Origin of the sequence: Mycolicibacterium austroafricanum (assembly GCF_902705885.1) — a bacterium.
GTDB classification, from domain to species: Bacteria; Actinomycetota; Actinomycetes; order Mycobacteriales; family Mycobacteriaceae; genus Mycobacterium; species Mycobacterium vanbaalenii_A.
In genome coordinates, this window is record NZ_CACSIP010000034.1 from 115,344 (window position 1) to 171,930 (window position 56,587).

Genomic DNA, 56,587 nt, shown 5'->3' on the forward strand with positions numbered 1-56,587 from the left:
CGTGGGTGGCCGCGCCCTGAACGCCTTCGGCGCGGATGTGCGTCGGCTGGTTCATGAACGTGCGGGCCAGCGTGATGATCGGATCCGGCATGGTCGCCGAGAACAGCATGGCCTGACGATTGGCCGGGATCTGCTTGAGAATTCTCTCGATGTCGGGCAGGAAGCCCAGGTCCAGCATCTCGTCGGCCTCGTCGAGCACCAGTGTCGACAGGCCGCCGAGCTGAAGGTGTCCCTGCTGCGCGAGGTCCAGAAGGCGGCCGGGGGTGCCGACGACCACGTCGGCGCCCTTCTGCAGGGACGCGATCTGCGGCTCGTACGGGCGTCCGCCGTAGATCGCGACGACCGACAGCGGGCGGCTCTGGCCGTCGTGGTCGGCCCTGAGGTATTTCGACGCCTCGGTCAGGTCGCCGAAGACCTGGATGCACAGCTCGCGGGTGGGCACGACGATCAGCGCCCGCGGGATGCCGGAGAGCGGGCGTTCGGTGTCGGTGGTGAGCCGATGCAGCAGCGGCACCCCGAAGGCGAAGGTCTTGCCCATGCCGGTGCGGGCCTGGCCGATCAGGTCGTCGCCGGCCAAGGCCAGCGGCAGGGTCTGCTCCTGGATGGCGAAGGGATGCTCGATGCCGGATTCGGACAGCGCGCGCACGATCTCCTCACGCACTCCGAGCTGGGCAAACGACGGGCTGGTATGGGGGATTACAGGTGTCATGCTGGGTAAACGAAGCCTTTCACGGTCATTCCTCGTTGCGTTCCAGCGCGCACGAGTTGTGAAGAGAACTCCGTCGGGGCCCTGCGATGAGGAGGCGGGCCGCCTGTCGTGCACGCACATTGTCAAGGTGCCTGCGGCGACCATCAGCCCACGTGACCTGTATCGATCTGTCGACTCTCGCGCCGACACCAGACCCCATGGTAGCCGGTCGGTGCGCCGCGAGGTCACCGCACTCGTCGCAGGCGCGTCGGCGCTCTAGAGTTGGGCCCATGTCGTCGACGCCGCCCACGGCCGCCAATCCTGCTCCGGTGGGAGCGCAGGACAGCCAGGAGAAGTCGGCCGGTTCCACGGTGTCGCCCCAGCATCCGGGCATCAACGAGCTGTTCGCGCTACTGGCTTACGGCGAGGTCGCGGCGTTCTACCGGCTCACCGAAGAGGCGCGGATGGCGCCCAACCTGCGGGGCCGGATCAACATGGCCAGCATGGCGGCCGCCGAGATGAACCACTACGAGGTGCTTCGCGACGCGCTGGAGCGCCGCGGTGTCGACGTGGTGCCGGCGATGACCAGGTACGCGTCGGCGCTGGAGAACTATCACCGGCTGACCACGCCGAGCACCTGGCTCGAGGCGCTGGTCAAGACGTACGTCGGCGATGCGATGGCGGCCGATTTTTATCTCGAGACCGCCGGGTCGATGCCCGACGAGGTCGCCACCGTGGTGCGTTCGGTGCTGTCGGAAACCGGGCATTCGCAGTTCGTCGTCGGCGAGGTGCGCGACGCGGTGACGGCCAGTGACCGCCAGCGCCACCGGTTGGCGCTGTGGTCGCGGCGGCTGCTGGGGGAGGCGATCACCCAGGCCCAGTACGTCCTCGCCGACCACGACGAGCTGGTCGACCTGGTGATGTCGGGCGGCGGTCTGTCGCAGATGACCGACTTCTTCGACCGCCTGCAACACACCCACAGCACCCGGATGCGCGAGCTGGGGCTGGCCTGAACGGCTTCGTCAGCGCGTGCAGTTGGTGATCATCGAGTTGTTGTTCTGTGCGGTGATCAGCGTGCCGTTGGCGTCGGTGATGCTGCAGTTGAGCCGGCCGGCCACGCTCGTCGCGGTCACCGAGGTCAGCGTGACGCCCGGATCCAGCACCACGGTCTTCGACCAGGGCAGGGCCACGTTCACGTCGGTCATCAGCGCGCCCCGCTGATCGGTGTAGATCACGGTGACCAGATCGATCAGATTGCGGTCGCCGGTGATCCGGTAGGTGACCGTGCCGGGAGCGGCGGCCGCGGGCGGTGGGGCGGCCTGCGGCGGGGGCAGCACCGCCTCCGCCTCCACCGGCGGCGGCGCGGTGGCGCTGGGCGTCGGGGTTACCGTGGTGACCGTTTCGGCGGGCAGTGACGGCGGGGCCGCCACCCGGGGCGCTGAGGGCTCTGGAGCGGAGCTGGACGTCGGCGCGGGCTGGCTGGATGCGACGGTCGCCGAGACCGATCCGCTGTCGCCGCCGCCCAGGATCAGGCTGGCGGCGATGACGGCGACGAACAGGATCGCGCCCGCCACGCCGGCGATCCACATCCACCGGCGATCGATCCGGGCCTCGTCGATGTCGTAGTCGTCGTAGTCCTCGACGGGGCCGTCGTGGTCGAGGTGCTCCGGGGGCTCGTAGTCCCCGAAGTCCTCGTAGTCCCCGAAGTCCTCGCCGGGGTAGGGCGGAAGCGCGTCGGTGACCAGGTCGCCGTCCGGTTCGCCATACGGGTCGGCGTATGCGTCGGCACGACGGCCGGCACTGCCGTAGCCGCCCGCGTAGCGCCGGCCCCTGCGGGCGCTGCCGATGCGCTCCGTCGGGGTCAGGGAGTAGGGCGATTGTGCGGTGTAAGGCCTGTTCATCCAGCTATCCCAGTCGCTTTCCTTGCGGTACGGGGGCTGATGCTATCGGGACGGAAGTGACGCATGAGGTTGGCGCGCCTGCCCCGCGGTCACGGTCGGGACTCGGTTCGGTCGCCCGCCGGTTTCGGGCCGGCGGGGTCGTTTCGCTGACCGCGTAGATCCCGGCGCGGCCGCGTGGGGCCGGTGTCCATTAGCCTCCTGTGGAGAAGACGAGCATTCGAACAGAAGGGTTTTCACGTGGAGGTCAAGATCGGTGTCACCGACAGCCCGCGCGAGCTGATCCTCAGCAGCGCGCAGACGCCGGCCGAGGTGGAGAAGTTGGTCGCCGATGCGCTCGCCGCCGAGGCCCTGCTGAGCCTCACCGACGAGAAGGGTCGTCGCTTCCTCGTGCAGTCCGCGAAGATCGCCTATGTCGAGATCGGGGCCGCCGACTCGCGCAGGGTGGGCTTCGGAGTGGGCGCCGTGGGCGCCGAGGTCACCCGCTAGTACTTCGCCGGAACGGTATTCCAGCAGCGAAATCCCGAGAACACGGCTGCCGGAATACCGTTCCGGCGAAAAGCGGCCGGGACCTCAGGAGCGGGTCAGCGGCACGTGGGACAGTCCGCCCCAGATGAACTGCACCGTGCCCTCCACGGCGTCGCTCTTGTCGATCGGGCGCTCGTTGTTGAGCCAGTAGCGTGCCGAGTCGACGCTGATGCTCACCAGACCCACCGCGATCATCCTGGCGCGGTGCGGCTCCAGCCCGGAGTCGTGGCTGATCAGGTCGAACACGGCGTCGGTGCACGACTCGGTGGCGACCTTGACCTGCGCAGCCACCTGGGGCTCGGTGACGTAGTCGTTCTCGAAGATCAGCCGGTAGCCCTGGCCGTCGTGCTCGATGAAGTCGAAGAACGCCTCCACCGCGGCACGCACCCGCTGGCGGTTGTCGGTGGTGGTTCGCAGCGCCTGACGCACCCCGGAGACCAGGTTGTCGACGTGCCGTTGCAGCACCGCCAGGTACAGCTCGACCTTCGACGAGAAGTGTTGGTACAGCACCGGTTTGCTGACGCCGGCGCGGTCGGCGATCTCGTCCATGCCCGCGGCGTGGTACCCGCGGTCGACGAACACCTCGCTGGCGGCGATCAGCAACTGTCCGCGGCGCTCGTCTCGGGGCAACCGGTTACCGCGCCGGGCCGCCGTGGCGGGGATCCCGGTGCCGTTGGCTGGTTGTCCTCCCCGCCGCTGCGCCGTCTTGGCCAGATCGCTCATCAGAACCTCTAGATCTACAGCCGGCGCGACCGGCGTGTTTGATTCGCTCCGCAATGACACTACTACCGTTGGCCTGCGGTACGCGTGAGGTACCGCGCCCGGTTGGCGCGGCGTACGGTGGCGCGCCAGGAGTGCAAGTCCTCTGAGCTGTGTCATCCTGTTTCGGTGACCTACGACCCGGGGCGTCGCGGGAGCGGTCGGGTCCCCGTGCTTCGCGACGAGTGGCGAGAGCCGCTCCGCGCGCAGCGTGACCCGCTGGCTGAACAGCCGGGCCGGGTCAGATCGAACCGGGACGACCGCAAGCGCTGGCGCAAGCAGACCTGGATCGGTCGCTTCATCTCCACGTACGGATGGCGTGCCTACGCGCTGCCGCTGCTCGTCGCGCTCACGGTGGTGGTCGGCTACCAGACCATCACCGGAACCAGTGTGCCGCAGGTGGTGGACGAGGACGGCCCCGTGCAGGGTCCCCCGACCATCGGCGTCGCGAGCACCGCGATCGTCGGCGCACCCCCGAAGGGGCTCACCGAGTTCGACGCCAGCCTGCCCACCGGCATCTTGCCCGAGGGGGGCCCGTTCACCCCGGTAGGCGCTCGGACGTGGCACGTGGTGCCCGGGACCACCCCGCAGGTCGGGCAGGGCACCACCAAGGTGTTCACCTACACCGTCGAGGTGGAGGACGGCGTCGACACCACGACGTTCGGCGGTGACGACGGCTTCGCGCGGATGGTCAGCGAAACGCTGGCCAACCCGAAGAGCTGGACCCACAACCCGCAGTTCGCATTCACGCGGGTGGACGCTGCGTCGGGGATCGAGCCGGACTTCCGGGTGTCGCTGACCTCCCCGATGACGATTCGGGACGGCTGCGGCTACGACATCCAGCTCGAGGCGTCCTGCTACAACCCGGCGTTCGAAGGCCAGCCTCGGGTGTTCATCAATGAGGCGCGGTGGGTGCGCGGCGCGGTGCCGTTCCAGGGAGACGTCGGGTCCTACCGGCAGTACCTGATCAACCACGAGGTGGGCCACGCCATCGGCTACCAGCGGCACGAGCAGTGCGCCGCCAACGGTGAGCTGGCGCCGATCATGATGCAGCAGACGTTCTCGACGAGCAACAACGACGCGGCCCGGTTCGACCCCGGCACCGTCACCCCGGACGGGCTCAGCTGCCGGTTCAACCCCTGGCCCTACCCGATCGCCTGAGCCCGCCTTCCCCTTCCCCCGCGAGCTCGCGCGTTTGCACGTCGACACGCCGGCAATCCTGTACAGCAGCGCGCGTTCGCCGGCCGCGAGCGCGCGGGAAGCGTCAGGCACTCGTCGCTGTTGATTGCAGTAGCCGTACTCAAGTGATGCGATGATTCGTGAAAGCCAACCAAGGAGAACTCGGTGTCGACCCCGTTGCCGCCGCTGGTAGCACCAGCAGCTGAACTCACCCGCGAAGAGGTGGCGCGCTACAGCCGCCACCTCATCATCCCCGACCTCGGACTGGACGGGCAGAAGCGCCTGAAGAACGCCCGTGTCCTGGTCATCGGCGCGGGCGGGCTGGGTTCACCCACGCTGCTCTACCTGGCTGCCGCGGGCGTCGGCACCATCGGCATCGTCGAGTTCGACGTCGTCGACGAGTCGAACCTGCAGCGCCAGATCATCCACGGGCAGTCCGACATCGGCCGCTCCAAGGCCCAGAGCGCGCGGGACTCCATCAAGGAGGTCAACCCGCTGGTGGACGTGCGGTTGCACGAGGTCCGGCTGGAACCGGAGAACGCCGTCGAACTGTTCGAGCAGTACGACCTGATCCTCGACGGCACCGACAACTTCGCCACCCGGTACCTGGTCAACGATGCCGCGGTGCTCGCGGGCAAGCCCTACGTGTGGGGCTCGATCTACCGCTTCGAGGGCCAGGTGTCGGTGTTCTGGGAGGACGCCCCCGACGGGCTGGGCCTGAACTACCGCGACCTGTACCCGGAGCCGCCGCCGCCGGGAATGGTGCCGTCGTGTGCCGAGGGTGGGGTGCTGGGCATCCTGTGCGCGTCCATCGCCTCGGTGATGGGCACCGAGGCGATCAAGCTGATCACCGGTATCGGCGAGCCGCTGCTGGGCCGGCTGATGGTCTACGACGCCCTGGACATGAGCTACCGCACGATCAAGATCCGCAAGGACCCGACCACGCCGAAGATCACCGAGCTGATCGACTACGAGGCGTTCTGCGGGGTGGTCTCCGACGAGGCCGCCGAGGCGTCCGCCGACGCCACCGTCACGCCGCGGGAGCTGCGAGAGATGCTCGACTCCAACCAGAAGTTCGCGTTGATCGACGTCCGCGAGCCGGTCGAGTGGGACATCAACCACATCGACGGTGCCGAGCTGATCCCGAAGTCGACGATCGAGTCCGGCGACGGGCTGGCCAGGCTGCCGCACGATCGCGTGCCGGTGTTGTACTGCAAGACCGGGGTGCGCTCGGCCGAAGCCCTGGCGGTGGTGAAGAAGGCCGGGTTCTCCGACGCGATGCATCTGCAGGGCGGCATCGTGGCGTGGGCCAAGCAACTCGAACCCGACATGGTGATGTACTAACGCTGGGTTGGCCGCGGTTCCGCTTAGGCTAAGCCGGTGACCGCCGAGCGCCCGCCCGACCATGTGCTTGCGGCTTTCGGGCTGTCCGGGGTGCAACCGGCGCCGTTGGGATCCAGCTGGGAGGGCGGCTGGCGCTGTGGCGAGGTGGTGCTGTCCATGGTCGCCGAGCACGCCCGGGCCGCGTGGTCGGCCAAGGTGCGCGAGACGCTGTTCGTCGACGGGGTGCGGCTGGCCCGGCCGGTGCGCTCCACCGACGGCCGCTACGTCGTCGCCGGCTGGCGCGCCGACACCTACGTCGCCGGTACCCCCGAACCCCGCCACGACGAGGTCGTCTCCGCGGCCGTGCGGTTGCACGAAGCCACCGCCAAGCTGGAGCGGCCCCGCTTTTTGACCCAGCCGCCGGTGGCGCCGTGGGCGGATGTCGACGTGTTCATCGCCGCCGACCGGGCGGCGTGGGAGGAGCGTCCGCTGCACTCGCTGCCGCCGGGTGCCCGGGTGTCGCCAGGAACCGCGGACGGGCAGAAATCCGTCGAGCTGCTCAATCAGCTCGCGGCGCTGCGCCGGCCCACCAAGAGCCCGAGTCAGCTGGTCCACGGAGATCTCTACGGCACAGTGCTTTTCGCTGGCACCGCGGCACCCGGGATCACCGACATCACCCCGTACTGGCGGCCGCCGGCGTGGGCCGCGGGGGTGGTGGTGGTCGACGCACTGTCCTGGGGTGACGCCGACGACGGCCTCATCGAGAGATGGGCGCCACTACCGGAGTGGCCGCAGATGCTGTTGCGCGCCTTGATGTTCCGACTGGCGGTGCATGCGCTGCACCCGCGGTCGACGGCCGCGGCGTTCCCCGGTCTGGCGCGCACCGCAGCATTGGTTCGGCTGGCGGTCTAGCGTCTCGAGCGTGCGCTCACGGTAGTGTCAGCGCGCAGATCGCTACGCTGACAGCACGATCGCGATCAGAACGTGTGGCGGTACCGGCGCAGCGGCACCCGGCCGTCCTCGGCGAGCACCCCTTCGGCGCGCAGCCGTTCCAACTGCCGCGACGCCAGGTGAGGCGCCGGCCTCCCCGACGCGGTGATCACCCGGTGCCACGGTAGGTCCGACGAGTCGGTGCGCATGATCCACCCGACGATGCGAGCGCTGGGAAGCCCTGCCGCCCCGGCGATGTCACCGTAGGTGCTCACTCGTCCCGGTGGTACGGCCGCGACGAGTGCGCGCACCGTCTCCACCTGCTCCTCGGTGATCGCCGCCACGTTCAGCGAAGCTGGTCGCGAATCACGGCCGCGGTATCGGCGGGTTTTGCCAACGGCACCATATGGTCGCAATCCCATTCCAGCAGAACAAAACCCGATCCCAATCCGGCGTCGAGGCCTGCGATCAGTTCCTCGGTGGCGTAGGGCGGATCGGTGCGGGTGGCTCGCACCGCCGTGGTCGGTGTGCCGTCACGGGGGAGTGCCACCGGGCGGGTGAGCTCACTCCAGTAGGACAGCATCGCCGGGATGCTGATGCGCCAACCCACCCGGCCATTGGGCAGGTTGACGAGGTGTTCGTCGAGTTCGCGGTCCAGTTCGGCGGCGGGCACGTCGCCCCACGATCCGTTGGCCTTCTCGGCGCGGGCTTCTGCGCGATCGGTGTAGTCGGGTGATTCGACCATGCTGTCGGCCACCTCCCGCATCCACCGCCCGTCCAGAGCGACGGCCGGATCGAGAAGCACCAGCCCGCTGACCAGATCCGGCCGCGTCGACGCCAGGTTCAGTGCCACGGCGCCACCGAACGAATGGCCGACGACCACGACGGGTCCGGCTGCTTCGGTCTCGAGCAACGCCGCGGCCGCAGCCACGTTGGCCTCGATCGTCCACGGCGCATCCCACGACGATCTGCCGTGGCCCAGCAGATCGGGCGCGAGCACCGCGACGTCGGGCAGGTGCTGCTCGACGAGTGTCTGCCACCGTCGCCCGTGCCCTGTCAGCCCGTGGATGGCCAGGACGCGCGCAGGCCCGTCCGGTCCGAAACGGTGGGTGTGCAACACGTCGATCACGCCGACGATGGTGCCAGCTCGGCGTTCACGCCTCCAGTCGTGGCCCGTCGAGGAGATCCGACAGCGCGGCGCGGGTCTCGGGGTCGGCATGGCCCGCGTCGAGTTCCATGAGCGCGCATTCAGCGTTCGCGGCGAGCCACAGTCGGGCTGCTGCCCGCGGTCGAGGCCGACGCATCGCGACGAAGTCGTCGGTGAGCAGGTCGACGGTGGCGCTGTTGCGACGCATGATCTCGTCCTGGATGGGGAGCTGCCCGCGGGCCTCGAGGATCAGGGCCCGCACACCGCGCCGGCGTAGGCATGCGTCGAGGTAGCTCACCGACATCGCCGCCAATCGCTCCCGGCCGGGGGGCATCGACGCGGTGGTCCGTCGCACATCGTCGAAGACGTCGTCATGGAACCGGCGGTGCAATGCGACGAGATAGGACGTGCGGTCGCCGAAGTGGTGGAAGAACGTCCCTTTTGCGACACTCGCGGTGGCCACCAGCGCGTTGACGCTGAGGCCTTCCAGCCCGGTGGTCTCGGCCAGGACGAATCCCGCTGACAGCAGCGCGTCGCGGGTGCGTTCCTTGGCCACCGCCCGCGTGCCGGGTGTCCGCGACGAGGGAGTCATCGATCGTGCAGCATACCGACCGGATGGTCAACGAACCGCGAATGCGCTACGTTGTTGACCGACCGACCGGTCAACAAAGGAGGAGGTATGCCGCTCGCGGAGACTTCGTCGGGAACCCTGGCCTACAGCGATCAGGGCACTGGACCCGTGGTGGTGCTGCTGCATGCGACGTTGCACGACCGCACCGACTACACCGACGTCGCCGCCGCCCTGGCCCGTCGCTACCGCGTCATCGCGGTCGACTGGCCCGGTCACGGCGACTCACCCGCACCGGCACAGCCGCTGAGTGCGGTGCTCCTCGCCGACGTGCTCGAACAGTTCGTGTCGGTGCTCGAGTTGCGTGACGCGGTGGTCGTCGGCAACTCGGTCGGGGGGTTCGCCGCGTGCCGACTCGCCCTCGCGCAGCCCTCCCGGGTCGCAGGTCTGGTGCTGGTCAACGGTTCCGGGTTCACCCCGTGGACCCCGGCAAGTCGGGCGTTCTGTGCACTGATGGGGCATCCGGGCACGATCGGCGCGGTGTTCCGTGGGTTGGTGCCGCTGTACATGCAGGCGACGACCGTCAAGGACCGCGACGTCGCCGCCCGCGTGCTCGCCCGTGCCCGCACCCGCGCCGGCAGGCAGACCGCGGCTTCGCTGTGGCGCAGCTTTCCCGACCCCGCCGCCGACCTGCGCCCACTCGCCGGCGGGATCACCTCGCCCACACTGATCACCTGGGGCGCCCGGGACCGCACGCTGCGCCCGTCCTGGGGGCGAGCCATGCACCACGCGATCAGTGACTCCGCCTACGTCGAGTTCGACACCGGCCATCTTCCCTTCACCTCGGACCTGCAGGGTTGGCTCGGCGTCGTCGAACCCTTCCTCGAGCGCGTGCTGGCCCGTGACTAGATGTCAGACCCTCGTGGTGTCATGCCAACATGTCTGCGCCACACACCGAGCTGACCCCGGACGCGTTGGGCCGTCCCGACATCCGCGGCACCATCCGGGTCCTCGGCGGGGTGGGCACCGGCAAGAGCCGCCTGCTCGTCGACACCGCGGTCGCACACCTGTCCGCGGGTCGTGATCCGGAATCGGTTCTGCTGCTGACGGGTTCGGCACGCCTCGGGGCGCAGGCCAAGGCCGCGATCACGGCGACGCTGCTGAGCTCGGGTGCTCGTACGGTGGTGCGGGAGCCGTTGGTGCGTACCGTGCATTCCTACGCCTTCGCGGTGCTGCGGCTGGCCGCGCAGCGCAACGGGACCCCGCCACCGAGGTTGATCACCAGCGCCGAGCAGGACGGGATCATCCGCGAGCTGCTGGCCGGCGACATCGAGGACGGTGCTTCCTCGCCGGTGCGTTGGCCGGAGCGGCTGCGCCCGGCGCTCAGCACCGCCGGTTTCGCCGCCGAACTGCGTGATCTGATGGCGCGGTGCGGCGAGCGTGGAGTCGATCCTGCTGAGCTGCAACGCATCGGACGGCTGGCCGGACGGCCCGAATGGCAGGCTGCCGGCCGGTTCGCCCAGGCCTACGAGCAGATCATGCTGCTGAGATCGGCGGTGGGGATGGCGGCGCCGCAGGCCACGGTGCCGGCGTTGGGCGCCGCCGAACTGGTCGGTGCCGCGCTCGAGGCCTTCGCGATGGATGCCGATCTGCTGGCCGCCGAGCGCGCGCGGGTCAAGCTGCTACTGGTCGACGACGCCCAGCACCTCGACCCGCAGGCCGCTCGGCTGGTGGCGGTGCTGGCGGCCGGGGCCGACCTCGCTGTGATCGCCGGGGATCCACACCAGACCGTGTTCGGGTACCGGGGAGCCGACCCGGCGCTGCTGCGTGGTGACGGCCCGGTGTTGTCGCTGACCGAGTCACACCGATGCGCGGCCCCGTTGGCCGACGCCATCGCAGCGGTCGCACGCCGATTGCCGGGCAACGACAGCACCCGCCGGCTCACCGGCACCGACGCGCCCGGTGCGCTGACGGTGCGGATCGCCGCGTCACCGCATGCCGAGTCCGCGCTGATCGCCGATGCGCTGCGGCGCGCGCATCTCGTCGACGGTGTCGCGTGGTCGCAGATGGCGGTGATCGTCCGGTCGGTGCCCCGGATGGGCGCCGCGCTGGGGCGCGCGTTGGCGGCCGCGGGGGTGCCGGTGGATGTGCCGCAGGGTGATTCGGCGCTGGCGGATCAGCCTGCGGTGCGCGCGCTGCTGACCGTGTTGGAGGCAACCGCGGACGGTCTCGACGGGCAGCGGGCTCTGCACCTGCTGACGGGGCCGATCGGCCGGGTCGATCCGGTGTCGCTGCGGCAGTTGCGACGCGCATTGCGCCGGGCGGCAGCCGCCGGCTCGTCCGCCGGATTCGGGGATCTGCTCGTCACCGCGTTGCAGCGCTCTGCCGATCCGCTCTCCGATGAGCAGGGGCGGGCGCTGGGTCGGATCCGCGCGGTGCTGACGGCCGCACAACGCAGTGCCGACGACGGCCGGGATCCGCGGCACACGCTGTGGCAGGCGTGGCACCGCTCCGGGCTGCAGCGGCGGTGGCTGGCCGCCGCCGAGCGCGGTGGGCCGGCAGCGGCGCAGGCCGAGCGTGACCTCGACGCGGTCACGGCCCTGTTCGACGTCGCCGAACAGTACGTCGCGCGCACCGCGGGGGCGACGCTGCGCGGCCTGATCGACCACGTCACCGCGCTCGCGTTGCCTCCCGTCCGACGCGACGAGGCCCCCCGGCCCGATGCGGTCGCCGTGCTCAGCGCACACTCGTCGCTGGGCCGGGAGTGGGATTTCGTGGCGATCGCGGGACTGCAGGAAGGGTTGTGGCCCAACGTCTCCCCTCGCGGTGGCGTGCTCGGCACCCAGCAGCTGGTCGACGTGATCGACGGGGTGGCCGACGCCGGTGAGCGCGGGCTCTCCAGCAGGGCGCCGCTGCTCGCCGAGGAACGCCGGCTGCTGATCGCCGCCATGGGCCGGGCCCGCAGCAGGCTGCTGGTGACCGCCGTCGACAGCGACGACGGCGACGACGCGATGCTGCCGTCGTCGTTCTGTCGCGAGCTCAGCGCACTCGCGACCGAACCGGTCGCCGACGAAGGCGCCCCGGTCCGGGCGCCGCGGGTGCTGGCCCCGGCGGCGCTCGTCGGGCGCCTGCGGTCGGTCGTGTGCTCGCCTCCCGATGCGGTATCCGATGAAGAGAGACATTGTGCAGCAGTACAATTGGCACGCCTTGCCGACGCCGGCGTGCACGGCACCGACCCGGCGTCATGGTATGGCATGCGTGAACTTTCCACCGACAAGTCACTGTGGGATGGCGGGGACGGTGATGTCCACGAGGTGACGTTGTCGCCGTCGACGCTGCAGATGCTCTCGGACTGCCCGCTGCGCTGGCTGCTCGAACGGCACGGCGGGTCCACCGCACGCGATGTGCGCTCCGCGCTCGGGTCGTTGGTGCACGCCCTGGTGTCGGAGTCGGGCAAGACGGAGTCCCAGATGCTCAACGACCTCCAGAAGGTCTGGGGTGAGCTGCCTTTTGATGCGCAGTGGCACGCGGACAACGAGCTGGTCCGCCACCTGGAGATGCTGTCGACGTTCCTGCGCTGGCGTGCCGACACCCGTCACGAGCTCACCGAGATCGGCACCGAGGTCGAGGTCGACGGGCAGCTGACCCGTCCGGCCGGCGGGTTGCCCGCGGTGCGGGTGCGCGGCCGCCTCGACCGCCTCGAGCGCGACAGCGAGGGCAGGCTCGTCATGGTCGACATCAAGACCGGCAAGAGCCCCGTCAGCAAGGACGACGCCCAGGGCCATGCCCAGCTGGCGATGTACCAGTTGGCTGTCGCCGAAGGACTGCTCGCCGACGGCGACGAGCCCGGGGGAGGGCGCCTGGTCTACCTCGGCAAGGCCCGCGGCGGCGGGGCGACCGAACGGGACCAGGCCCCGATGACCCGCGACGGCCACGCCGAGTGGCACTCGCTGATCCACCAGGCCGCCGCCGCGACGCAGGGCCCGCAGTTTCTGGCCCGGGTCAACGACGGCTGCGCGCACTGCCCCGTCCGGGCGATGTGCCCCGCCCAGGACACCAGGAGTGAACAGTGACGACGCCACGCTACAGCCCCAGCGAATTATCCAGCGCTCTTGGACTTTTCGCCCCGACGGAGGAGCAGGCCGCCGTCATCGCCGCGCCGCCGGGCCCGCTGGTGGTGATCGCCGGTGCCGGCGCAGGCAAGACCGAGACGATGGCGGCCCGGGTGGTGTGGTTGGTCGCCAACGGATACGCCCGGCCCGGGGAAGTGCTGGGCCTGACCTTCACCCGGAAGGCCGCGAGCCAGCTGCTGCGCCGGGTCCGTTCCCGACTGGCCCGCCTCGCCGGTGCCGGCCTGATGATTCCGGGTGCGCACCCCCCCGAGCTGAGCGACGAGCCCGTCACGATCGGCACCTACCACGCATTCGCAGGCACCCTGCTGCGTGAGTACGGCCTGCTGCTGCCGGTCGAGCCCGACACCCGGCTGCTCGGCGAAACAGAGTTGTGGCAGTTGGCGTTCCGGGTGGTGTGTGAGCATCCGGGTGCGCTGGACACCGAGAAGTCGCCCGCTGCGATCACCGCGATGGTGCTGCGCCTGGCCGGGGCGCTTGCCGAGCACCTCGTCGACACCGAACAACTGTGCGGCACCCACGTCGAGCTCGAGCGGCTGGTGCACACGTTGCCGGCAGGCCGGTATCAGCGAGACAAGGGGCCGAGCCAGTGGCTGTTGCAGATGCTGGCCACCCAAACGGAACGCACCGCGCTGATCCCGCTGATCGACGCGCTACACCGGCGGATGCGCGACGAACGGGTTCTCGACTTCGGCATGCAGATGGCTTCGGCCGCCCGGCTGGCCTCGCGGTTCCCCCAGGTCGGTGAGCAACTGCGGCAGCGTTACCGGGTGGTGCTCCTCGACGAGTACCAGGACACCGGGCACGCGCAGCGGGTGGCGCTGTCGTCGCTGTTCGGCGGCGGTGCCGACGACGGCCTGGCCCTGACAGCGGTCGGCGATCCCATCCAGTCGATCTACGGGTGGCGCGGCGCTTCGGCGACCAACCTGCCGCGGTTCACCACCGACTTCCCCCGGTCGGACGGCACCCCGGCGCCCTGCCTGGAACTGCGCACCAGCTGGCGCAACCCTCCCGAGGTGCTGCACCTGGCCAACGCGGTGTCGACGGATGCGCGGCACCGCTCGGTGGCGGTGCGGTCACTGCAGGCCCGGCCCGACGCCGGGGTCGGTGACGTGCGCTGCGCGCTGCTGCCCGACGTGGCAGCCGAACGCGAATGGGTGGCCGAGGAGGTGGTGCGCCGCTACCACGAGGGTGTCAGCGCGTCCGGCGCGGCGCCGACGGCCGCGGTCCTGGTGCGCCGCAACGCCGACGCCGCTCCGATGGCCGAAGCGCTCACCCGGCGCGGGGTCGCAGTGGAGGTCGTCGGCCTGTCCGGGCTGCTGTCGGTGCCCGAGGTCGCCGACGTGGTCGCGATGCTTCGGCTGGCCGCCGACCCGATGTCCGGCGCGGCGGCGATGCGGGTGCTCACCGGACCCCGCTGGCGCCTGGGCGCGCGCGACCTCACCGCGCTGTGGCGGCGCGCGGTACAGCTCGACGACATCGGTGAGTCCGCGCCCCGCGGCGGGGTCGAGCAGGTCGTCGCGCAGGTCGCCCCCGACGCCGACGCGGCGTGCCTGGCCGACGCGATCTGCGACCCCGGCCCGGCCGCCGCGTACTCCGCGGTCGGATACCCGAGAATCGTGGCGTTGGGCCGCGAGCTGACCGGGTTGCGTGCCCACCTGGGAAGCCCGCTGCCCGAGTTGGTCGCCGAGGTGCGCCGCCTCCTCGGAGTCGACGCGGAAGTGAGGGCGGCCCAACCGGTTTCAGCGGGCTGGTCGGGAACCGAACACCTCGACAGGTTCGGCGACGTGGTCGCCGACTTCTCCACCCGGGCCGGTGCGACGGTGTCGGCACTGCTGGCGTTCCTCGACACCGCCGAACAGGTCGAGAACGGCCTGGCGCCCGCCGAGATCACCGTGTCCGCCGACCGGGTGCAGATCCTGACCGTGCACGCGGCCAAAGGTCTGGAGTGGCAGATCGTGGCCGTGCCGCACCTCAGCGGACGGGTGTTCCCCTCGACCGCGTCCCCACGCACCTGGCTGTCCGACGCGGCCGACCTCCCGCCGCTGCTGCGCGGTGACTGCGCGACCGTGTCCGCGCACGGCGTCCCGGTCCTCGACACCTCGACGGTCAACGACCGCAAAGCGTTGTCGGACAGGATCTCCGAACACAAACGCAGCCTCGACCAGCGACGGACCGACGAGGAGCGCCGACTGCTCTACGTCGCGGTCACCCGCGCTGAGCACACCCTGCTCCTGTCGGGTCATCACTGGGGCGCCACCGGGGCCAAACCCCGCGGTCCGTCGACGTTCCTGTGTGAACTCAAGGACGTGATCGACGAGTCCGCCGCGGCGGGAACCCCGTGCGGGGTTGTCGACGTCTGGGTCGACGCCCCTGCCGACGGTGAACCGAACCCGCTGCGTGACCGGGCCGTCGAGACGATGTGGCCGGTGGACCCGGTCGGAGGCCGCCGCGAGGGAACCGACCGGGGCGCCGAGTTGGTGGCGCAGGCGTTGTCGGATGGCACGGGGGACATCGGCGATGACGTGCACGGCTGGGCCGCCGACGTCGACGCGCTGCTCGCCGAACGCGAACTCGCCGCGCACCGGCCCGCCCGGCCGCTTCCCACGCAGGTGTCGGTGAGCACGCTGGTCGACCTCGGTCGCGATCCCGATGCCGCGGCGCAGCGACTGCACCGGCGGTTGCCGCGGCGGCCGGATTCGCAGGCGCTGCTGGGCACGGCGTTCCACGAGTGGGTGCAACGGTACTTCCAGGCAGAGAAGCTGTTCGACCTCGACGATCTGCCCGGCGCGGTGGATGCCGAGCGCCAGGACCGAGGCGAGTTGGAAGAGCTGCAGGCGGCGTTCGTGGTGTCGGCCTGGGCGGCGCGCACCCCGCTCGAGGTGGAGGTGCCGTTCGACATGGTGCTCGGCGGGCGGGTGGTGCGCGGGCGCATCGACGCGGTGTTCGCCGACGACGATGGCGGGGTGACGGTGGTGGACTGGAAAACCGGAGAACCGCCGTCGACCCCGGAAGAGTTGCAGCTCAACGCTGTTCAGCTGGCGGTCTATCGACTGGCGTGGGCGGGGCTGCGCGGTTGTCCGGTCTCGTCGGTGCGCGCCGTGTTCCACTACGTGCGCTCCGGGCGCACCATCGTCCCCGATGCGCTGCTCAGCGCCGAGGAGGTGGCCGAGTTGATGGACCTTCCGGCCGCGTGAACCCCGATCGCCGAGGTTAGCTCTCCCGGTAGACCTTCAGCGCCTGGAGGATCATCGGGATCTGCAGGGGCAGTCGGGCGATGGCGATCAGGCGCATCGGCAGCGTCTTGGTCGGATCGTTGAACCACATCCGGACCATGTTCACGTTCCCCGGGAACACGCCGAGGAACAGCGCGATGGCCGCGAGCGCGCCGACCCGGCGAGTCCTGGGCGCCACCAGCAGACCGCCGACGGCGACCTCGGCGACACCTGAGGCGAGCGTGTAGAAGCGTGCGCTGCCGGGCAGTTCGACCGGGACGATGGAGTCGAACGGTTTCGGGGCGGCGAAGTGCAGCACCCCCATCCCGATCAGCCAGGCACCCATCTTGGCGCCACGCGAAGAAGTGGTGATCTGCTGCAGTTCGGGCGGGGGAGAGGTCATGGTTACATTGTGCTGGTGCAGCAGGCTCCGACGGTGACGGACCCCCATGGTTAGAGGGCGCTTACGGCGTCGGCTCGGCAGGATCAACCGGTCACTCGCCGATCAGCCGGTGCACTCCCTGGTCGACCGTGTCGAGATCCCGCACGAGGTGGCCAGTCCCTGGGTGCGCATCACCAAGCGGATCGTGATCGCGATGGGCGTTTTGTGTGCGGTCGTGCTGATCGTGTACATCGACCGCGACGGCTACAGCGACACCCAGAAGAACGGCCTGTCGCTGCTCGACTGCTTCTACTACGCGACGGTCTCGCTGTCGACGACCGGATACGGCGACATCGCGCCGATCACCGAGACCGCCAGGCTGGTCAACATCGTCATCATCACGCCGCTGAGGGTGGCGTTCCTGATCGTGCTGATCGGCACGACGGTGGAGACGCTGACCACCGAGTCGCGGCAGGCTTTCAAGATCCAGCAGTGGAGGAACAAGGTGCGCAACCACACGGTGGTCATCGGCTACGGCACCAAGGGCCGCACGGCGGTCGCGGCGATGGTCGGTGACGAGATCGCCCCGGCCGACATCGTCGTCGTCGACGAGAACCCGTCGGCACTCGAGCGCGCGAAGAGCGCCGGGCTGGTCACGGTCCGCGGCAGCGGCACCGACTCCGAAGTGCTGCGGCTGGCGAGCGTGCAACACGCCAAGTCCATCATCGTCGCCGCCAACCGTGACGACACCGCCGTCCTCGTCACGCTCACGGCCCGTGAACTCGCCCCGAAGGCCAAGATCATCGCCGCGGTGCGCGAGGCCGAGAACCAGCATCTGCTCCGGCAGTCCGGTGCCGACTCGACCGTGGTGACCTCCGAGACCGCCGGCCGGTTGCTCGGCATCGCGGTGCAGACGCCCAGCGTCGTCGAGATGATGGAGGACCTGCTGACCCCGGATGCCGGGTTCGCGATCGGCGAGCGTGAGGTCACCCCGAAGGAGGCCGGCGGGTCGCCGCGGCACCAGAGTGACATCGTGCTCGGTGTGGTGCGGAACCAGAAGTTGCTGCGCGTGGACGACCCCGAGGTCGACGCGCTCGAGCTGGGGGATCGGCTGCTGTTCATCCGCAGCGCCGACAGCGACCGATGAGCGCGTCGGGGTTCCGGCTGCGCAACATCCCGCTGCTGTCGCGGGTCGGCGCCGACCGCGCCGACGCATTGCGCACCGACGTCGACGCGGCGATCGCGGGATGGCCGGACGCGCTGCTGTTGCGGGTGGACCGCCGCAACCAGGTGCTGATCTCCGAGGGCCGGGCGGTGCTCGGTCGGGCCGCCGAGGTCGGCGACGCGCCGCCGCAGGACGCCGTGTTCCTCGGACGTCTCGCCGACGGCCGCCATGCGTGGGGGATCCGCGCCGAGCTGCAGGCCCCCGAGGATCCCCAGGCGCCGGCCGAGGTGCTCGATCTGCGGCGGGCCGGCGAGGTCTTCGATGACGTCAGCGCGCAGCTGGTGGCGACCGCCACCGCGCTGCTGAACTGGCATGACAGCGCCCGCTTCAGCCCCGTCGACGGGTCGGCCACCACGTCGATCAAGGCCGGCTGGTCGCGGGTGAACCCGGCCACGGGTCGAGAAGAGTTCCCCCGCATCGACCCCGCGGTGATCTGTCTGGTGCACGACGGCCACGATCGCGCTGTGCTGGCCCGTCAGACGCTGTGGCCGCAGCGGTTGTTTTCGATCCTGGCCGGGTTCGTCGAGGCCGGTGAGTCGTTCGAATCCTGCGTGGTTCGCGAGATCTCCGAGGAGATCGGCCTGACGGTCACCGACGTCGAGTACCTGGGCAGCCAGCCGTGGCCGTTCCCGCGGTCGCTGATGGTCGGATTCCACGCGCTCGGTGATCCCGAGCAGGAGTTCTCGTTCAACGACGGCGAGATCGCCGAGGCGGGATGGTTCACCCGCAGCGAGATCCGCGAGGCCCTGGAACGAGGCGATTGGAGCAGTGACAGCCCGTCGCGGCTGCTGCTTCCCGGATCCATCTCGATCGCCCGGGAGATCATCGAATCCTGGGCAGCCCTGGACTGACCGTCTCCCGCTCCCGGCGAGCAGACACAAATTGCGCAATTCTCGCGGCGTGTCGCGGACGTTTGCGTCTGCTCGCGGAAGAACTCGCGGAAGGATCAGCCGGCGAGCTTGGCCTTGACCTGCGCCCCGGTCGGGTTGGTCAGCGTGGAGCCGTCGGCGAACCGCAGCGTCGGCACGGTCTGATTCCCGCCGTTGGCCGAGGCCACGAACTCGGCGGCGGTCGGGTCGATCTCGATGTCGACCTCGGTGAAGGTGATGCCCTCGTTCTTGAGGATCTTCTTGAGGCGGACGCAGTAGCCGCACCACGTGGTGGTGTACATGGTCACCGCAGCGGAGTCGTCGGAGCTCATAAGCTCATCAACGTAGCCGATGGCGCCCGCATGCCCGCGTCGCGGCCCACGAATGTCGGGCCGCGCTGACATGATGGTCGGCATGTCCCCAACGGCCTCGCGTGACCGGTTGCTGGGCGACCTCGACGAGGAGCAGCGGGACGCGGTGCTCGCGGCCCGCGGACCTGTCTGTGTGCTGGCCGGAGCCGGCACCGGCAAAACCCGCACCATCACTCGCCGGATCGCCCACCTGGTGACCGCCGGGCACGTCGCCCCCGCGCAGGTGCTCGCGGTGACGTTCACCCAGCGTGCGGCGGGGGAGATGCGCGGCCGGCTGCGGGCCCTCGACGACGGCACCGGCACCGGCGCGGTGCAGGCGATGACGTTTCACGCCGCGGCCCGCCGCCAGCTGTCGTACTTCTGGCCGCGGGTGGTGGGAAGCACCCAGTGGCAGTTGCTGGACACCAAGTTCTCGATCGTCGCCCAGGCCGCCAACCGCGGCGGGTTGCCGACCAGCACCGACGACGTCCGCGACCTCGCCGGTGAGATCGAATGGGCCAAGGCGTCGTTGATCAGTCCCGAGGATTACGCATCGACGGTCGCCGCGGTCGGACGCGACATCCCGTTCGACGCGGGCAAGGTCGCCACGGTGTACGCCGGCTACGAGACGCTCAAAGCCCGCGGGGCGGATCTCATGCTGCTCGACTTCGATGACCTGCTGCTGCACACCGCCGCCGCGATCGAGAACGACGCCGCGGTGGCCCAGGAGTTCCGGGACCGCTACCGGTGCTTTGTCGTCGACGAATACCAGGACGTCACCCCGCTGCAGCAGCGCGTGCTCGACGCCTGGCTCGGCAACCGCGACGACCTCACCGTGGTCGGCGACGCCAACCAGACGATCTACTCGTTCACCGGTGCCTCCCCGCGGCAACTGCTGGACTTCTCCAGGCGTTTCCCCGAAGCCGCGGTGATCCGCCTCGAGCGGGACTATCGGTCGACCCCGCAGGTGGTGTCGCTGGCCAACCGGGTGATCGCCGCGGCCCGCGGCCGGATGGCGGGCAGCAAGCTGCACCTGGTCGGGCAGCGGCCACCCGGGCCCGAGCCGACGTTCAGCGAGCATCCCGACGAGGTCGTCGAGGCGGCGGCGGTGGCGCGCTCCATCAAGAAGCTCCTGGACTCGGGCACCGCCCCCTCCGAGGTGGCGGTGCTCTACCGCATCAACGCGCAGTCGGAGGTCTACGAAGAGGCGCTCACCGAAGCCGGTGTCCCATACCAGGTTCGCGGCGGGGAAGGGTTCTTCAGCCGTCAGGAGATCCGGCAGGCACTGCTGGCACTGCAGCGCGCCGCCGAACGCGACACCGGAGACACCGAGCAGTCGCTTCCGGATGTGGTGCGGGCGACGCTGGAACCGCTGGGACTGACCGCCGAGCCGCCGCCCGGCACCAAGGCACGGGAACGCTGGGAGGCGCTGGTCGCGCTGGCCGAACTGGTCGACGAGGAAGTCGCGCAACGCCCGCAACTCGACCTGCGGGCCCTGGTCGTCGAGTTGCGCCAGCGCGCCGACGCCCGCCACCCACCGGTGGTGCAGGGCGTGACGCTGGCGTCGCTGCACGCGGCCAAGGGCCTGGAGTGGGACGCGGTGTTCCTGGTCGGGCTCGCCGACGGCACGCTACCCATCTCCCACGCGTTGAGCCACGGCCCCGACAGCGAACCCGTGGAAGAGGAGCGTCGGCTGCTCTACGTCGGAATCACCAGGGCGCGAGTGCATCTGGCGCTCAGCTGGGCGCTGGCTCGAACCCCGGGCGGGCGGCAGGGCAGGCGGCCGTCGCGCTTTCTCAACGGCATCGCCCCGCAGTCGCAACGCGACGACGGTCCCAGCAGGTCACGCAAACCGCGTGGCCCGGCGCCGCGCTGCCGGGTCTGCAACTCCCCGCTGTCCTCGCCGGCGGCGATCGTGCTGCGCCGGTGTGAGAACTGTCCGTCCGACCTCGACGAGCAGTTGCTCGCCGAACTCAAGGACTGGCGGCTGCGGATCTCCAAGGAGATGAGCGTGCCGGCGTACGTCGTGTTCACCGACAACACGCTGATCGCGATCGCCGAGGAGATGCCGACCGACGACGCCGCGCTGGTCGCCATCCCCGGCATCGGCGCCCGCAAGCTCGAACAGTTCGGCCCCGACGTGCTCTCGATGGTCAAGAGCCGCCAAACTTCGTAAAAATCGTGCCAAACCTGCAGGTCAGAAAATCGCTTGTCGGGTTCGGCTGCTAACCTCTAACCTCAGAACACACAGACGACGGCCATGTGCGAAAGGAGGGTGTCTCGATCATGACAAGCAACAACGTCTTCGGCGGCGTAAGCGCTGCGCGCGTTGCCGGCATGCCGGGGACCTTCCATGCCTTTGCTTGGGCGCACCCCGCCGCCGCCATCCCGGCAACCGCCGCCATGGCGGCGCCGCGTAAGCGCCGCGCCGCCGCCGGCACGACTGCCGCGTCCGTGAATCGGGGCTCCATCTAGCCAGAGCCCACGAAACGCCCCCAGGCCACGGACCCGCAATCACCCGGATCCGTGGCCAGGTTCGTTTCAGGGCTTGTGACAGCCTCTCGAACTCGACGACCTGGTCGCAGATCCATCCCAGACAGATGGCTGACAGAGCCAACGACGAGGAAGCAGAGGACCGGACATGTCTTCCCTGACATGTGAGAGAACAAAACTGGCGGTGCCGTGTCGCGATGGGGACCCGGATCTCTGGTTCGCCGAGAACCCGGGAGATCTCGAGCGGGCCAAAGCGCTGTGCGCACAGTGCCCGATCCGGCGCGAGTGCCTGAACGCGGCGCTGGAACGTCAGGAACCGTGGGGGGTGTGGGGCGGCGAGATCTTCGAACGGGGCACCGTCATCGCCCGCAAGCGGCCTCGCGGCCGGCCCCGCAAGGACACGAAAGAGCCTGTCGCCGCGTGACTCTCGCTGACCTCGGCGCTACGCCGCGTCGGGGTCGGCGAAGCCCGGCATCGTCTCCTCCGCGATGCGGCGGGTCGGGACGTGCGCGTCGAGCTGGCAGGAGATCGCGACGATCGACGCGATCACCCGCATCGGGATCGCCAACTTCGGCGGGATGTCCATCTGGCGGGCGGCCTTGATCTGGCCGGCGGCTTTGTCGAGCTCCAGCGTCGTCATCCGCTGCAGCCATTTGCGGGTGTAGTGGAACACCGGAACCTGCAGCGGGTCGACGTACTGCTTGAGCATGTCGTCGATCTCGGTGACCGACACCTGCTGGCCCTTCTGGATGAACCCCATCTTCTCCATGGTGGGCAGCAGCTTGTCGTAGTTCTTGTCCACCCCGTACCGCAGGATCTGGCCCAACTCGGTGGGCCATCCGCCGGGCATCGGCGCCACCGCGCCGAAGTCGATGACGCCCATCCGGTCGCCGGGCATCAGCATGAAGTTGCCGGGATGGGCGTCGCCGTGCACCATCTCGAGTCGCAGTGGCGCGTCGTTGGCGAACACGAACAGCCGGGTGGCCATCAGATCGCGCTGTTCCTGGGTGCCCTCGCGGATGATCTGCGACAGCGGGATGCCGTCGATCCACTCCTGCACGACGACCTTCGGCGCGCTGGCCACCACCTGTGGCACCACGAAGTGCGGGTCGCCCTGGTAGGCCTTCGCGAAGGCGCGCTGGTTGTCGGCCTCGAGGCGGTAGTCCAGCTCCATCTCGGTGCGCTGGATCAGCTCGTCGACGACGCCCTGGACGTCGGCGCCGGGGGAGATCTGCTTGAGCACACTGACCATCCGCTGCATGGTCTTGAGGTCGGCGCGCAACGCCTCGTCGGCGCCGGGGTACTGGATCTTGACCGCGACCTCGCGGCCGTCGGCCCAGACCGCCTTGTGCACCTGGCCGATGCTGGCCGAGGCGATGGACTTGTCGTCGAACGACTGGAACCGGTCCCGCCATTTGGTGCCCAGCTGCTGATCGAGCACCCGGTGCACCTTGGGCGCGGGCAGCGGCGGGGCCTCGCGCTGCAGCTTGGTCAGCGCCTCGCGGTAGGGCTTGCCGTACTGCTCGGGGATCGCGGCCTCCATCACCGAGAGGGCCTGGCCGACCTTCATCGCGCCGCCCTTGAGCTCGCCGAGCACGGTGAACAGCTGCTGGGCCGCGCGGTCCATCAGCTCGGCGTTGACGTCGTCCCTGGACTTGCCGGTCAGCCGCTTGCCGAAGCCGAGTGCGGCCCGCCCGGCCATGCCCACCGGCAGCGACGCCAGCTTCGCGTTACGTGCGGCGCGCCCACGCTTGATGTCACTCACCACTCCATCATCCACGACTGCTGGGCACTTCTACCAACTAGTTGGGCACCGGTTTGGTCAGCAGGTGCAGTCGGGATGCCGCGACCATCGACGGGCGGCGATCGAGCCGGTGGCGACGTCGAATTCCAGGGTGGTGTCGATCGTGGCCGGCGGTGCCGGGGGTGGCGCCTCGGCCTCCGCTCCACCGTCGCTGCGCACTGCGCGGACGACGTGCTCGACCTCGTTGAGTGCCAGGCCGGCGGTCGCCAGCACCGTCGCCCGGTCGGCGGTGCCCACGGTCTGACTCAGTTGCGCCGCCACCGCGGGCCAGGCGGCGTCGCGATCGCTGCGATGCAGGTCAGCGCAGCGCAGACAGCTCGTCACGCCGGGGATGACCAGCGGTCCGATCAGCCCGCTGCCGTCGCGCACCCGCACCGGCAGGTGCGGTACGCCGGCGTCGTGCAGCTCACGCACCACCCGCGGGTCGGCGACCAGGTTGTCGGTCAGCACCGCCAGATCGACCGAGCCCGTGCAGGCGTGGGTTCGGCTGCTCTGACTGACCCGCACCCCGCTGCACCGCAGGGACGCGGTCAGCAGATCCGACAGCGGCCCGCTGCCGTGGACGCGGATCGACACCGCGCGGGCGCGCCGTGGTGCCACTTCGGTGACCACGCCGGACTCCACCAGGTGGGTCACCAACCCGGTGACCACGGACGCCTCGGCGCCGCGACCGGGGATCAGGGCCTGCAATTCCGGGATCGTCGCCGTCGACTGCAGTGCCCGCAGCAGTTCGGCCAGCACCTCCGCCGACAGCCCGGCCGGCGGGTGGACGATGATCGCGCGCAGCGGATTCCAGCCCACCTGCACGGTGCCGTCGGGACGAGACAGCACGGGCGTCGCTGCGTTGAGCGCGTATCGCGTCATAGGACGACCCTGACACGCGGCGACGGCCGCGAGCCGGGTTATCCACAGGGGCGGCTACTCGCGGGGAGTCTCGGTGCCGTCGTCGCCGCGCTCGGGGTCGGCCTCGGGGTCGGAGATGTCAGCTGCGTCCTTCAAGGCCTGCTCGATCTCGCTGTCCATACCGCTGGTGTCGCCGCCCATCATCCGGTCGATGAAACCGGCGGGGTCGTCCAGATCCGATGCGCTCGGCAGCAGGTCGGGATGCTGCCAGACCCCGTCGCGGGTGTCGGAGCCGACCGCTTGGGTCAGGCGCTCCCACAGCGCCGCGGCCTCCCGCATCTTGCGGGGCCGCAGTTCCAGGCCCACCAGCGTGGCGAACGTCTGCTCGGCCGGGCCACCGGTGCCGCGGCGCCGGCGCAGCATCTCGCTGAGCGCCGGTGTGCCGGGGATGCGGTCCCCGAGGGCGTCGGAGACCACGGTCTGCACCCAGCCCTCGATCAGGGCCAGCATCGTCTCCAGCCGTTCGAGGGCCACGGCCTGCTCCGGGGTGGTCTGCGGTTCGAAGATGCCCTGATTGAGAAGCTGCTCCATCTCCGACGGATCGGTCAGCGAGGCGGGGTTGAAGCCGCGGGCGAACTCCTCGATGCCGCTCATGTCGATCTTGGTGCCCTTGGCGAACGCCTCGACGGTGCTGAGCAACTGGCCCGACAGCCACGGCACATGGCTGAACAACCGGTGGTGCGCGGCCTCGCGGGCGGCCAGGAACGTCACCACCTCGCTGCGTGGCTGCTCGAGGCCCTCGGCGAGGGCCTCGACCGCTTCGGGCATCAGGGCGGCGACGCCCTTGGGGCCCAGCGGCAGCCCGATATCGGTGGAGGTCAACACTTCTCGGGAGAGCTTGCCCAACGCCTGACCCAGCTGGGAGCCGAAGGCCATGCCGCCCATCTGAGACATCATCGCCAGCAGCGGCCCCGCCATCGCCTTGGCTTCCTCGGGCAACGCCGAAGCCCACACCGTCGAGATCTGCTCGGCGACCGGATCACACAGCCGCTTCCAGGTGTCCAACGTGTTGTCGATCCAGTCGGTCGGTGTCCACGCCACCGATCGGGTGGTCCCGGCGGGCAGCGGAGTGGCCCCGTCCAGCCACGTCTCGGCCAACCGGACCGCGTCGACGATGGCGGTGCGGGTCTGCTCGGGCACTGGTGCGACGAAGCCGATGGAGTTCGACGCGAGCTGGCGGGCCAGGTCGTAGTTGACCGGTCCGGACCCCGGCGCGCCGGGCGCCGCGGTGCCTGCGCCGCTGAACATCTCACCGAGCTTGCTGAAGATCTGACCCAGCTGCGACATGTCGAACTCGTTGCCCCCCGGGAATGCACCCCCGAAGGGATCGCCACCGGACTCAGGGTCTTTCTTGCGCTTGTCACGCTCGGGGTCGTCCCCGGCGGAGAAGCCGAAAGGCGGGTCAGCCATACCTTCAACCGTACTCACCACCACGCCGCCGTGCGGCGATGCGGGTCACGCTGTCAGTGAACCCTCCGGAACTACCTCTACTGTGGGCGGCGTGAACAGGAGGATCGCGACCTTGATCGTCGCGCTGGTGCCGATTTTGACGTTCGGCATTCTGCTGATGGCGGTGACGGTGCCCTACGTAGCGCTGGGACCCGGTCCGACGTTCAACACCCTCGGTGAGATCGACGGAATGCAGATCGTCGACATCGAGGGCGCTGATCTGCACCCCACCAGCGGTGAGCTCAGCATGACCACGGTCTCGCAGCGCGACGGACTGACGTTGAGGCAGGCCCTGGTGTTCTGGGCCTCGGGTCGAGACCAGCTACTCCCGCGCGATCTGGTGTACCCGCCGGACAAGACCAGGGAAGAGATCGACGAGGCGAACAGCACGGACTTCCGGCGGTCCGAGGACAGCGCCGAGTACGCCGCGCTGCACTACCTGGAGTACCCGATGGCCGTCACCGTGCGCACCGTCGACGCCGACGGAGCGTCCGAGGGCAAGCTGCAGCCCGGTGACGCCATCGACGCGGTCGACAACCAGCCGGTGGCCACCCTCGACGAGTTCCAGGCGATCCTCGAGGACACCAAGCCCGGTGACACCATCGTCGTCGACTACCGGCGCAAGAACGCCCCGGCCGGGATCGCTGAGATCACCCTCGGTGAACACCCCGACAAGGACCAGGGCCTGCTCGGCGTTGGGGTCCTGGACGCGCCGTGGGCGCCGTTCAGCGTCGAGTTCAACCTCGCCAACGTGGGCGGACCGTCCGCAGGCCTGATGTTCAGCCTGGCGGTGGTCGACAAGCTGACCACCGGCGACATCAACGGCGCGATGTCGGTGGCCGGCACCGGCACCATCTCCGGCGACGGCGAGGTGGGCTCGATCGGGGGCATCACCCACAAGATCGCCGCCGCCAAGGAGGCCGGCGCCAGTGTTTTCCTGGTCCCCGCGGAGAACTGCGACGAAGCCAAGACCGCCGAGGGCGACGGCATCGAGCTTCTGAAGGTGGAAACCCTCGGGCAGACGATCGACTCGCTGCGCACCCTTTCCGCCGGTGGCGAACCTCCCCGTTGCTGACGCTGCGCCCTCGGCCGGGTGCGTACAGTGAGGGCTTAGTTATGGTCCCTGTGTAACCGCTGGGAATGTTCGAGACTGGAGTGATCGAGTGGGAATGCGGCCTGCGGCGAAAATGCCGGCGCTGACGAGACGAAGCCGAATTCTGATCGCGGTCTCGTTGGCCGTCGTGGTGTTGTTGCTGATCGGCCCACGATTCATCGACACCTACGTCAACTGGTTGTGGTTCGGCGAGCTGGGCTACCGCTCGGTGTGGACCACTCAGATCATGACGCGCGTCGTGTTGTTCTTCGTCGTCGCAATCTTCATCGGTGCGGTGGTGTTCGCTGCGCTGGCGCTGGCCTATCGCACCCGGCCGGTATTCGTCCCGACGGCGGGCCCCGACGATCCGGTGGCGCGCTACCGCACCGCGGTGATGTCGCGTCTGCGCCTGGTGGGCATCGGGGTGCCGGCGTTCATCGGTGTGCTGTCGGGTTTCGTGGCGCAGAGCTACTGGGACCGGGTGCAGCTGTTCCTGCACGGCGGCAGTTTCGGCGTCTCCGACCCGCAGTTCGGCATCGATCTGGGTTTCTATGCCTTCGATCTGCCCTTCTATCGACTGTTGCTGTCCTATCTGTTCGTCGCGGTGTTCCTGGCGTTCGTGGCGAACCTGCTGGGGCACTACCTGTTCGGCGGCATCCGGCTGAGCGGTCGCGCCGGTGCGCTCACCCGCGCGGCGCGAATCCAGCTGATCACCCTCGTCGGCCTGTTCGTGCTGCTGAAGGCTGTCGCGTACTGGTTCGACCGCTACGAGTTGCTCAGCCACACCCGCGGCGGCAAGCCGTTCACCGGGGCGGGCTTCACCGACATCAACGCGGTATTGCCCGCGAAGCTGATCCTGCTCGCCATCGCGCTGATCTGTGCGGCGGCGGTGTTCTCGGCGATCTTCCTGCGCGACTTGCGGATCCCCGCGATCGGTGTGGTGCTGCTGCTGCTGTCGTCGCTGGTCGTCGGCGCCGGCTGGCCCCTGGTGGTCGAACAGATCAGCGTCCGGCCGAACGCCGCGCAGAAGGAAAGCGAATACATCAGCCGGAGTATCACCGCTACCAGGCAGGCCTACGGGTTGACCGAGGAGGCGGTGACCTACCGCAGCTACCCGGGCAACGCCCCCGCGACCGCGCAGCAGGTGGCTGCCGACCGGGCGACGACGTCGAACATCCGGGTGCTCGACCCGAACATCGTCAGCCCGGCGTTCACCCAGTTCCAGCAGGGCAAGAACTTCTACTACTTCCCCGACCGGCTCAACATGGACCGCTACCCGGACGAGGACGGCAACCTGCGCGACTACGTGGTCGCCGCGCGTGAGCTGAACCCGGACCGGTTGATCGACAACCAGCGGGACTGGATCAACCGGCACACCGTCTTCACCCACGGCAACGGCTTCATCGCCTCGCCGGCCAACACGGTGCGCGGGGTCGCCAACGACCCCAACCAGAACGGCGGTTATCCGGAGTTCCTGGCCAGCGTCGTCGGCGAGAACGGCGAGGTGATCTCTCCCGGGCCGGCCCCGCTGGCTCAGCCACGGATCTACTACGGCCCCGTCATCGCGAACACGCCGGCGGACTACGCGATCGTCGGCGAGAACGGGGAGCCGCGCGAGTACGACTACGAGACCAACACCGCCACCCGCAACTACACCTACACCGGTGAGGGCGGGGTGCCGATCGGGAACCTGCTCTCCCGCAGCGTGTTCGCTGCGAAGTACGGTGAGCGCAACTTCCTGTTCTCCAATGTCATCAACGAGAACAGCAAGATCCTGTTCAACCGCGACCCTGCCGAACGGGTCAAGGCGGTGGCGCCGTGGCTGACCACTGACACCTCGATGTACCCGGCGATCGTCGACGAGCGGATCGTCTGGATCGTCGACGGTTACACCACGCTGGACAACTACCCGTATTCGGAGCTGATGACGTTGTCGTCGGCGACCACCGACTCCACCGAGGTCGCACTGAACCGGCTGCAGCTGGACAAGCAGGTGTCCTACATCCGCAACTCGGTCAAGGCCACCGTCGACGCCTATGACGGCACCGTGACGCTGTATCAGCAGGATGAGCAGGACCCGGTGCTGCAGGCGTGGATGAAGGTGTTCCCGGACACCGTGCAGCCGAAGAGCGCGATCACCCCCGAGTTGCAGGAACACCTGCGCTACCCGGAGGACCTGTTCAAGGTGCAGCGCGCGCTGCTGGCCAAGTACCACGTCGACGATCCGGTGACGTTCTTCTCGACGTCGGACTTCTGGGACGTCCCGCTGGATCCGAACCCGACGGCCAGCAGCTACCAGCCGCCTTACTACATCGTGGCCAAAGACCTTGCGCTGCAAGATCGGACGTCGTCGTTCCAGTTGACCAGCGCGATGAACCGGTTCCAGCGGGACTTCCTGGCGGCCTACATCAGCGCCAGCTCGGATCCCGACACGTACGGCCGGATCACGGTGTTGACGATCCCTGGTCAGGTCAATGGCCCCAAGCTGGCGTTCAACGCGATCAGCACCGACACCGCGGTCAGCCAGGACCTCGGTGTGATCGGCCGGGACAACCAGAACCGGATCCGCTGGGGCAATCTGTTGACGCTGCCGATCGCTGAGGGCGGTCTGCTCTACGTGGCGCCGGTCTACGCCTCGCCGGGCAATACCGACGCAGCATCGTCGTACCCTCGGTTGATCCGGGTCGCGATGATGTACAACGACAAGATCGGCTACGGGCCGACGGTTCGGGACGCGTTGACCGATCTGTTCGGGCCGGGCGCCGACGCTACCGCCACCGGGCCGGAACCCACCGGCACCACCGGCGGAGGGCAACCCGAGGCCCAACCGCAGGCCGACCAGCAGGCATCGGTGACGCCACCGGCGAGCCGGCCGGGGGAGAACCCGCAGGCGCAGCCCCAAGCGCCGGCTCCGGCCGCCGTGCCGTCCGGGCCGACCCAGTTGTCCGGGGCGAAAGCCGCTGCGCTGGAGGATGTCAACCAGGCGCTCGACGCCATCCAGGAGGCACAGCGCAGTGGTGACTTCGCCGAGTACGGCGAGGCGCTGCAACGCCTGGACGACGCGGTGAACGAATACCAGTCCACCGAGTAGTCACCGCTTCGGGCGAGCAGACGTGAAAGGCCCTGCGCTGCGGCGTGTCGCGGGTCTTTTGCGTCTGCTCGCGCCGGGGGGGTGGTGAGGCCTGCGCGCCGAGGGGCATTGCTCTGAGCCGAGCAGCGGAGGACCATGGAGGGGTCCGGCGGCGCCGCTGGGACGCTGCCGCGGACCACGGAGGCAGACCCATGTACGCACGCAGTTCCACGATTCACGCACGGTCCTCGGCGATCGACGCCGGTATCGCCTATATCCACGACACGGTGTGGCCGGCGCTGTCCGGTCTCGACGGTTACGTCGGGTTGTCGCTACTCGTGGACCGTCTGACCGGTCGCTGTATCGCGACCACGGCCTGGCAGTCCGAAGCCGCCATGCATGCCAGCGGGCCGATCACCAGCAGCCTGCGCGACCAGGCTGCGGCGGTCCTCGGTGGTAGCCCCACCGTCGACGAGTGGGAGATCGCCGCACTGCACCGTCACCACCACTCGGCGCCGGGAGCGTGTGTCCGGGTGACGTGGGCTCGCGTCGACTCCGAGATGGCTGACCGAGCCATCGACGGCTACCGGATGGCCACGATTCCCGCGCTGGAGGAACTCGACGGATTCTGCAGCGCCAGCCTGCTGGTGGACCGCGACTCCGGCTTCGGCGTGGCGTCGGTGACCTTCGACAGCGCCGAGGCGATGAAGCGCAGCCGGATCGCGACCGACGCGATCAAACTCGCCACCACCCGCGACACCGGCGCCGAGGTGCTCGACGAGTGCGAGTTCGACCTGGTGCTGGCACATCTGCGGGTTCCCGAGATGGCCTGACCGTTTCTCCGCGAACGCGCGTGTTTCCGCGAACGCGCGTGTCTGTCCGTCGCCGCGCCGTAAATCGTGTGCAATAGCGCGCGCTCGCGGCCGGCGAGGGTGCCTGAACAGGCGATTTGGTGGCGGCGCGGCAGCATGGGTAACCTTGCGTTCACCATCGCGGGGTGGAGCAGCTCGGTAGCTCGCTGGGCTCATAACCCAGAGGTCGCAGGTTCGAATCCTGTCCCCGCTACTAGGTAAAACGGCTCCTGGAGGCAACTCCGGGAGCCGTTTTCGTTGGGTTTGTGAACGCGTATGTGAACGTTAGTAAAGCTAATGAGATGATGAAACTAGCTGGACCTCACACCTTCAGCATCCCACCCATCGAGTACGAGGCCGTCCACTACGCTACGAAAGCCGCCCACTCGCAGGCTGCACACCAGTAACCGGTGTGCATGAAACCCGGGGCGATTCAGCGTACGTCTACGGCGAGCTCGACGGTGTGAAGAAGCTGCTCCGCGATCGGGGTCTCACCAGATTCGGCTCGCAGACCGCTGGGAGCGTCGCTTCTCGGAAGTCCGTCGACATCCTGCTATCGGTGCCCGAAGATCTGAAAGAGCGGATGTCAACACCACCCTGTGTACGCGCCCGTACACCGGTATCAGTCGCCTGGACTGCTGCTGGTTGAAGAGCCTCGAGCGTGCGGTGTTCAATGACTGGCCAGGGCGGCGGCGAGGTCGTCGGGGATGGCCATGGGTGTCATCAGGCCTGCGTCGACGCGGCCGATGTTGCCGACGGGGTAGCGGCCGGTTAGCGAGCCTGGGGCGGCGACGATGAGGCGGAGTACTTGGCCGAGCGCTTCACGGCGGTCATGTTGGTGCAGCGCGAGTTTGAGCATTGCGGCATGATTGCAGGTGTGCAGCCACGGGTCGGGTTGGGACACGATGTGGGCTCGTTCCAGGTGACGCCATCGTGCATGGGAGTCGGCGGCCGTAGCGGCGGCAGTCATCTCGCGGCGGTACATCTGGCGAGCTTCGGGGCTGATTCGTGGCATCGGAGGGCTCCTGTTCAGCGGCGGAAGTTGGTTTTCAGAGCAGGTTGGGTCGCCCGCCCGGTGACCTCGCCGGCGTCGTGCGGTGGCGAGTCAGTGGGTTTACAGCATGCGCAACCGTGGTTGACCGGCGCAGCGCCGGAGGTCGACGGAACAACGTGGAGAGTGTCGGCAGCGGCGGGGGCGGGGTTGGTGGGTCCGCAGCACGGGTCGGGGACGTGTTCGGGTGAGCCGATGTCGACAGTGGGGACCGCGGAGCGTCGTGGCGGTGTGGTGACGCCGGGCAGGGTGTGGGTGCGTGCTGCGCGGATGGCGTTGAGGATGACGAGCACTTCGGCGGATTCGTGGATAAGCACCACGGTGGCCAGGCCGAGCGCGCCGAAGGCGGCCAGCGGGATGAGGATGGCGATGATGGCCAGTGAGAACCCGATGTTCTGCACCATGATCCGTCTGGCGCGCCGGGAGTGGGCGAGCACTTGAGGGAGGTGTCGTAGGTCTTCGCCCATGAGGGCGACGTCGGCGGTTTCGATGGCGACGTCGGTGCCCATCGCGCCCATCGCGATACCGATGTCGGCGGTGGCCAACGCGGGTGCGTCGTTGACGCCATCGCCGACCATGGCGATCGGCCGGCCGCCGGCGATGGTCGGGAGTAGGGCGGCTTTGTCTTCGGGTAGAAGTTCGGAGTGCACGGTGGTGATTCCGGCTTGGGTGGCCAGCGCTTGCGCGGTGCGGGTGTTGTCGCCGGTGAGCATGGCCACGGTGACGCCGAGGCGCTGGAGCTGCTCGACGGCTTCGAGGGCCTCGGGGCGAAGCTCATCACGCACGGCGATGGCGGCCATCGTGTTGCCGTCGCGGGCTAGGACCGCGACGGTGGCTCCGGCGGCCTCCAGTCTTTCGACGTCCGCGGTGAGGGGGCCTGGGGTGACCCAGGTGGGCTTGCCCAGGCGCAGCTGCTGGTTGTCGAGGTGGCCGTGGAGTCCGTGACCGGGAACGGCGGTGACGTCCGTGGCGACGTCGGCGTTCGGGGCGGCGGCCAGGATCGCTTGTGCGAGTGGGTGTTCGCTACGGGCTTCTAGTGCTGCGGCCATGCTCAGCGCGTCAGCGGTGGTGATGCCGTCGATGGTGACGACCTCGACGACTTGGGGTTGGTTGCGGGTCAGGGTGCCGGTCTTGTCGAGGGCGATGACTTTGATGCGTCCCAGTTCTTCGACGGCGGCGCCGCCTTTGATCAGGGCGCCCTGGCGGCTGGCGGCGCCGATGGCGGCGACGACGGTCAGCGGTACCGCGATGGCCAGCGCGCACGGGGAGGCGGCGACGAGCACCACGAGTGCTCGTTCCAGCCACAGCATTGGGTCACCGAAGAGCGCCCCGAGGGCGGCGATCAGCGTGGACAGGATCATGATCGCCGGGACCAGCGGGCGGGCGATGCGGTCAGCGAGGCGTTGCCCTGCGCCTTTGCGTCCCTGGGCCTCTTCGACGATGTGGACGATGCGTGCTAGTGAGCTGTCGGCGGCCACCGCGGTCACCTCGACCTCGATGGCGCCGCCACCGTTGATCGCGCCGGCGTGCACCGCGCTGCCGGGTCCGGCTTCCACCGGAACTGATTCGCCGGTGATGGCCGACAGGTCCAGGCTGGTCTGACCGGATCGAATGGTGCCGTCGGTGGCGGCCCGCTCGCCGGGCCGGATCACCAGGATGTCTTCCACGACGAGATTGTCAGGGGCCACTGTGATTTCGTGGCCGTCGCGGATCACCAATGCCTTCGGCGGCACCAGTGCCAGCAGAGAGCGCAGACCGCGGCGGGTTCGGCCCACAGCGTAATGTTCCAGTCCTTCAGCGATCGAGAACAGGATGCCCAGCAGCGCAGCCTCGGCGAACTGTCCCAGCGCGACCGCGCCGATCGCTGCGATCGTCATCAATGTGCCCACACCGATACGGCCATGACGAAGGTTGCTGACCGCATCGGGGACGAAGGTCGCCGCTGCGGCACCTACCGCCAGCAGCTCGACAGCGATCGCGGGATCGTCGTATCCGATCCGTCCGATGATCCACCCCGCACACAGCAGGACCGCCGCCAACGCCGCGAGCTGCAGTTGTCTTACCTGCCAGAGCTTTTCGGGTACTGCATCGGGTTCGCCGACTGCCTCGGGGCCGCAGCACACATCAGACACGATCGGTATCCCTTGCCGCGCAGGTAGTCGCGCCGCCCAGGACCGCGGACGTCAGCTGCCGACCGCGATCAGTGAGCTGATACATCACCAACTTGCCCTGTCGGCGCGAGGACACCAGGGCGGCATTCTTGAGTTGGCGCAGATGGTGGGACACCAACCCCTGCGACATCCCGACCACCCAGGCGATATCGCACACACACAGCTCGTCACCGGCGGCCAATGCCGCGGCGATGGAGAGCCGGGTGGCGTCCCCGAGCCCCCGCGCCGCCGCAGCGGCGGCCTGCACGGCCTTGGTGTCGGGCACCGTGGCGCGGATGGCTTCGGCGTGCGGAAGGTCCAAACACAGCAGATCGCAGGTGTCGATGGGCTTACTCATATTCATATACTAAAATACGTTGATATGTTTATGAAAGGGGTCGGGGCGATCCTGACCAACACCCGAGTCCTCGTCACTGTCTTCGTCATCGTGGTCGCCACGGTGGCGACCGCGGTGTTCTTGTCTGTACGCGACGCCGACACGCAAGCCCCGGCGGCGTTGGATGATTCCCCGGCAGGGCAGACGGTGCGGGACAACAGTCACCGCCTCAACACCGTCCCCGACAGTGACGTCTACTTCGTCGAGTTCCTCGACTTCGAATGCGAAGGATGTAGAGCGCTGTTCCCGGCCATCGAGCAACTTCGGAGCGAGTACGGCGACCGGGTGAACTTCGTCCTGCGCTACTTCCCATTGCAGTCGCATTTCAACGCTAAACGCGCCGCCCGTGCTGTCGAAGCCGCCGCGCAACAAGATCAACTCGAAGCGATGTACAAGAAAATGTATGAAACACAGGCTGATTGGGGCGAGCAGCGAGTCCCCAAGGACGACGTGTTCCGCGGGTTCGCCCAGGAACTCGGACTGGACATGGCGGTCTTCGACGCGGTCTACAACGACCCCGCGACCGACGAGCGCATCGAGCTCGATATTGCCGACGGGACCGAACTCGGCGTACAAGGAACCCCCACCTTCTTCCTCAACGGTCAACGACTCCAACCACGCAGCTACGAAGACCTCACCACCGCGCTCGACCAGGCACTTCAAAAGTAAGCGTCCCGCTGCCAACTCCGCGCCTGGAGCGAAGCGGATGACTTCGCATCCTGTCTTGCCAGCACCAGCAGGCTGCGCCCCACGGCTTAGAGAATCGAGGACCCGATCCGGCAGTGCTGTGTGCGGTTGGCCATGGCCGCCATGGATATCGATCCCGAGCTGGAGTAGAACTCCGAAGCCACGCCGTGTCGAACCCGGCTTGGTCCGCCGCTTCGGCGGTCGTGGCGAGGGAGTCCAAGTCGGGGCCGAGGACGGACAGGCCGTAGGTGCTCATGGCAGATCCTTATCGCGGGGCCGCAGACCATCGATGACGATGCCGTGCAGGGTGGCACCGACGTGTAGCTCGTCGAGGTCGTTGTCGGTGACCAGATACATGAGGGCGCTGATGGTGACCGCGCCGAAGAGGGCGATCGACGTGGCGCGCGCATCGGGTTGAGGTACGAGCGATCCGTCGGCTGCTCCTGCGACGAGCAGGGTTTCGACCGGCTGTTGGTAGGCGGTGCTGATCATGTCGGCGATGACGGGCATGCGGCCTGCTCTCCCGAGTTCGCCGATTAGCGCCCGGCAGACAGCCGGCCGTTGCGCCATCGCCCGGAGTTGCGCGTGGATGACACCTTGGAGGCGCTCGGCGGCCGTGCCATCGGACCGCACGATCGTGGTGACCGCGTCGGAGATGTCGCGAAGGAGGTCTTCGAGCAGGAAGGCAAGGATGTCTTCCTTGCCGGAGAAGTAGTAGTACAGCGTCGCCTTGGGCACCCCGGTCGCCGCGGCGACGTCGTCGACCTTGGTGTCGTTGAGCCCTTTCTCGGCGAACAGGTCCGCCGCGGCGGGGAGTCTCTCGGAGATCTGACGTGGGACTTTGCGCATTGCCCTTCCCGGTTCGCTGAGTTTAGACTGCCAGTCTAGACAGCTGTTCGACACTTGCGTTAGGAGGTCCTCGTGGTCGCAGTGAAGGTCCGGTATGACCCGTTCGACGCCACGATTCTGAGCGACCCCTACCCGACGTATCGGTTGTTGCGCGACTCGGCTCCGGTGTACCGCGCCGAGGAATCCCACACCTGGGTGCTGAGCCGGCACGCCGACGTCCAGGCCGCCGCGGTGGATCACGGTACGTACTCCTCGGTGGATGGGATTTTCCCCACCCCGCCGGGGTCGAACTTCATCGGCTCTTTTCTGCCGATGATGATCGTGATGGACCCTCCTCGCCACGACCAATTGCGCGCCCTGGTGAGCCGAGCGTTCACCCCCCGTCGGGTGGCTGGTCTGCACGGCGCCATCACGCAGATGGCGGCGGAGTTGCTCGGGCGGTTCGACGAGGAGTTCGGGTCGGCGGATTTCGTGACCGACTTCGCCGCGATCTTGCCCGCCGCGGTGATCGCCGACCTGCTGGGCGTTCCCGCCGAGGACCGCGACCTGTTCCGGTTGTGGTCGAGTCAGCTGGTGCAGGTCGACGTCAACCATGGACAGACCACCAATGCGCTGGCCGCCGCAGCGTCGATTTATGCCTACTTCACCGATTTCCTTGCCGAGCGCCGCCGGAGTGCGCGCGCGGACTTGATGTCGGCGCTGGTGAACGCGACGGTCGACGGGATCGGGCTGACCGATGAGGAGGTCCTCGGGTTCTGCGCGTTGCTGCTCGTCGCGGGTTATGAGACTACCACCAATCTGCTCGGCAACTCCGCGGTGGTGCTCGCTCAGAATCCGCAGATCCGGCGACGCTTGGGCCGCGATCGGACGCTGCTGGGGCCGGCGGTGGAGGAGTTGTTGCGTTATGACTCACCGGCTCAGGGACTTTCACGCACCCTGACTCGTGACGTGACCTTGCACGGCACGACGATGCGACGGGGGGAGAAGGTGCTGTTGCTGTTCGGGTCGGCGAACCGCGACGAGCGTGCCTTTCCCGAACCCGACGTGTTCGACGTCGATCGCACTTGCGAGCATCAGGTGGCCTTCGGTCGCGGCATCCACTTCTGTTTGGGGGCGGCGTTGGCGCGGATGGAAGCCCGGATCGCGCTGGATGCGCTCCTGGACAAGGTGCCCGACTGGGAGGTCGACCTGACTTCGGCGCGTCGGCTTCGGTCCGGGCCCATCCGTGGGTACACCTCGTTGCCCATCACCTGGACACCTTCGGGGTAGGCGGATGTCACGACTCGGCGACGGGGACGCGGGAAGTCAGCTGTCCGAGCGGGTGTCGCCCGGATCGCCGGCCGCATCTGAGGCGGATCCGGCAGATCCGACGCCGGCAACGTCGACGAATCTTTCGCGGGCCCAGACGTGGACGCTGGTGGTGTCGTGTCTTGCGGTGGCACTGGTGATCGGCTCGATGGCGGCGCTGTACACCTCGCTTCCCGACATCGCTGCGACCACCGGGGCGACGCAGAGCCAGCTGACCTGGGTGGTCGACGGTTACACGTTGGCGTTGGCGTGTCTGGTCTTGCCCGCCGGAGCTCTGGGCGACCGCTACGGGCGCCGGGCGGTGCTGATCTTCGGGCTGGCGGTGTTCTCCGTGGCCTCGACGGTCCCGTTGCTCGTGCAGGAGCCGATGTGGGTGATCGTCGCGCGCGCGGTCGCCGGGGTGGGAGCGGCATTCGTGATGCCCTCCACGCTGTCGCTGCTGACGGCGGGGTTCCCCGAACACCAGCGTGGCCGTGCGGTCGGCATCTGGGCCGGTGTCGCGGGATCGGGTGCGGTGCTGGGCATCTTGTGTTCAGGGCTGTTGTTGCAGCGGTGGACGTGGCAGTCGATCTTCGTCGGATTGACCATCGCCGGGGTGGTGTTGCTGATTGCGTCGTTGACACTGTCGGAGTCCCGCGACGAGTCGCATCCGCCGATGGACTACGTGGGGTCGCTGTTGGTCGCGGTGGCCATCGGGCTGATTGTCGTCTCGGTCACCGAGGCGCCGGCTCGGGGGTGGACTGATCCGCTGGTGCTCGGGCTGGCTTGTGGCGGGATGGTGGCGTCGCTGATGTTCGTGACCGTGGAGCTGCGGCGTGCTCACCCGCTCCTGCAGTTGCGGCTGTTCGCTCACCGTGGGTTCGGCAGCGGCACCCTATCGATCGTCATGCAGTTCGTGGTGATCTTCGGCGTGTTCCTGCTGCTGGTGCAGTATCTGCAGCTGATCATGGGGTACCAGCCGTTGCAGTCGGCCCTGGCCCTGGCGCCGGTCGCCGTTCCGTTGGTATCGATCTCGGTGACCGCGCCGTGGCTCTCGGAGAAGCTGGGGCTGCGCCTGATCATGGTGGCCGGTCTGGTCGTCATCGCGGCCAGCATGTACATGACGAGCCGGTTAGGTGTGCACGCGGTCTACACCGACTTTCTGTGGCCGCTGCTGACCATGGGTACCGGTCTGGGTCTGTGCACCGCCCCGGCCACCGCTGCGGTGGTCAGCGCGGTTCCCGTCGACAGTCAGGGTGTCGCTGCGGCGGTGAACGACGCGGCCCGCGAGATCGGCGCAGCAGTGGGTATCGCGATCGCCGGCAGTGTCCTGGCAGCTGGATACTCCCACCGCATTCAACCCGTGCTGCCCACGCTGCCATCACCGGTGCGCGAACCCTTCTCGGATTCCTTGGCCGCCGCCCTGCAGGTCGCCGACCGGTCCGGCCCCGCGGGTGCGCACCTGGCCGACGTCGCCAAGGCTGCCTTCGTCCACGGCAACAGTCAGGCCGCCTTGGTGTTGACGGTCATTACCGCCGTCAGCGCGTTGGCCCTGGCGGTGTGGGCACCCGGACGTTCCCGCGCCGAGCAGCGACCCGGTCGGTCGCCGGTCGCCCCGTCGGTCGGCACGGGTCGACACGCCCGCTCAGAGGACGTACCGACAGACAACGATTCCGGCCCGACGCAGATACGCCGACCGGTTCCGGTCGGCCGGCACGCGAAATGTGACGAGGAGACCCGATGACGACGGCGGCGACTGATCGGCAGGGTCCCGAGGCGTTGCCTCCTCACACAGTGACGTGCATGGGATGCGGCCCGGACAACCCGAATGGCCTGCAAATGAGGGTATTTCGGCTAGGTCAGCAAGTGTATACCGACGTGGCCTTCGACGAACGCCACGCAGGGGCGCCGGGGCTGGCGCACGGCGGCGCGATCGCCGCCGCCTGCGACGACCTGTTCGGCTTCACCCTGTGGATCGCCGGCACGCCGGCGGTGACCCGGAATCTGGCCATCAATTATTTGCAGCCGGTGCCGCTGCATCAACTGCACCGCATCAGCGCACACATTCACGCCCGCGAAGGCCGTGCCCTGCACGTCAGCGCGACCGGTACCGGCCAGGACGACGTCGTGCGGTTCACCGCCACGGCACGGTTCGTTGCGGTCAGCGCGGAGCACTTCGCCGCCCACTGCGATCTCGGCGAATTCGGCGACATGCTCGCACGGTTTGCCAGGGAGAGCGGCCCAGCGATACCCGACCAGTCCGAGGGCGACGCGTAATGGCGGCCATCGAGTTCGCCCACTTCGACGAGCAGATCGCCGAGACGCTACTTGGATCCGCCACTGCGGCGGGAGGCCTGTCGACGTTCCTGGATTTTCGCCACACCGAGTTCACCGCTGGTCGACTGGTGGCCGAGATGGATACCCGAGACGAACTGCTGACACCCTTCGGCAATCTTCATGGCGGATGCCTGTCGGCGATGGTCGACCACTGCCTGGGAGTGGTGTTCTACCCCGTCATCTCCGCGGGGTCATGGGTCGCCACAACGGAATTCAAGGTCAACCTGCTCCGACCGGTGTCGGGTGGAGTGTGCATCGCCGTCACCGAGATCGTGGCGTTGGGCAAGCGCAGCGGGGTCGCCCGTATCGACATCACCAACGATGACGTAGCCGTCTGCGCGGCTCAAGGCACCGTGACGATCGTCAGTCCCCGGGCAGGCGGGCAATGAGGACGGCCACGGCGAACCGCCCATCGCGGACGGGTGTCCGCCCGGAGCGGGTGCCGTGATCGCGGCGATCCAGCATCGCGTCCGCACCAGTGACGGCATCACCCTGGCCGCGGACTGCTACGCCCATGCTGACGTCCGTCCCGTGGTACTGCTGTTGCACGGCGGTGGCCAGAACCGGCATGCCTGGAGCGCCTCGGCCGCCCGGCTGTATGCACGCGGGTACACGGTGGTCGCCTATGACACGCGCGGTCACGGTGACAGCGACTGGGACCCGGACGGTCGGTACGACGTCGAGCGGCTGGCGTCCGATCTGATCGCGATCCGCGAACGCTTCAGCGCGGATGAGCCACCCGCGGTCGTGGGCGCATCGTTGGGTGGGATGACCATCCTGGGAGCACATCTGAGCGCAGCGGCCGAATCGTGGGGGGCGGTCGTGTTGGTCGACATCACCCCGCGGCTGGAGTTCCAGGGTGCCCGCCGTGTCGTGGCGTTCATGGCCGCGCACCCCGATGGGTTCAGCACCCTGCACGATGCCGCCGAGGTGATCGCCGCCTACAACCCGCATCGCGCGCGACCCGACACCGTCGACGGCCTGCGCAAGGTGCTGCGGCAACGTCACGACGGCCGGTGGATCTGGCGATGGGACCCGGCGTTCATCCACTCCAACTTCGAGTTCGTGCAGGGCGAGCCCATGTCGGGAACGGAGCAGTTGGACGCGATCGGCCAGATTTTGAGTGAGGGAGCCCGCCGCGTCACCGCGCCAACACTTCTGGTGCGGGGACTGCTGTCCGACGTGGTATCCCAAGACACCGTCGAGGAGTTCCTGCAACTTGTTCCGCATGCAGAGACCGTCGACGTGTCCGGTACCGGCCACATGATCGCCGGTGACGACAACGACGCGTTCACCGCCGCGGTCGGCGACTTCCTCGACCGCTGCGTCCTCTAGGTCGCACCACTGCACCGTGTCGGGCACGCGGCACAAACTCGACGTCAGCGTTGTGCTCCTACGGGTCCACGATGAGGGCCGCCACCGGCTACGACGAGATGGAGTGGCTGGCGGGATTCGGCGCGCTGGCGCGGTGCGGCCACCAGCTGGCTTCGCGGAGCAACACGGCGATCGCGGGGACGGTGAGCGTGCGCACGACGAAGGTGTCCAGTAGCAGGCCGCAGCCGATGATGAAGCCGGCTTGGATCATGATGGCGATCGAGCCGAACATGAGTCCGAACATGCTCGCGGCGAAGATGATTCCGGCGGAGGTGATCACCGAGCCGGTGTTGGCGACGGTTCGCAGCACGCCGACGCGGATGTTGCGGGTGGATTCCTCCTTGAGCCGGGAGACTAGCAGCATGTTGTAGTCGGCTCCCACGGCGACGAGGATGATGAACGCCAACAGTGGTACCGGCCAGGCGATTTCGTAGCCGAGGCCCCACTGGAAGACGAGAACTCCGATGCCCAGTGAGGCGGCGTAGTTGAGCACGACGGTGCCCAGCAAGTAGAGCGGGGCCAGCAGTGCGCGCAGCAGCAGGACCAGGATCAGGCCCACGATGAGCAGCGTGGCAGCGCCAAGTTGGAGGAAGTCCGCCGAGAGGAGCTTCTGGATGTCGGAGTTCACGGCGGGGAATCCGGCGACGGAGACGGTCGCTTGAGCCAGGGAGGTGTTGGGGCGGGCGGCCTCGGCGACGGCGACGATTTGGTGAGCCATGTTCATGGCGTCCACGGTGTACGGGTCGTTGCTGGATTCGATGATGAATCGGGCGGTCTTGCCGTCACGGGACAGGAATTGTTCTGCTACGTCTGCGAATTGGCGGTTCTCGAAGGCGTTGGGCGGCAGGAAGAACCCACTCGAGGTATCCGAGCCGGTGCTGGCGCGCGCCGAGTTCTGCAGTTGGGTGGCGATTTGGCTCATTCCGCTGAGCATTTCGATGTTGCTGTCGGCCAGGGTGTGCACACCGGTGGCTAAAGCCTGGGCGCCGGAGGCGAGCTGGCGGATGCCGTCTTGGAGGCGACGGACGTTGCCGATCAGGTCGGCGGGGTCGCCGAGCACTCCGAACGCTTTGTCCATGGAAGTGACGGCGCTCTGCACGTCGGCCAGGGTGCCGGTGACGGTCGCGTTCTGGTCGACGCGGTCACCGATGGCGGCGACTTGGGTGAAGAACCCGCCATTGCGCAGGGTCGCCAGAACGTGGACCTGGTCTCGGATCTGCGCGCATTGCGGTGTGGTTGCACACCACGGCGAGGTGTTCAGGGCCCCAACGAGGGGGTCGATGGTGGCGATCGCGCCGTCGGCTTGTTCGGCCAGCGGGCGCAGCCCGGGCCCGGAGCGCAACGCTTGATCCACCGCAGGTGCGGCCATCGACAGTTGGTTGAGCAGCGGCCGGAGCTGGTCGACTTGAGGGCCGATGGTCTGGGCCTGGTCCAGGACGGCGGTCAGTGGGGTCAGCGCGGTGCGCAGCGTGGTGTCGAGTTGGGCGAGGCCGCTGGCGAGTTGGTCCGCGCCGCCGGTGAGCTTGGCCAGGTCGTCCTTGCGGGCGTTGCCGTCGGCCACCGCGCCGGCCATCTTGTCGCCGATCTGCCCGTTCTGCCAACCCAATTGGGCTTGATCCAGGCGGGCTCCGGTAGGTCGGGTGACCCCGGAGACCTTGGTGACCCCTGGCACCTGCGCGACGCGGGAGGCCATCTCGTCGAGATCGGCGAGTCCCTTGCCCGTGCGCATGTCGGTCGGTGATTCGACCACCAGGAACTCGGTGATGACGATGTCCTTGCGGAAGTGACGGTCCAACAATTGGTAGCCCTGGTTGCTGGCGGTGGTGGCGGGTTGTCCCTTGCGGTCGTCGTAGCTCAATGTCATCGTCGTGGCGACGGCCGACAATGCCAGCAGCAGGACCAGGCTGCCGACGAGCAGCGGCACCGGCTTGCGGACCACCGCGACGGCCACCGAGTTCCAGTAGCGCCGGGTGCGGTCGGACTTGGGTTCGCCGATGCCGCGTTTGGCGGCCAGCACCAGCACCGGCGGAAGCAGGGTCACGGTGGCGATGAATCCGACGACCACGGCGACCGCGCAGGCCGGTCCCAGTCCGGCGAAGACGCTGAGATTGGCGAACACCATGGCTGCGAAAGCCAGCGCGACGGTCGCCGCCGAGGCCATGATGACGCGACCGATGCTGGCGGTGGCGTGCACGACCGCCTGATCGGGGGCCACTTGCGCTCGGCGCTGTTCGTGGTAGCGGCTGATCAGAAAAACGGTGTAGTCGGTGCCGGCGCCCAGCAGGATCGCGGTCATGAACGCGACGGTGAATTGCGACACGGGCATGCCCAACTCGCCCAGCCCGGAGAGCACCCCACGTCCGACGGCCAGGCTGATGCCGATCACCAGCAGTGGCAGCAGCGCGGTGAACACCGACCGGTAGACGATGAGCAGGATCAGCGCGATCAGCCCTGCGGTGGCGATGGAGATGAAGAGGAGATCGTGTTCGGCCTCGGCGATTTGGTCGCTGAATGTCGCTGGCGGCCCAGTCACTCGCACCAGCGTCGAGGATCCGTCGAACGCTCGCGCGGCGATCGAGCGGACCGCGGTGACCGACTCGGCCGCGGCCGGGTCACCGAGCGTGCCGACCACCCCGACCGGCAGATACCACGCCTTGCCGTCCTTGCTGAGTGCCTGGCTTGCGGTCGCCGGGTCGGCCAGTAAATCCTGGACCAGAAGCACGTGCTCGGTGTCGGCGCGCAGCCGCGACACCAGGTCCGCGTAGCGCTGTCGCGTCGGCGGTGTCAGCCCTGCAGGGTCTTCCATGGCGACGAACAGCGTTGTCTTGGAGCCCTGTTCGCTGAATGCCTCGCTCATCCGGTCGATCGTTTGAAACGACGCCACGTCCTGAGGTATCAGCTGGACCGACTGTTTCTGCACCACGGTCTCCAACTGTGGGAACAGTAGTGCCAGCACCACGGCCAGTCCGACCCAGGCGCCGATCACGAGGGCCTTGTGCCGCACGGTGAATCGGGCCAGGGCACCGAGGCGTTCGCTGTACTCCCCGGACGCCTTCGTCACGGCGGCAGCGCGTTCCCGCAGGCGCGTGGCGGCGGCGTCTCCTGTGTCCTGGTGGTTCTCTTCGCTATTCAAGAGCGGGCCCGGTCGGGGCGTTGTCCGATCCACTGCCCCGGCTTACGCCCTGCCGGGTCACCGTACTGTCGCCGCGACATCGGCGACGTGATCGTCGTCCTCGGGCAAGTCGTGACGCACGACTCGGACCCGGCCGTGAGGCAGGCAGGCCATGTAGCCGTGACGCTTGCCGTACAACTCCCACGCGGTGAAGTCCTCGTCGGGGTCAACGGTGATGCGATACCCGTTGGCGAACTCGACGTGCAGGGTGCCGTCGTCGTCACAGAAGGAGCGGGTGCAGACACTGCCCGAAAAATTCAACAGCGGACGTAGGCGATTGGGCACGTCATTGGGATCGATCATGACGTCTTCGGCGGGATAGTTCCCGAGCGCTGGTAGCGAGAGCCTCAGTGGTCGGGAGATGACCAACTCGTTGTAATCCTCCAAGTTGAGCACGAGGCCGCCATCTAAGCTGACGCGCCGAACTGAGCACGTTTCGATCCATTGGGTGAGCATCACGCTGTCCCTCCGTCGATCCAATAACACTCAACGATACTCTAAGTATCGCTACGCTACTAGCAGTACTCTTACTGGGTCGACCCTGGGGTCTGCGAGTTGGCTGCTGCATTCTCTCCGCCGAGGATCAGTCGGACGCTGCGTTCCAGCCGTACCGCCAACTCGTCGGCGGAGGTGCCGTGGCGGACCCAGGCGATCAGGCTGGACAACCAAACGTCGACGATTAGCGAGGCGAGTTGGTGGTGTCGCGGGTTCGGTTCGCCGCCGGCGATTGCCAGTGCGAGAAGGTGTTCAATGACCGCGGCGGCGCGGTCGACTTCGGAGCTGGTGCTGCCGTCGGCGAACACGAACGCGCGGGTGACGGCTTCGGTTAGCGCGGGCCTACATCGCAATTCTTTGTACAGACGAGCGTTCACATGTGCCACCCGCAGCTGCGGGGAGTCGGCCGTGACGGTCCAATCGCGCTCCGCGCCAAGGCGTTCGAACTCGCGCGTAAGGACGGCCACCAAAACGTGCGGTTTGGTCGGAAAGTACCGATAGAGGGTGCCTACCGCGATCCCGGCGTCGTCGGCGACGGTGCGCATCTTCACTGCGTCGTATCCACCATCGGTTGCGATCGCCGCCGCGCAGTCGAGGATCTCTTCGCGTCGGCGACCCGTTCTCGCGACGGACCTACCGCTGGCTGTTCCGATTGCGGTCATCGATGATTCAACGCCCTTCGACGACTCCAGCCAGTCTCGGGCGCGAGCATCGCCCCGGATGGCCGGAAGAAAGCTACGTACAGTATCGCTACGATACTGTTGGTAGCATAGGGCGGTGCACAGCGGCATGGCCAGTGAATCCGGCAGACGAGTGTGGCGATGACCGACACGACGACGACGTCATCGCCTGATGAGGACGATGTCGACCCCCGCCGGGCGCGGTCGCGAAACCGACTGCTCGATGCCGCCGCACACCTCCTCACCACGGGTGGCGTTGAAGCCGTCACCATTGAAGCGGTCACCAAGGCCTCGAAGGTCGCCCGTACCACTCTCTACCGGCACTTCAACAGTTCCTCGCACCTACTGGCTGCCACCTTCGAACGCTTGCTGCCGCAAGTCACACCGCCGCAGCCAGGCACCGGATCGCTGCGCGATCAGTTGGTGGAACTACTCGCGCGACAAGCAGCGCTGTTTTCCGACGCGCCATTGCACGTCACCATGCTGGCGTGGCTCTCACTCGGGCCGACACCGGTCGCCGACAGCGACACAGACGATGCCCACTCGTCCACCCGAGCACTACGAACACGGGTAATCGATCAGTACCGCCAACCATTCGACGCCATCCTGCAAAGCCCCCAAGCCCGCGATGAACTCGACGACTTCGACCTCGACCTGGCGATGTGCCAGCTCGTCGGGCCGCTGGCTTTCGCCCGGATGACGGGATTGCAGGAAACGACCCGGGACCACTGTTTGCACATCGTGGACGACTTTCTGAAAGCTCACCATCGCGAAAAACGCACTGACGCAGTTCAATCCGAATCGCGGGTGACAGCGAACGGCTCGTAGCGCGGAGCCCGCAGGTCTTCAAATCCGTTCCGTAGCCATACTGGGCTCTTGAAGGACTGGCGTCGCGGCTGTGTCATTGTCCGTGGTGGAGCGGATCACGAGACGAGTACCAGGAAGCCGGACGTTTACCGTCGAGTTGTGAACGGATACAACGGATACGTAGTGAAAGACGTCGGATAGGTAGCGACGCGGCGCAACAATCGCGACGCCGAATGACTTCTGACCTGTATAGACAGGGCTTAGCGGTATGCGCAAGACGGCGACTGACCGGCTCATAACCCAGAGGTCGCAGGTTCGAATCCTGTCCCCGCTACTAGGTAAAACGGCTCCCGGAGGCAACTCCGGGAGCCGTTTTCATTGAGGTTGTGGACGAGCGAGTCGCGATCCCGGTGAACTATCGAATCACCAACACCGACGCAGCCGATGTCTGGTCCACACCATTTCGGGCCGGCCCAGCGCGCCGACACCAGAAACGGTGAAGCCGCGATCACAGGTGGGCGCCGAACACTCGGGCTGGCACGGAACGCTGTCTTCGCCAGGTTCAATGCTGGCACGCGGCGCGCGCTTCGGCTCGTTGCATTCGCGGTGTCTCGTTTCCAGAGGAAACGAGGTCGATGAGATCCTGCCTCACCGAGAGAGATGTGCGGGTACCCGCTAAAAGCGTTGCGCCCCCATAGATTTACGTGGTGGCCGATTTGCTGCTGCCGTCGGCTGCATCGGGATTGAGGATATAGAGCCCGGCAATCGTTCGATCGTCGCGAAAGGTAACGCGAGCGACGAAATCTCCGGCCTCGAAGGTCAATGGGGTGTTGGTGATGGTGAAGTCGCCGGCGCGCACGGCATCAGTGTCTCCGTGGCTCTCGTAGGCCCCAGCCATCCCCGCAAGGTAGGCCCACGCCTCGGCGAGCCCCTCCTCGGTGAGCCCTGCGCGCATCGTCTCATCAAAGCGCTCGGTGATAGCAGGCCACCGGCCGTGAGCATGATCATCGATCACCGCCCGGGCCAACTCGATGGCATCGGGGAGCGGCCTGGTATTCATGACTTCTCCATTTCGAGGATCGATGGGCTTCCCGTATCTCTGGAAGGCGGCCTGGCGTGAGACACCAAGTACTTGGCCAATGTCCTGCCATGTCCGGCCCGCCTCTCGCGCTTGCTGCACCGCCGCAGCCATCAATGCCTCGGCTCCGTCCCGAATCTGATGCGCTGCGAGCACCAGATCGATCGGATCGTTGTCGCTGCTTAGTACTGGGGCAGCGAGGATCTGGGCGAGTTGGCGATGAAGCTGTTGGCCAGCCAGCATGAACGAACCGGACATACGTCAATCTTGGATTGACAAGATTCCAATTGTCAAGTTCTTATTGACGACCAGTGACTAGCCGTGCCCGGCAAGTCCTTGCTTGCTAGCCGAAGGCTGCTGTCCCGTTTGGATAAACGAGCTCGATCACATCTTGTCTCGCGGTGACGTTCCTCCATGGGCGCGACGACTGGTCCGGCCGGTGGCCGTCGTCGTCGACGGGCCCCACCGCAGTGCGAGCGATGCTACGAATGGACTATGGACGCTCACCGGTTGCTCGGCGAAATCGCTTACTACCTGACCGTGGTCATCACGCGGTGACGCGCCGCCCCCGGTCCGAACGCGTGGATCAGGCTCATTACGACCGGACCGGGCAGACCTATGCCCAAACCCGCCAACCTGATCCGCGCATTGCGGCCGCCATCAACCAGGCGCTAAGCGGAATCGATACGGTGGCGAACATCGGTGCCGGCACGGGTTCGTATGAACCAGCCGGGACCGTCATCGCTATCGAACCCAGCCGGGTCATGATCGCCCAACGCCCGGCTGGTGCGGCACCCGCAGTTCAGGCCATCGCCGAGCAATTACCCATTCGCTCGAGTGCTGTAGACGCCGCACTGGGCGTGCTCACAGTCCATCACTGGAGCGACCTCAACCAGGGCATCGCCGAGATGCTCCGTATCGCACGCCGCCGAGTCGTCCTGCTCACCTGGGACCACACCATCTTCAGACGGTTCTGGCTACTGCGCGACTATCTTCCTGCAGCCGCAAGGACCGACGCTGACCTTGCTGTTCGCATGTCGCAGCTCACCTCGCTGCTCGGCGATGTGACGACCATTCCGGTTCTAGTGCCACACGATTGCACTGACGGATTCGGCGGTGCCTACTGGCGTCGACCCCACGCCTACCTCGATCCAACGGTTCAAGCCGGAATGTCGTTATTCGCCATGACGCCGAAGCCTGCACTTCAACAAGGTCTAGCGCGTCTAAGTGCCGATCTTGAGAGCGGAAGATGGGATCGCGATCACAAGAACCTGCTTGGCGCCCAGCAACTCGACCTTGGTTACCGACTGCTCATCGCTCAGGTTCACTGACGTCACGGCAGCGCGCCCCAGCTGTCTCGTTTCTAAAAAAAACGAGACAGGCCCACGCGGCCCACCTTGCGGTCGCATCGCAGCAAGTCGCTCCGTCTCAGTTCTTGTCTCACACCGCGTGTCTCAGATCCTCGACAACGACATCGGCACGTTGGGTTGCAGCAGCTCGCCTGTCAGTTGGATGGGCGCTGTGAGGCTGAGCGTGTTCCGTACCGACCGAACCAAGAGTCTGCGACGCCCGCGGCGGCGGGGGAGTGAACGCATCGGACAGGAAGCCGCTGGCATTATCGCTGAGATTATTCGAAATTATCATCGCGTCAATTAATTATCATCGAGAGGGTCGTCAGGCTGCGAACCAATACAAATATGGCTGCGAGGGTCTATTTGTGGTAGGACGGTCCACTTGAGATAGCTGAGTGGTGAGTCAGAAGTAAAATTCTTCATCTGGAGTCAGCATGGCAAACGTACTGTTGACCGCCGTCTTGATTATTGACACTCATGTCGTATCCGTCGGCCGATTCCCACCGGAGACCGCTGGCGCCAGGTCATTTCCGCTGTAGAGACCTAGGACCGTCCCGGCTCCGCGGGCTAGGATGGCAGCCCAGATTACCTCCGGTGCGGCCCGGGGCGCGCAGGATTACCGCCAGATTCCTGAATATTGGCAATGGCAAACGAGTTTGCCCTATTCGCCACAAAGGGGATACGGCTGGCGCAATAAGCGATGCGCACAATATGCTCCGACCACGCCGACTGGCGAATCAATTCCACTCATTCTTCGGGAGTCTTCGTGCGAGCACGGATGCGTAAAGCAAGTGTTGCCTGCGGCGGTGCCTTGGCTGCGGTCGTTCTGGGCGTGTCTTCCGCCGCGTCGGGGTGGGCCGCCAGCACCGCTCTGGTGATCGGCGGTATCGGCACCCCGACGATGCATGACCTGGTGATGTCGCAGCTTCTCGGCGGGGCTCTGAGCGATGTGGAGCGGGAGAGCGTCGACTGGCCTGCGGAGGCCAGGCCGTACACCGGTGCCGACGACCTGACATTGGGCGCTTCGATCGACGTGGGCATCACCAACCTCAGTGCCGCGATCGACGCCGCGCTCGCGCGTCTGTCCAGAGACGAGGACGGCAACGTCATCAACGGCGAGCGGGTCACCGTGGTCGGACTGTCGGCAGGGTCGCTGGTGGTGACCGAGGTGCTGCGGCTGGCGGCCGCGGACCCCGAGGCACCCGACGAGCGGGAGATCAACTTCGTTGTCGTCGCTGATTCCAGTCGCCAGGAGATCATCGACGACGCCGAGAACTACAACCCCGTCTACGACTACACCTACCGGCCGGCGCCCGAAACGGTGTACGACACCATCGTCGTCACCGGCGAGTACGACGGGTTCGCCGACTTCCCCGACCGCTGGTGGAACCTGACCGCGGTCGCGAATGCGATGGCCGGATCGATCTTCGTCCACATTCCGACGATGTTCGCCGACCTGACCGAGGTACCCGCGGAGAACATCACCGTGGAGGTGAACTCCAAGGGCGGCAGCACCACCCACTATCTGATTCCAGCCGCGAGATTGCCGTTGGTCCAGTTGTTCCCGAGTCTCGCTCCCCGCGAGGCCGAATTGAAGGCCTCGATCGACAAGGCGTACACCCGCAACGACCCCGTTCCCTCCTGGCTGCCCAGCACCACCGCCGACGTTCCCGAGGCGGTCGAGGACACCGTCGCGACGCCCGCCGAGGACGCGCAGCCCGCTGACGAGACGCAGCCGGCTGAGGAGGAGGCTGCCGTCGCCGATGGCGAGACGACCGAATCCGATGTGACCGTTGAGGAGACGGTCGCAGGCAGCGACGACGCCGACGAGAGCTCCCGCGATGACGACGACGCTGTGAGCTCCCGCGAGGACGACGACGCCGCGAGCGAACGGGACGCCGACGACGATGCGGCCGATGCCGACACTGACCAGACGGCCGACAACGATCGCGCTGTCAAGCGGGACAAGTCGGACCGGGGCACCAAGCGCGGCAGCGATTCCGACGCGGACAAGTCCACCTCCACCGATTCCGCGGACTCGTCGGATTAGCCTTCCGCAGCTGTCATGGTGAGTTCGTACACCTGACAGCTGGAGGGTCATCGTGGCCAACGTCGTCATCGTCGTCGTCGCCGTGTTCTTCGCCGGGATGGGGATCTACGGACTCGTGTCCCCGGCCCGACTGGTCGCCCCGTTCGACATCACGGTGGAAACGGCAGGCGCGCGCTCTGAGGTCCGCGCGGTGTACGGCGGCTTCGGCCTGGCGATCGCCGCGGTGCTCGCCCTCGCCCTGGCCAGACCCGAGCTGCAGACCGGCATCGTGATCACCGTCGCGGCAGCCCTGGCCGGGATGGCATTGGGCCGGGTGGTGTCAGCAGTGGACGGCCGAACCGGCTTCTACCCCAACTGGTTCTACTTTCTCGTCGAGTGTCTCGCCGCGGCAGCGCTGTTCCTGGTCGCGTGAGGTTGCCCAACGTTCACTCAGCCGTCGGGCGCAGGCCATGTTCCCGGGCGAAGGCATCGTAGGCCACCGCGATCTCCTCGGCCGTCGCGTCGGGGTGCGCCCGCGCCACGGCGTCGACAGCTGCCCAGGTCTGGGATCCGAGAACCGTTGACGCAGCCGGTGTTCGGCCAGCGACCAGCGCCGCGGTCAGCATCGCCTCGAAGGCGCTGCGCGGGTCACCGGCCGGTACTTCGGTCACGATCTGAAGTGAATCATGGCGGTGCCGCGCCCGCTTGCCGAGCGGATGCGTCCAAGAGTTTCCCGAACGGCATGCCGACGGGCGGACACCGTACCGCTGCGCGTCACCACCGAGACAGCTGCACGGCTGACACTGCGCCGTGTCCCCTCATCCGTCCCGCCGGACCGTGCTCAAAGGTGCCGCGCTACTCGCGGCGCTGCCCGTCGTCGGATTCGGCTCCCCGCAGCGCCCGGGCCCAGCGGCCGATCCGTTCACTCTCGGCGTGGCCTCAGGGGAGCCCGCCACCGACGGCGCCGTGATCTGGACCCGGCTGGCGCCGCAGCCGTTGGCCGACGACGGCCTCGGGGGCATGCCGGCACGACCGGTGGACGTGGACTGGGAAGTGGCCGAGGACAACGCGTTCACGCGAACCGTGCAGCGGGGGACCGTCACCGCAGTGCCCGAGGCCGCACACAGCGTGCACGTCGAACTGGTCGGGCTGCGGCCCGGCGCCGAATACTTCTACCGGTTTCGCTCGAACGGCTATGTGTCGCCGGCGGGCCGCACCCGGACGACACCCGCGGTCGCTTCGCTCGACCCGCTAACGGTCTGTGTCGCATCGTGTTCGAACTACGAGCAGGGCTGGTTCACCGCCTACCGCAGGCTGGCCGAGGAGCATCCGGATCTGGTGCTGCACCTCGGCGACTACCACTACGAGTACGGGGCAGGGCGCAGCGCAGTCCGGGTGCGTGACCACGTCGGTTCCGAGACGGTGACGTTGGCGCAGTACCGGCAGCGGTATGCGCAGTACAAGACCGATCCCGACCTGCAGGCCGCCCACGCCGCCGCGCCGTGGCTGGCGGTGTTCGACGACCACGAGGTGGCCGACAACTGGGCCGGCACGGTACCGGCCAGACCGGATCCCGCGTTCGGGCACCGGCGCGCCGCGGCGCTGCAGGCGTACCACGAGAACATGCCGCTGCGCGCATCGGCACGGCCGCACAGAGCCGGCATGGCGTTGCACCGCAGGGTGCACTGGGGCAGTTTGGCGACGTTCCACATGCTCGACACCCGCCAGCACCGCACCGACCAACCGTGCGGTGACGAGTACGCCTCCGACTGTGCCGAACGGTATTCCGCCACAGCGAGTTTGACCGGCTCGGAGCAGGAGCGGTGGCTGCTGGACGGATTCGCGAGATCCCGCGCGCGATGGGATGTGCTGGGCCAGCAGGTGTTCTTCTCGCAACTGGACCTCACGCCCGGCCGGCAGCGCTCGTTCAACCCGGACGGCTGGGACGGGTACGTGGCCAATCGGGACCGGATCGTCGCCGGCATCCGCGACTCACCGGTGCGCAACGCGGTGGTGCTCACCGGCGACGTCCATTCGCACTGGGCCGCAGACGTCCACGAGCGTCCAGGTGACACCCACACACCTGTAGTGGCGACCGAACTGGTGACCAGCTCGATCAGCTCGGGCGGAGACGGCTCCGATGTGCGCGACGAGATCACATCAGTACTGCCGGAGAACCCGCACATCCGGTACTTCAACAACCGCCGGGGTTACGTGCGGATGGCTGTCACTGCCGAGCAGGTGCGCGCCGACTTCCGGATCGTGCCGTACGTGTCCCGGCCCGGCGCCGCCGTGCAGACCGGCGCGACGTTCGTCGTCGCCGACCGTGTACCGGCGATGCAACGGGTGTGAGCGCCGACGGCACCTGGACCTGGTGGAAAACAACAGAGCCGGCACCCCGTCGGGGCTGCCGGCTCTGGACAAGGAGCGTCGCCTCAGCGATGGATGCCCTCGTGCCGCTGGGCGATGGCCAGCAGCTCGTCACGAACCGTCGAATCCGGCATGGCATTGATCCGCGCGTAGAGGCGCCGCCGTTTCACGGCACGCTTGACGTCTGCGCGGAAGTTCGCGATGGACATTTCCCTCAACTCTCCTTTGGCCCCGGGTTGCGGGGCTTTGTTTGCTGCTCGCTCCACTTGGGCGAGGATCACTCGGCAAGTAGAACGTCACGATGGTCCTTGTTAATTCTGGGTAAATCAACTTTGGCGGTGTGAGTTTGGCTACAGCGGCGGGTTGGCGCAGGTGGGGAGCGTGTCCCGGTCACGGACCGCCGAGGCGGGGCGCACGGCAGGGCGACGCCGCCGGGGCGGGCACCCGTCAGTGACTAGCTTTGCTGAGTGGCCGCGGTCACACCGTTCATCCCGCGGCTCGATCGTCACCCGGGAGCGGTTCGCCAGGGCGGTCGTCACCGCTGCGAATCGTCCGACCGGCTCAGCGCCCCTTGCGTCGGGGCACCGAAAGGTACTTGTACTCCAGGAACTCGTCGATGCCGACTTTGCCGCCTTCGCGTCCCAGACCGGACTGCTTCACCCCACCGAAAGGCGCGGCGGGGTTGGACACCACCCCGGTGTTCACACCGACCATGCCGACTTCGAGACGCTCACTCAGATCCAGCGCACGGTCGATGTCTTGGGTGAACAGGTATCCGACCAGACCCCAGTCGGTGTCGTTGGCACGGTTGATCACCTCATCTTCGTCATCGAAGGGAACGATCGGAGCCACGGGTCCGAAAATCTCGGTGGTCATCAAGTCGGAATCTGCGGACACATTCGCCAGGACGGTCGGCGGATAGAAGTAACCGGGTCCCTCCGGCAACCGGCCGCCTGTCAGCGCGGTCGCGCCGCGCTGCAACGCGTCGTCGACGAGCCGTTGCACTTTCGCGCGACCGGCCGAGTCAATGAGCGGCCCCACCTCGGTTCCATCGTCCAATCCGTTGCCCACCCTCAACGCCGCCATCCGCGCCGCGAGCCGTTCGGAGAACGCAGCAGCGATGTCGCGGTGAACGTACATGCGGTTGGCTGCTGTGCACGCCTCACCCATGTTTCGCATCTTGGCCGCCATGGCACCGTCTACGGCGGTGTCGATGTCGGCGTCCGCGCAGACAATGAACGGTGCGTTCCCGCCCAGTTCCATCGACGAGCGCATCACCGTCGCGGCCGCCTGTCGCAGCAGAAGTTTGCCCACTCCGGTGGAGCCGGTGAAACTCACCTTGCGGGCCTTCCCGCTCGCCATCCAGCGCTCCACCACAGTTGCCGCATGAGTGGTGTTGACGACGTTGAGAACTCCGTCGGGGAGCCCACTTTCCTGCAGAATCGCGGCCAGCGCCAACGAGCTCAGCGGAGTCTGGGGCGCCGGCTTGAGCACCATGGTGCATCCGGCGGCGACCGCGGGGGCGATCTTGCGTGTCCCCATGGCGAGCGGGAAGTTCCACGGGGTGATGAGGACGCAGGGGCCGACGGGTTCGCGGGTCACGATGATTCGGTTCGCCCCGTCACCGGTGGTGGAGTGGTCACCGGAGATTCGGACTGCCTCCTCGGAGAACCAACGCAGGAACTCGGCAGCGTAGGCCACTTCGCTCTTGGCCTCAGCGAGCGGCTTGCCCATCTCTGACGTCATCACTTCTCCCAGCCAATCCTGCCGGGCCATCACTAAATCATAGGCGCGGCGCAAGATTTCACTGCGATGTCGCGGAGCGGTACGCGCCCAGGAAGCTTGTGCATCAGCCGCAGCCGCTAGCGCGTCGTCTCCGTCTGCCGGGCCGGCGTCGGCGACAGCTGCAAGCACTTCACCCGTGGCCGGGTTCTCCACGTCGAAGACTCTGCCTCCCAGGGCTTCACGCCAGCGCCCGCCGATCAATAGCCCGGTGGGAATCGAGGAGATTCCGGAACGGGGGGTGGTCGAGGTGGGACTGGCCGTCGGCGCGGTCATCGGTGTGGCTCCTGTCGGGTGCGGGGGTCGAGGATCTGCGCTAGGTGTAGCGAAGCGCTCGGTGCAGGATTTCCGATGAGTTGTCGGGCCTGCATGTGGCAGCTGAACCCATCGGTGAGCACGACGGCTTCCGGGTCTGCCCTCAACGCCGGCGCGAGCGCCTGCTCGGCGACGGCCATGCTGACGTCGTAGTGTTGGCGCTCGAAGCCGAAGTTGCCGGCCACGCCGCAGCACCCGGTGGCCTCGCGAACGTGTTTGATTCCGACCGACTCCAACGCCCGGCGTTGCGTTGCGGCGCCGAACACTGCGTACTCGTGACAGTGGGTCTGCACAGTGACTGAGGATGGCGGTGTGGCGCTCGGTGTCCAACCGCGGTCAGTTTCTGCACTGACCTGTTCGGCGAAGCTGCGAACGCGTCGTGCCACCCGGTGCGCGGCGGGGGTGTCGACGAGTTCGGGCAGGTCCTTACGCAGAGCTGCTGCACAACTGGGCTCAGTGACAACAATTGGACGCTTCGTCCCGTCGTCGAGAGCAGTGGCAGTGCGGACCAGCCGTTTTCGCGCCTGCCGAAGTTGACCGGTGGAGATCCAGGTCAATCCGCAACAGACGTCGGTGCGGACCTCTGCACGATGGCCGGCGTCCTCGACGACGCGAAGTGCGGCCCCGGCGACCTCAGGTCGGAATCCTTTGGTGAACGAGTCCACCACGAGCACCACGTCACTGTGCCGCGTCCGGTCGGGTTTCAGTTCATGACGGAGCTGGCGCCTAGAAGCGAAGCGCGGGAGTGGCCGCTCGGTGGTCAAGCCGCCGATGCGCAGGCCGATGGAGCACAGAGGACTCGCCAGAGCGCCGTTGACGAGCGGCGCCACCCGTGATGTCACGGCCAGCCAGCGGGGCAGCCAGCCCAGCGAGTAGTGCGCCATCGGGCGGATCCGTCCGCTGTAGTAGTGGTCGAAGAACTCGGCCTTGTATGTCGCCATGTCCACGCCGGTCGGACAGTCCGACGAACACGCCTTGCACGAAAGGCACAAGTCCAGTGCCTCGCGCACGTCCTCGGACGCCCATCCCTGCTCGACGCTGCGGGCACCGCGGACCATGTCCTGCAGCACACGGGCGCGGCCGCGAGTGGAGTCCTTCTCATCACCGGTGGCCCGGTAGCTGGGGCACATGACGCCGCTGCCATGGGCTCGGCATCGGCCCACGCCGATGCAGCGCTGGACGGCTTCGGCGAAGGCTCCATCATCGGAACTGTTCGCCTCGTGCAGAACGAACGTCGTTTGCCATCGCCGGGCGGGGATGTTCGCCAATGCCAGTTGCTGGGTCACCGGCGCCGGATCGACGATCATGCCGGGGTTCAGGACATTGGTGGGGTCGAAGAGGTGCTTGAACCTGGCGAAGGCCTCCATGATTGTCGGGGAGTACATTTCGGGCAGGAGCTGCGATCGAGCCCTGCCGTCGCCGTGTTCTCCCGACAGGGTGCCACCGTGCTTGACCACAAGGCGGGCGGCTGCGGTGAGGAAAGTCGACATCACCTTCCGGCCCTCGGACGTCCTTTGGTCG

The 56,587-nt window shown here is 67.6% G+C and carries 50 protein-coding genes, 1 tRNA gene and 1 pseudogene (2 of these 52 only partly in view); 28 read left to right on the plus strand and 24 right to left on the minus strand.

The annotated features are described in order from the left end of the window. Nucleotides 1-709: the start of a DEAD/DEAH box helicase gene (locus tag BEMPMBAN_RS21320; protein ID WP_159233244.1), read on the minus strand. Its footprint begins 818 nt before the window's first position; only the first 709 of its 1,527 coding nucleotides appear in the window; it begins with the start codon at nt 707-709; its stop codon lies beyond the left edge, outside the window. A 269-nt stretch (nt 710-978) separates the two neighbouring features. Here BEMPMBAN_RS21320 and BEMPMBAN_RS21325 point away from each other — a divergent pair, with 269 nt between their 5' ends. Further along, nucleotides 979-1,701 (plus strand): ferritin-like fold-containing protein, encoded by a 723-nt coding sequence (locus tag BEMPMBAN_RS21325; protein ID WP_159233245.1) that lies wholly within the window; start codon nt 979-981, stop codon nt 1,699-1,701. A 9-nt stretch (nt 1,702-1,710) separates the two neighbouring features. On the opposite strand, the gene BEMPMBAN_RS21330 is transcribed toward BEMPMBAN_RS21325, so the two are convergent. Next, nucleotides 1,711-2,589, minus strand: a complete 879-nt coding sequence (locus BEMPMBAN_RS21330) for a hypothetical protein (protein ID WP_159233246.1) — start codon at nt 2,587-2,589, stop codon at nt 1,711-1,713. A gap of 237 nt (nt 2,590-2,826) precedes the next feature. Here BEMPMBAN_RS21330 and BEMPMBAN_RS21335 point away from each other — a divergent pair, with 237 nt between their 5' ends. Continuing rightward, nucleotides 2,827-3,075 (plus strand): DUF3107 domain-containing protein, encoded by a 249-nt coding sequence (locus BEMPMBAN_RS21335; protein ID WP_159233247.1) that lies wholly within the window; start codon nt 2,827-2,829, stop codon nt 3,073-3,075. Nucleotides 3,076-3,159: 84 nt separating this feature from the next. On the opposite strand, the gene fasR is transcribed toward BEMPMBAN_RS21335, so the two are convergent. After that, on the minus strand, nt 3,160-3,837 hold the full coding sequence (gene fasR, locus BEMPMBAN_RS21340) for an HTH-type transcriptional activator FasR (RefSeq protein WP_159233248.1): 678 nt from the start codon (nt 3,835-3,837) through the stop codon (nt 3,160-3,162). A gap of 165 nt (nt 3,838-4,002) precedes the next feature. On the opposite strand from fasR, the gene BEMPMBAN_RS21345 reads away from it, so the two are divergent. The 3 genes from BEMPMBAN_RS21345 (at nt 4,003) to BEMPMBAN_RS21355 (ending at nt 7,287) form a co-directional block, all read left to right on the plus strand. Then, nucleotides 4,003-5,034 (plus strand): DUF3152 domain-containing protein, encoded by a 1,032-nt coding sequence (locus BEMPMBAN_RS21345; RefSeq protein ID WP_159233249.1) that lies wholly within the window; start codon nt 4,003-4,005, stop codon nt 5,032-5,034. Nucleotides 5,035-5,229: 195 nt separating this feature from the next. Further along, complete coding sequence (gene moeZ, locus BEMPMBAN_RS21350) at nt 5,230-6,396, plus strand: adenylyltransferase/sulfurtransferase MoeZ (RefSeq protein ID WP_200846075.1); 1,167 nt, start codon at nt 5,230-5,232, stop codon at nt 6,394-6,396. 36 nt (nt 6,397-6,432) lie between these two features. Continuing rightward, nucleotides 6,433-7,287, plus strand: a complete 855-nt coding sequence (locus BEMPMBAN_RS21355) for a TIGR02569 family protein (RefSeq protein WP_159233251.1) — start codon at nt 6,433-6,435, stop codon at nt 7,285-7,287. 65 nt (nt 7,288-7,352) lie between these two features. On the opposite strand, the gene BEMPMBAN_RS21360 is transcribed toward BEMPMBAN_RS21355, so the two are convergent. From BEMPMBAN_RS21360 to BEMPMBAN_RS21370, 3 genes are read right to left on the minus strand one after another with little or no spacing between them, the layout of a single operon-like run. Then, a complete protein-coding gene (locus tag BEMPMBAN_RS21360) occupies nt 7,353-7,649 on the minus strand; it encodes an MGMT family protein (protein ID WP_159233252.1) in 297 nt (98 codons plus the stop codon). 2 nt (nt 7,650-7,651) lie between these two features. After that, nucleotides 7,652-8,434 (minus strand): alpha/beta fold hydrolase, encoded by a 783-nt coding sequence (locus BEMPMBAN_RS21365; RefSeq protein WP_159233253.1) that lies wholly within the window; start codon nt 8,432-8,434, stop codon nt 7,652-7,654. Nucleotides 8,435-8,459: 25 nt separating this feature from the next. After that, nucleotides 8,460-9,044, minus strand: a complete 585-nt coding sequence (locus BEMPMBAN_RS21370; RefSeq protein ID WP_159233254.1) for a TetR/AcrR family transcriptional regulator — start codon at nt 9,042-9,044, stop codon at nt 8,460-8,462. Nucleotides 9,045-9,131: 87 nt separating this feature from the next. Between BEMPMBAN_RS21370 and BEMPMBAN_RS21375 the strand changes: the two genes are divergently transcribed. Genes BEMPMBAN_RS21375 through BEMPMBAN_RS21385 form a run of 3 tightly spaced genes read left to right on the plus strand, consistent with a single transcriptional unit; the run spans nt 9,132 to nt 16,347 of the window. After that, entirely contained in the window at nt 9,132-9,929 is a 798-nt protein-coding gene (locus BEMPMBAN_RS21375; RefSeq protein ID WP_159233255.1) for an alpha/beta fold hydrolase, read from the plus strand. A 29-nt stretch (nt 9,930-9,958) separates the two neighbouring features. Next, entirely contained in the window at nt 9,959-13,093 is a 3,135-nt protein-coding gene (locus tag BEMPMBAN_RS21380) for an ATP-dependent helicase (protein WP_159233256.1), read from the plus strand. Next, entirely contained in the window at nt 13,090-16,347 is a 3,258-nt protein-coding gene (locus tag BEMPMBAN_RS21385) for an ATP-dependent helicase (protein WP_159233257.1), read from the plus strand. Before BEMPMBAN_RS21380 ends, BEMPMBAN_RS21385 begins: the two co-directional genes overlap by 4 nt. A 16-nt stretch (nt 16,348-16,363) precedes the next feature. On the opposite strand, the gene BEMPMBAN_RS21390 is transcribed toward BEMPMBAN_RS21385, so the two are convergent. After that, nucleotides 16,364-16,768, minus strand: coding sequence for a DoxX family protein (locus BEMPMBAN_RS21390; RefSeq protein ID WP_159233258.1), 405 nt, complete (start codon nt 16,766-16,768; stop codon nt 16,364-16,366). A gap of 46 nt (nt 16,769-16,814) precedes the next feature. On the opposite strand from BEMPMBAN_RS21390, the gene BEMPMBAN_RS21395 reads away from it, so the two are divergent. Continuing rightward, entirely contained in the window at nt 16,815-17,894 is a 1,080-nt protein-coding gene (locus BEMPMBAN_RS21395; RefSeq protein ID WP_159233259.1) for a potassium channel family protein, read from the plus strand. Further along, the gene (nudC, locus tag BEMPMBAN_RS21400) at nt 17,891-18,823 is read left to right on the plus strand and encodes an NAD(+) diphosphatase (protein WP_159233260.1); all 933 of its coding nucleotides are present in this window, start codon (nt 17,891-17,893) and stop codon (nt 18,821-18,823) included. The genes BEMPMBAN_RS21395 and nudC overlap by 4 nt, the downstream gene beginning before the upstream one ends. Before the next feature lie 95 nt (nt 18,824-18,918). On the opposite strand, the gene BEMPMBAN_RS21405 is transcribed toward nudC, so the two are convergent. Beyond that, nucleotides 18,919-19,173, minus strand: coding sequence for a mycoredoxin (locus BEMPMBAN_RS21405; RefSeq protein ID WP_159233261.1), 255 nt, complete (start codon nt 19,171-19,173; stop codon nt 18,919-18,921). 70 nt (nt 19,174-19,243) lie between these two features. Between BEMPMBAN_RS21405 and BEMPMBAN_RS21410 the strand changes: the two genes are divergently transcribed. From BEMPMBAN_RS21410 to BEMPMBAN_RS21420, 3 genes are all read left to right on the plus strand, one after another. Then, nucleotides 19,244-21,367: an ATP-dependent DNA helicase UvrD2 gene (locus BEMPMBAN_RS21410; protein ID WP_200846076.1), complete on the plus strand. Its 2,124-nt coding sequence runs from the start codon at nt 19,244-19,246 to the stop codon at nt 21,365-21,367. Nucleotides 21,368-21,477: 110 nt separating this feature from the next. Next, entirely contained in the window at nt 21,478-21,666 is a 189-nt protein-coding gene (locus tag BEMPMBAN_RS21415) for a hypothetical protein (RefSeq protein WP_159233263.1), read from the plus strand. 166 nt (nt 21,667-21,832) lie between these two features. Next, nucleotides 21,833-22,108 carry a WhiB family transcriptional regulator gene (locus BEMPMBAN_RS21420; RefSeq protein ID WP_159233264.1) on the plus strand — a complete coding sequence of 92 codons (276 nt, stop codon included), beginning with the start codon at nt 21,833-21,835 and terminating at the stop codon, nt 22,106-22,108. An 18-nt stretch (nt 22,109-22,126) separates the two neighbouring features. Here the strand turns inward: BEMPMBAN_RS21420 and BEMPMBAN_RS21425 are convergent, their stop codons facing one another. Genes BEMPMBAN_RS21425 through BEMPMBAN_RS21435 form a run of 3 tightly spaced genes read right to left on the minus strand, consistent with a single transcriptional unit; the run spans nt 22,127 to nt 25,801 of the window. Beyond that, the gene (locus BEMPMBAN_RS21425) at nt 22,127-23,464 is read right to left on the minus strand and encodes a macrolide-binding ATPase MABP-1 (protein ID WP_159233265.1); all 1,338 of its coding nucleotides are present in this window, start codon (nt 23,462-23,464) and stop codon (nt 22,127-22,129) included. 42 nt (nt 23,465-23,506) lie between these two features. Further along, nucleotides 23,507-24,352 (minus strand): bacteriocin biosynthesis cyclodehydratase domain-containing protein, encoded by an 846-nt coding sequence (locus tag BEMPMBAN_RS21430; RefSeq protein ID WP_159233266.1) that lies wholly within the window; start codon nt 24,350-24,352, stop codon nt 23,507-23,509. 54 nt (nt 24,353-24,406) lie between these two features. Next, nucleotides 24,407-25,801 carry a zinc-dependent metalloprotease gene (locus tag BEMPMBAN_RS21435; RefSeq protein WP_159233267.1) on the minus strand — a complete coding sequence of 465 codons (1,395 nt, stop codon included), beginning with the start codon at nt 25,799-25,801 and terminating at the stop codon, nt 24,407-24,409. A 91-nt stretch (nt 25,802-25,892) separates the two neighbouring features. Here BEMPMBAN_RS21435 and BEMPMBAN_RS21440 point away from each other — a divergent pair, with 91 nt between their 5' ends. The 4 genes from BEMPMBAN_RS21440 (at nt 25,893) to BEMPMBAN_RS21455 (ending at nt 31,068) form a co-directional block, all read left to right on the plus strand. Then, nucleotides 25,893-26,915, plus strand: a complete 1,023-nt coding sequence (locus BEMPMBAN_RS21440; RefSeq protein WP_159233268.1) for a YlbL family protein — start codon at nt 25,893-25,895, stop codon at nt 26,913-26,915. A gap of 88 nt (nt 26,916-27,003) precedes the next feature. Next, nucleotides 27,004-30,024, plus strand: a complete 3,021-nt coding sequence (locus tag BEMPMBAN_RS21445) for a UPF0182 family protein (RefSeq protein WP_159233269.1) — start codon at nt 27,004-27,006, stop codon at nt 30,022-30,024. Nucleotides 30,025-30,215: 191 nt separating this feature from the next. Next, nucleotides 30,216-30,836, plus strand: a complete 621-nt coding sequence (locus BEMPMBAN_RS21450; RefSeq protein ID WP_159233270.1) for a hypothetical protein — start codon at nt 30,216-30,218, stop codon at nt 30,834-30,836. A 158-nt stretch (nt 30,837-30,994) separates the two neighbouring features. Next, nucleotides 30,995-31,068: transfer RNA gene (locus BEMPMBAN_RS21455), tRNA-Met, on the plus strand. A 456-nt stretch (nt 31,069-31,524) separates the two neighbouring features. On the opposite strand, the gene BEMPMBAN_RS21460 is transcribed toward BEMPMBAN_RS21455, so the two are convergent. Genes BEMPMBAN_RS21460 through BEMPMBAN_RS21470 form a run of 3 tightly spaced genes read right to left on the minus strand, consistent with a single transcriptional unit; the run spans nt 31,525 to nt 34,413 of the window. Continuing rightward, the gene (locus BEMPMBAN_RS21460) at nt 31,525-31,869 is read right to left on the minus strand and encodes a DUF3703 domain-containing protein (protein WP_159233271.1); all 345 of its coding nucleotides are present in this window, start codon (nt 31,867-31,869) and stop codon (nt 31,525-31,527) included. Between the two features lie 14 nt (nt 31,870-31,883). Further along, entirely contained in the window at nt 31,884-34,037 is a 2,154-nt protein-coding gene (locus BEMPMBAN_RS21465) for a heavy metal translocating P-type ATPase (protein WP_159233272.1), read from the minus strand. Then, nucleotides 34,030-34,413: an ArsR/SmtB family transcription factor gene (locus tag BEMPMBAN_RS21470; RefSeq protein ID WP_159233273.1), complete on the minus strand. Its 384-nt coding sequence runs from the start codon at nt 34,411-34,413 to the stop codon at nt 34,030-34,032. The genes BEMPMBAN_RS21465 and BEMPMBAN_RS21470 overlap by 8 nt, the downstream gene beginning before the upstream one ends. A gap of 24 nt (nt 34,414-34,437) precedes the next feature. Between BEMPMBAN_RS21470 and BEMPMBAN_RS21475 the strand changes: the two genes are divergently transcribed. Continuing rightward, a complete protein-coding gene (locus BEMPMBAN_RS21475) occupies nt 34,438-35,121 on the plus strand; it encodes a DsbA family protein (protein ID WP_200846067.1) in 684 nt (227 codons plus the stop codon). Between the two features lie 89 nt (nt 35,122-35,210). Here BEMPMBAN_RS21475 and BEMPMBAN_RS21480 read toward each other — a convergent pair. Both BEMPMBAN_RS21480 and BEMPMBAN_RS21485 read right to left on the minus strand, forming a co-directional pair. Further along, nucleotides 35,211-35,395, minus strand: a pseudogene (locus tag BEMPMBAN_RS21480) (LLM class flavin-dependent oxidoreductase); the annotation flags it as partial. Further along, complete coding sequence (locus BEMPMBAN_RS21485; protein ID WP_159233274.1) at nt 35,392-35,988, minus strand: TetR/AcrR family transcriptional regulator; 597 nt, start codon at nt 35,986-35,988, stop codon at nt 35,392-35,394. The pseudogene BEMPMBAN_RS21480 and the gene BEMPMBAN_RS21485, both read right to left, overlap by 4 nt. A 72-nt stretch (nt 35,989-36,060) precedes the next feature. Between BEMPMBAN_RS21485 and BEMPMBAN_RS21490 the strand changes: the two genes are divergently transcribed. From BEMPMBAN_RS21490 to BEMPMBAN_RS21510, 5 genes are read left to right on the plus strand one after another with little or no spacing between them, the layout of a single operon-like run. Then, a complete protein-coding gene (locus tag BEMPMBAN_RS21490; protein ID WP_159233275.1) occupies nt 36,061-37,257 on the plus strand; it encodes a cytochrome P450 in 1,197 nt (398 codons plus the stop codon). A gap of 4 nt (nt 37,258-37,261) precedes the next feature. Then, complete coding sequence (locus tag BEMPMBAN_RS21495) at nt 37,262-39,019, plus strand: MFS transporter (protein WP_159233276.1); 1,758 nt, start codon at nt 37,262-37,264, stop codon at nt 39,017-39,019. Continuing rightward, nucleotides 39,016-39,552 (plus strand): PaaI family thioesterase, encoded by a 537-nt coding sequence (locus BEMPMBAN_RS21500; RefSeq protein WP_234897627.1) that lies wholly within the window; start codon nt 39,016-39,018, stop codon nt 39,550-39,552. The genes BEMPMBAN_RS21495 and BEMPMBAN_RS21500 overlap by 4 nt, the downstream gene beginning before the upstream one ends. Continuing rightward, entirely contained in the window at nt 39,552-40,001 is a 450-nt protein-coding gene (locus BEMPMBAN_RS21505; protein WP_159233277.1) for a PaaI family thioesterase, read from the plus strand. Before BEMPMBAN_RS21500 ends, BEMPMBAN_RS21505 begins: the two co-directional genes overlap by 1 nt. Nucleotides 40,002-40,056: 55 nt before the next feature. Beyond that, complete coding sequence (locus BEMPMBAN_RS21510; RefSeq protein WP_159233278.1) at nt 40,057-40,947, plus strand: alpha/beta fold hydrolase; 891 nt, start codon at nt 40,057-40,059, stop codon at nt 40,945-40,947. An 88-nt stretch (nt 40,948-41,035) separates the two neighbouring features. Here BEMPMBAN_RS21510 and BEMPMBAN_RS21515 read toward each other — a convergent pair whose 3' ends face one another. The 3 genes from BEMPMBAN_RS21515 to BEMPMBAN_RS21525 form a co-directional block, all read right to left on the minus strand. Continuing rightward, complete coding sequence (locus BEMPMBAN_RS21515) at nt 41,036-44,047, minus strand: MMPL/RND family transporter (protein WP_234897628.1); 3,012 nt, start codon at nt 44,045-44,047, stop codon at nt 41,036-41,038. Nucleotides 44,048-44,176: 129 nt separating this feature from the next. Beyond that, complete coding sequence (locus tag BEMPMBAN_RS21520) at nt 44,177-44,614, minus strand: DUF6188 family protein (protein WP_159233279.1); 438 nt, start codon at nt 44,612-44,614, stop codon at nt 44,177-44,179. Between the two features lie 71 nt (nt 44,615-44,685). Continuing rightward, entirely contained in the window at nt 44,686-45,315 is a 630-nt protein-coding gene (locus BEMPMBAN_RS21525) for a TetR/AcrR family transcriptional regulator (RefSeq protein WP_159233280.1), read from the minus strand. A 159-nt stretch (nt 45,316-45,474) separates the two neighbouring features. On the opposite strand from BEMPMBAN_RS21525, the gene BEMPMBAN_RS21530 reads away from it, so the two are divergent. Next, the gene (locus BEMPMBAN_RS21530) at nt 45,475-46,161 is read left to right on the plus strand and encodes a TetR/AcrR family transcriptional regulator (RefSeq protein ID WP_159233281.1); all 687 of its coding nucleotides are present in this window, start codon (nt 45,475-45,477) and stop codon (nt 46,159-46,161) included. Between the two features lie 679 nt (nt 46,162-46,840). On the opposite strand, the gene BEMPMBAN_RS21535 is transcribed toward BEMPMBAN_RS21530, so the two are convergent. Further along, nucleotides 46,841-47,476 carry a DUF3887 domain-containing protein gene (locus tag BEMPMBAN_RS21535; RefSeq protein ID WP_159233282.1) on the minus strand — a complete coding sequence of 212 codons (636 nt, stop codon included), beginning with the start codon at nt 47,474-47,476 and terminating at the stop codon, nt 46,841-46,843. Between the two features lie 323 nt (nt 47,477-47,799). On the opposite strand from BEMPMBAN_RS21535, the gene BEMPMBAN_RS21540 reads away from it, so the two are divergent. From BEMPMBAN_RS21540 to BEMPMBAN_RS21550, 3 genes are all read left to right on the plus strand, one after another. Beyond that, nucleotides 47,800-48,549: a class I SAM-dependent methyltransferase gene (locus tag BEMPMBAN_RS21540; protein ID WP_234897629.1), complete on the plus strand. Its 750-nt coding sequence runs from the start codon at nt 47,800-47,802 to the stop codon at nt 48,547-48,549. Between the two features lie 853 nt (nt 48,550-49,402). Next, complete coding sequence (locus tag BEMPMBAN_RS21545) at nt 49,403-50,620, plus strand: PE-PPE domain-containing protein (protein WP_425295001.1); 1,218 nt, start codon at nt 49,403-49,405, stop codon at nt 50,618-50,620. 52 nt (nt 50,621-50,672) lie between these two features. Further along, nucleotides 50,673-51,032: a DUF4345 family protein gene (locus tag BEMPMBAN_RS21550; protein ID WP_159233285.1), complete on the plus strand. Its 360-nt coding sequence runs from the start codon at nt 50,673-50,675 to the stop codon at nt 51,030-51,032. Nucleotides 51,033-51,045: 13 nt separating this feature from the next. Here BEMPMBAN_RS21550 and BEMPMBAN_RS21555 read toward each other — a convergent pair whose 3' ends face one another. Further along, nucleotides 51,046-51,270 carry a hypothetical protein gene (locus BEMPMBAN_RS21555; RefSeq protein ID WP_159233286.1) on the minus strand — a complete coding sequence of 75 codons (225 nt, stop codon included), beginning with the start codon at nt 51,268-51,270 and terminating at the stop codon, nt 51,046-51,048. Nucleotides 51,271-51,409: 139 nt separating this feature from the next. On the opposite strand from BEMPMBAN_RS21555, the gene BEMPMBAN_RS21560 reads away from it, so the two are divergent. Beyond that, nucleotides 51,410-52,951: an alkaline phosphatase D family protein gene (locus tag BEMPMBAN_RS21560; protein WP_159233287.1), complete on the plus strand. Its 1,542-nt coding sequence runs from the start codon at nt 51,410-51,412 to the stop codon at nt 52,949-52,951. A gap of 83 nt (nt 52,952-53,034) precedes the next feature. Here the strand turns inward: BEMPMBAN_RS21560 and BEMPMBAN_RS21565 are convergent, their stop codons facing one another. The 3 genes from BEMPMBAN_RS21565 to BEMPMBAN_RS21575 all read right to left on the minus strand — a co-directional run. Further along, the gene (locus tag BEMPMBAN_RS21565; RefSeq protein WP_200846069.1) at nt 53,035-53,178 is read right to left on the minus strand and encodes a hypothetical protein; all 144 of its coding nucleotides are present in this window, start codon (nt 53,176-53,178) and stop codon (nt 53,035-53,037) included. Between the two features lie 352 nt (nt 53,179-53,530). Then, nucleotides 53,531-55,027 carry an NAD-dependent succinate-semialdehyde dehydrogenase gene (locus BEMPMBAN_RS21570; RefSeq protein ID WP_159233288.1) on the minus strand — a complete coding sequence of 499 codons (1,497 nt, stop codon included), beginning with the start codon at nt 55,025-55,027 and terminating at the stop codon, nt 53,531-53,533. Then, nucleotides 55,024-56,587, minus strand: the 3' portion of a protein-coding gene (locus BEMPMBAN_RS21575) for an FAD-binding and (Fe-S)-binding domain-containing protein (protein WP_159233417.1). It continues 1,337 nt past the right edge of the window; only the last 1,564 of its 2,901 coding nucleotides appear in the window; its start codon lies beyond the right edge, outside the window; its stop codon occupies nt 55,024-55,026. The genes BEMPMBAN_RS21570 and BEMPMBAN_RS21575 overlap by 4 nt, the downstream gene beginning before the upstream one ends.

Excerpts from the sequence above, each read along its gene's own strand:
- BEMPMBAN_RS21325 (WP_159233245.1), top strand. The coding sequence starts at position 979 with ATGTCGTCGACGCCGCCCACGGCCGCCAATCCTGCTCCGGTGGGAGCG.
- BEMPMBAN_RS21330 (WP_159233246.1), bottom strand. The coding sequence starts at position 2,589 with ATGAACAGGCCTTACACCGCACAATCGCCCTACTCCCTGACCCCGACG.
- fasR (WP_159233248.1), bottom strand. The coding sequence starts at position 3,837 with ATGAGCGATCTGGCCAAGACGGCGCAGCGGCGGGGAGGACAACCAGCC.
- BEMPMBAN_RS21370 (WP_159233254.1), bottom strand. The coding sequence starts at position 9,044 with ATGACTCCCTCGTCGCGGACACCCGGCACGCGGGCGGTGGCCAAGGAA.
- BEMPMBAN_RS21375 (WP_159233255.1), top strand. The coding sequence starts at position 9,132 with ATGCCGCTCGCGGAGACTTCGTCGGGAACCCTGGCCTACAGCGATCAG.
- BEMPMBAN_RS21380 (WP_159233256.1), top strand. The coding sequence starts at position 9,959 with ATGTCTGCGCCACACACCGAGCTGACCCCGGACGCGTTGGGCCGTCCC.
- BEMPMBAN_RS21390 (WP_159233258.1), bottom strand. The coding sequence starts at position 16,768 with ATGACCTCTCCCCCGCCCGAACTGCAGCAGATCACCACTTCTTCGCGT.
- BEMPMBAN_RS21395 (WP_159233259.1), top strand. The coding sequence starts at position 16,815 with ATGGTTAGAGGGCGCTTACGGCGTCGGCTCGGCAGGATCAACCGGTCA.
- nudC (WP_159233260.1), top strand. The coding sequence starts at position 17,891 with ATGAGCGCGTCGGGGTTCCGGCTGCGCAACATCCCGCTGCTGTCGCGG.
- BEMPMBAN_RS21405 (WP_159233261.1), bottom strand. The coding sequence starts at position 19,173 with ATGAGCTCCGACGACTCCGCTGCGGTGACCATGTACACCACCACGTGG.
- BEMPMBAN_RS21410 (WP_200846076.1), top strand. The coding sequence starts at position 19,244 with ATGATGGTCGGCATGTCCCCAACGGCCTCGCGTGACCGGTTGCTGGGC.
- BEMPMBAN_RS21415 (WP_159233263.1), top strand. The coding sequence starts at position 21,478 with ATGACAAGCAACAACGTCTTCGGCGGCGTAAGCGCTGCGCGCGTTGCC.
- BEMPMBAN_RS21420 (WP_159233264.1), top strand. The coding sequence starts at position 21,833 with ATGTCTTCCCTGACATGTGAGAGAACAAAACTGGCGGTGCCGTGTCGC.
- BEMPMBAN_RS21430 (WP_159233266.1), bottom strand. The coding sequence starts at position 24,352 with ATGACGCGATACGCGCTCAACGCAGCGACGCCCGTGCTGTCTCGTCCC.
- BEMPMBAN_RS21435 (WP_159233267.1), bottom strand. The coding sequence starts at position 25,801 with ATGGCTGACCCGCCTTTCGGCTTCTCCGCCGGGGACGACCCCGAGCGT.
- BEMPMBAN_RS21450 (WP_159233270.1), top strand. The coding sequence starts at position 30,216 with ATGTACGCACGCAGTTCCACGATTCACGCACGGTCCTCGGCGATCGAC.
- BEMPMBAN_RS21460 (WP_159233271.1), bottom strand. The coding sequence starts at position 31,869 with ATGCCACGAATCAGCCCCGAAGCTCGCCAGATGTACCGCCGCGAGATG.
- BEMPMBAN_RS21470 (WP_159233273.1), bottom strand. The coding sequence starts at position 34,413 with ATGAGTAAGCCCATCGACACCTGCGATCTGCTGTGTTTGGACCTTCCG.
- BEMPMBAN_RS21475 (WP_200846067.1), top strand. The coding sequence starts at position 34,438 with ATGTTTATGAAAGGGGTCGGGGCGATCCTGACCAACACCCGAGTCCTC.
- BEMPMBAN_RS21485 (WP_159233274.1), bottom strand. The coding sequence starts at position 35,988 with ATGCGCAAAGTCCCACGTCAGATCTCCGAGAGACTCCCCGCCGCGGCG.
- BEMPMBAN_RS21495 (WP_159233276.1), top strand. The coding sequence starts at position 37,262 with ATGTCACGACTCGGCGACGGGGACGCGGGAAGTCAGCTGTCCGAGCGG.
- BEMPMBAN_RS21500 (WP_234897627.1), top strand. The coding sequence starts at position 39,016 with ATGACGACGGCGGCGACTGATCGGCAGGGTCCCGAGGCGTTGCCTCCT.
- BEMPMBAN_RS21505 (WP_159233277.1), top strand. The coding sequence starts at position 39,552 with ATGGCGGCCATCGAGTTCGCCCACTTCGACGAGCAGATCGCCGAGACG.
- BEMPMBAN_RS21520 (WP_159233279.1), bottom strand. The coding sequence starts at position 44,614 with ATGCTCACCCAATGGATCGAAACGTGCTCAGTTCGGCGCGTCAGCTTA.
- BEMPMBAN_RS21525 (WP_159233280.1), bottom strand. The coding sequence starts at position 45,315 with ATGACCGCAATCGGAACAGCCAGCGGTAGGTCCGTCGCGAGAACGGGT.
- BEMPMBAN_RS21530 (WP_159233281.1), top strand. The coding sequence starts at position 45,475 with ATGACCGACACGACGACGACGTCATCGCCTGATGAGGACGATGTCGAC.
- BEMPMBAN_RS21535 (WP_159233282.1), bottom strand. The coding sequence starts at position 47,476 with ATGTCCGGTTCGTTCATGCTGGCTGGCCAACAGCTTCATCGCCAACTC.
- BEMPMBAN_RS21565 (WP_200846069.1), bottom strand. The coding sequence starts at position 53,178 with ATGTCCATCGCGAACTTCCGCGCAGACGTCAAGCGTGCCGTGAAACGG.
- BEMPMBAN_RS21570 (WP_159233288.1), bottom strand. The coding sequence starts at position 55,027 with ATGACCGCGCCGACGGCCAGTCCCACCTCGACCACCCCCCGTTCCGGA.